General features: G+C 69.9%; 49 protein-coding genes (1 of these 49 only partly in view). 18 read left to right on the forward strand and 31 right to left on the reverse strand.

The window, feature by feature from the left end:
• The 4 genes from KME78_RS53710 to KME78_RS53725 form a co-directional block, all read right to left on the reverse strand.
• On the reverse strand, positions 1 to 1390 hold a 1390-nt coding region (locus KME78_RS53710; protein WP_219537791.1), incomplete at its 3' end, for a heavy metal translocating P-type ATPase.
• A gap of 23 nt (positions 1391 to 1413) precedes the next feature.
• Positions 1414 to 2310 (reverse strand): DUF8832 domain-containing protein, encoded by an 897-nt coding sequence (locus tag KME78_RS53715; protein WP_219537792.1) that lies wholly within the window; start codon positions 2308 to 2310, stop codon positions 1414 to 1416.
• Positions 2307 to 2519 (reverse strand): heavy-metal-associated domain-containing protein, encoded by a 213-nt coding sequence (locus KME78_RS53720; protein ID WP_219537793.1) that lies wholly within the window; start codon positions 2517 to 2519, stop codon positions 2307 to 2309. The genes KME78_RS53715 and KME78_RS53720 overlap by 4 nt, the downstream gene beginning before the upstream one ends.
• 22 nt (positions 2520 to 2541) lie before the next feature.
• Positions 2542 to 2823 carry a metal-sensitive transcriptional regulator gene (locus KME78_RS53725; RefSeq protein WP_219537794.1) on the reverse strand — a complete coding sequence of 94 codons (282 nt, stop codon included), beginning with the start codon at positions 2821 to 2823 and terminating at the stop codon, positions 2542 to 2544.
• A gap of 362 nt (positions 2824 to 3185) precedes the next feature.
• Here KME78_RS53725 and KME78_RS53730 point away from each other — a divergent pair, with 362 nt between their 5' ends.
• The gene (locus KME78_RS53730; protein WP_219537795.1) at positions 3186 to 4469 is read left to right on the forward strand and encodes a hypothetical protein; all 1284 of its coding nucleotides are present in this window, start codon (positions 3186 to 3188) and stop codon (positions 4467 to 4469) included.
• A gap of 157 nt (positions 4470 to 4626) precedes the next feature.
• On the opposite strand, the gene KME78_RS53735 is transcribed toward KME78_RS53730, so the two are convergent.
• Together KME78_RS53735 and KME78_RS53740 are read right to left on the reverse strand one after the other, a co-directional pair.
• Positions 4627 to 5142: a hypothetical protein gene (locus tag KME78_RS53735; protein ID WP_219537796.1), complete on the reverse strand. Its 516-nt coding sequence runs from the start codon at positions 5140 to 5142 to the stop codon at positions 4627 to 4629.
• Positions 5132 to 5560, reverse strand: a complete 429-nt coding sequence (locus KME78_RS53740) for a MarR family winged helix-turn-helix transcriptional regulator (RefSeq protein WP_219537797.1) — start codon at positions 5558 to 5560, stop codon at positions 5132 to 5134. Before KME78_RS53740 ends, KME78_RS53735 begins: the two co-directional genes overlap by 11 nt.
• A gap of 170 nt (positions 5561 to 5730) precedes the next feature.
• Here KME78_RS53740 and KME78_RS53745 point away from each other — a divergent pair, with 170 nt between their 5' ends.
• Positions 5731 to 6090 (forward strand): DUF6153 family protein, encoded by a 360-nt coding sequence (locus KME78_RS53745; protein ID WP_219537798.1) that lies wholly within the window; start codon positions 5731 to 5733, stop codon positions 6088 to 6090.
• 60 nt (positions 6091 to 6150) lie between these two features.
• Complete coding sequence (locus tag KME78_RS53750; RefSeq protein WP_219537799.1) at positions 6151 to 7671, forward strand: multicopper oxidase family protein; 1521 nt, start codon at positions 6151 to 6153, stop codon at positions 7669 to 7671.
• A 295-nt stretch (positions 7672 to 7966) separates the two neighbouring features.
• On the opposite strand, the gene KME78_RS53755 is transcribed toward KME78_RS53750, so the two are convergent.
• The 7 genes from KME78_RS53755 to KME78_RS53785 form a co-directional block, all read right to left on the reverse strand.
• Entirely contained in the window at positions 7967 to 9073 is a 1107-nt protein-coding gene (locus tag KME78_RS53755; RefSeq protein WP_308127482.1) for a serine hydrolase domain-containing protein, read from the reverse strand.
• Positions 9074 to 9210: 137 nt separating this feature from the next.
• Positions 9211 to 9987: a hypothetical protein gene (locus tag KME78_RS53760; protein ID WP_219537800.1), complete on the reverse strand. Its 777-nt coding sequence runs from the start codon at positions 9985 to 9987 to the stop codon at positions 9211 to 9213.
• Complete coding sequence (locus KME78_RS53765) at positions 9984 to 10775, reverse strand: ABC transporter permease (protein ID WP_219537801.1); 792 nt, start codon at positions 10773 to 10775, stop codon at positions 9984 to 9986. Before KME78_RS53765 ends, KME78_RS53760 begins: the two co-directional genes overlap by 4 nt.
• A 5-nt stretch (positions 10776 to 10780) precedes the next feature.
• The gene (locus KME78_RS53770) at positions 10781 to 11494 is read right to left on the reverse strand and encodes an ABC transporter ATP-binding protein (protein ID WP_219537802.1); all 714 of its coding nucleotides are present in this window, start codon (positions 11492 to 11494) and stop codon (positions 10781 to 10783) included.
• Between the two features lie 85 nt (positions 11495 to 11579).
• Positions 11580 to 12224: a response regulator gene (locus tag KME78_RS53775; RefSeq protein ID WP_308127483.1), complete on the reverse strand. Its 645-nt coding sequence runs from the start codon at positions 12222 to 12224 to the stop codon at positions 11580 to 11582.
• 11 nt (positions 12225 to 12235) lie between these two features.
• The gene (locus KME78_RS53780) at positions 12236 to 13357 is read right to left on the reverse strand and encodes a sensor histidine kinase (protein WP_219537804.1); all 1122 of its coding nucleotides are present in this window, start codon (positions 13355 to 13357) and stop codon (positions 12236 to 12238) included.
• Between the two features lie 159 nt (positions 13358 to 13516).
• On the reverse strand, positions 13517 to 14146 hold the full coding sequence (locus tag KME78_RS53785; protein WP_219537805.1) for an ATP-binding protein: 630 nt from the start codon (positions 14144 to 14146) through the stop codon (positions 13517 to 13519).
• Positions 14147 to 14233: 87 nt separating this feature from the next.
• Here KME78_RS53785 and KME78_RS53790 point away from each other — a divergent pair, with 87 nt between their 5' ends.
• The 3 genes from KME78_RS53790 (at position 14234) to KME78_RS67690 (ending at position 16865) form a co-directional block, all read left to right on the forward strand.
• Entirely contained in the window at positions 14234 to 15079 is an 846-nt protein-coding gene (locus tag KME78_RS53790; RefSeq protein WP_219537806.1) for a helix-turn-helix domain-containing protein, read from the forward strand.
• On the forward strand, positions 15070 to 15288 hold the full coding sequence (locus tag KME78_RS53795; RefSeq protein WP_308127484.1) for a DUF397 domain-containing protein: 219 nt from the start codon (positions 15070 to 15072) through the stop codon (positions 15286 to 15288). The genes KME78_RS53790 and KME78_RS53795 overlap by 10 nt, the downstream gene beginning before the upstream one ends.
• A gap of 191 nt (positions 15289 to 15479) precedes the next feature.
• The gene (locus tag KME78_RS67690; protein ID WP_219537807.1) at positions 15480 to 16865 is read left to right on the forward strand and encodes a cytochrome P450; all 1386 of its coding nucleotides are present in this window, start codon (positions 15480 to 15482) and stop codon (positions 16863 to 16865) included.
• A 26-nt stretch (positions 16866 to 16891) separates the two neighbouring features.
• Here the strand turns inward: KME78_RS67690 and KME78_RS53805 are convergent, their stop codons facing one another.
• Both KME78_RS53805 and KME78_RS53810 read right to left on the reverse strand, forming a co-directional pair.
• Positions 16892 to 17701 carry a class I SAM-dependent methyltransferase gene (locus KME78_RS53805; RefSeq protein ID WP_219537808.1) on the reverse strand — a complete coding sequence of 270 codons (810 nt, stop codon included), beginning with the start codon at positions 17699 to 17701 and terminating at the stop codon, positions 16892 to 16894.
• Positions 17702 to 17788: 87 nt separating this feature from the next.
• Positions 17789 to 20557 (reverse strand): glycoside hydrolase family 2 TIM barrel-domain containing protein, encoded by a 2769-nt coding sequence (locus tag KME78_RS53810; protein WP_219537809.1) that lies wholly within the window; start codon positions 20555 to 20557, stop codon positions 17789 to 17791.
• 68 nt (positions 20558 to 20625) lie between these two features.
• Between KME78_RS53810 and KME78_RS53815 the strand changes: the two genes are divergently transcribed.
• A complete protein-coding gene (locus tag KME78_RS53815; RefSeq protein WP_219537810.1) occupies positions 20626 to 20763 on the forward strand; it encodes a hypothetical protein in 138 nt (45 codons plus the stop codon).
• Here KME78_RS53815 and KME78_RS53820 read toward each other — a convergent pair.
• From KME78_RS53820 to KME78_RS53830, 3 genes are read right to left on the reverse strand one after another with little or no spacing between them, the layout of a single operon-like run.
• A complete protein-coding gene (locus KME78_RS53820; RefSeq protein ID WP_219537811.1) occupies positions 20729 to 21943 on the reverse strand; it encodes a M20 metallopeptidase family protein in 1215 nt (404 codons plus the stop codon). The two genes, KME78_RS53815 and KME78_RS53820, sit on opposite strands and share 35 nt — an antisense overlap.
• Positions 21944 to 21999: 56 nt before the next feature.
• Complete coding sequence (locus tag KME78_RS53825; RefSeq protein ID WP_219537812.1) at positions 22000 to 23124, reverse strand: amidohydrolase family protein; 1125 nt, start codon at positions 23122 to 23124, stop codon at positions 22000 to 22002.
• Positions 23125 to 23172: 48 nt separating this feature from the next.
• Positions 23173 to 26559, reverse strand: a complete 3387-nt coding sequence (locus tag KME78_RS53830) for a phosphodiester glycosidase family protein (protein ID WP_308127485.1) — start codon at positions 26557 to 26559, stop codon at positions 23173 to 23175.
• A gap of 227 nt (positions 26560 to 26786) precedes the next feature.
• On the opposite strand from KME78_RS53830, the gene KME78_RS53835 reads away from it, so the two are divergent.
• A complete protein-coding gene (locus KME78_RS53835; protein ID WP_308127486.1) occupies positions 26787 to 27467 on the forward strand; it encodes a hypothetical protein in 681 nt (226 codons plus the stop codon).
• A gap of 37 nt (positions 27468 to 27504) precedes the next feature.
• Here the strand turns inward: KME78_RS53835 and KME78_RS53840 are convergent, their stop codons facing one another.
• Positions 27505 to 28125 (reverse strand): Uma2 family endonuclease, encoded by a 621-nt coding sequence (locus tag KME78_RS53840; RefSeq protein WP_219537814.1) that lies wholly within the window; start codon positions 28123 to 28125, stop codon positions 27505 to 27507.
• 275 nt (positions 28126 to 28400) lie between these two features.
• Between KME78_RS53840 and KME78_RS53845 the strand changes: the two genes are divergently transcribed.
• Positions 28401 to 29123: a VIT1/CCC1 transporter family protein gene (locus KME78_RS53845; protein ID WP_219537815.1), complete on the forward strand. Its 723-nt coding sequence runs from the start codon at positions 28401 to 28403 to the stop codon at positions 29121 to 29123.
• A gap of 67 nt (positions 29124 to 29190) precedes the next feature.
• Here KME78_RS53845 and KME78_RS53850 read toward each other — a convergent pair whose 3' ends face one another.
• The 8 genes from KME78_RS53850 to KME78_RS53885 form a co-directional block, all read right to left on the reverse strand.
• Positions 29191 to 29826, reverse strand: a complete 636-nt coding sequence (locus KME78_RS53850) for a LysE family translocator (protein WP_219537816.1) — start codon at positions 29824 to 29826, stop codon at positions 29191 to 29193.
• Between the two features lie 24 nt (positions 29827 to 29850).
• Positions 29851 to 30222 (reverse strand): spore germination protein GerW family protein, encoded by a 372-nt coding sequence (locus KME78_RS53855; protein WP_219537817.1) that lies wholly within the window; start codon positions 30220 to 30222, stop codon positions 29851 to 29853.
• A gap of 15 nt (positions 30223 to 30237) precedes the next feature.
• Positions 30238 to 32334: an alpha-galactosidase gene (locus KME78_RS53860; RefSeq protein ID WP_219537818.1), complete on the reverse strand. Its 2097-nt coding sequence runs from the start codon at positions 32332 to 32334 to the stop codon at positions 30238 to 30240.
• 52 nt (positions 32335 to 32386) lie between these two features.
• Entirely contained in the window at positions 32387 to 33760 is a 1374-nt protein-coding gene (gene zwf, locus KME78_RS53865; RefSeq protein ID WP_308127487.1) for a glucose-6-phosphate dehydrogenase, read from the reverse strand.
• 1 nt (position 33761) lies between these two features.
• Positions 33762 to 35393 carry a glucose-6-phosphate isomerase gene (gene pgi / locus KME78_RS53870; RefSeq protein WP_219537819.1) on the reverse strand — a complete coding sequence of 544 codons (1632 nt, stop codon included), beginning with the start codon at positions 35391 to 35393 and terminating at the stop codon, positions 33762 to 33764.
• Between the two features lie 71 nt (positions 35394 to 35464).
• Entirely contained in the window at positions 35465 to 37171 is a 1707-nt protein-coding gene (locus KME78_RS53875) for an IlvD/Edd family dehydratase (RefSeq protein ID WP_219537820.1), read from the reverse strand.
• A 170-nt stretch (positions 37172 to 37341) separates the two neighbouring features.
• Complete coding sequence (locus KME78_RS53880) at positions 37342 to 39294, reverse strand: hypothetical protein (RefSeq protein WP_246654483.1); 1953 nt, start codon at positions 39292 to 39294, stop codon at positions 37342 to 37344.
• Positions 39295 to 39357: 63 nt separating this feature from the next.
• Positions 39358 to 39765, reverse strand: coding sequence for an ATP-binding protein (locus KME78_RS53885; protein ID WP_219537821.1), 408 nt, complete (start codon positions 39763 to 39765; stop codon positions 39358 to 39360).
• A gap of 108 nt (positions 39766 to 39873) precedes the next feature.
• Between KME78_RS53885 and KME78_RS53890 the strand changes: the two genes are divergently transcribed.
• From KME78_RS53890 to KME78_RS53905, 4 genes are all read left to right on the forward strand, one after another.
• Positions 39874 to 42177: a phosphoketolase family protein gene (locus KME78_RS53890; RefSeq protein ID WP_219537822.1), complete on the forward strand. Its 2304-nt coding sequence runs from the start codon at positions 39874 to 39876 to the stop codon at positions 42175 to 42177.
• Complete coding sequence (locus KME78_RS53895) at positions 42153 to 43340, forward strand: acetate/propionate family kinase (RefSeq protein ID WP_219537823.1); 1188 nt, start codon at positions 42153 to 42155, stop codon at positions 43338 to 43340. The genes KME78_RS53890 and KME78_RS53895 overlap by 25 nt, the downstream gene beginning before the upstream one ends.
• Positions 43341 to 43858: 518 nt before the next feature.
• Complete coding sequence (locus tag KME78_RS53900) at positions 43859 to 44803, forward strand: fatty acid desaturase family protein (RefSeq protein WP_219537901.1); 945 nt, start codon at positions 43859 to 43861, stop codon at positions 44801 to 44803.
• A gap of 398 nt (positions 44804 to 45201) precedes the next feature.
• A complete protein-coding gene (locus tag KME78_RS53905; RefSeq protein WP_219537824.1) occupies positions 45202 to 46221 on the forward strand; it encodes a hypothetical protein in 1020 nt (339 codons plus the stop codon).
• A gap of 19 nt (positions 46222 to 46240) precedes the next feature.
• On the opposite strand, the gene KME78_RS53910 is transcribed toward KME78_RS53905, so the two are convergent.
• The 3 genes from KME78_RS53910 to KME78_RS53920 all read right to left on the reverse strand — a co-directional run bounded on the left by KME78_RS53910 (position 46241) and on the right by KME78_RS53920 (position 49219).
• Positions 46241 to 47656 carry a dihydrolipoyl dehydrogenase family protein gene (locus tag KME78_RS53910; RefSeq protein ID WP_219537825.1) on the reverse strand — a complete coding sequence of 472 codons (1416 nt, stop codon included), beginning with the start codon at positions 47654 to 47656 and terminating at the stop codon, positions 46241 to 46243.
• Positions 47657 to 47752: 96 nt separating this feature from the next.
• Positions 47753 to 48160 (reverse strand): hypothetical protein, encoded by a 408-nt coding sequence (locus KME78_RS53915; protein WP_219537826.1) that lies wholly within the window; start codon positions 48158 to 48160, stop codon positions 47753 to 47755.
• Positions 48161 to 48175: 15 nt separating this feature from the next.
• Positions 48176 to 49219, reverse strand: coding sequence for a LacI family DNA-binding transcriptional regulator (locus KME78_RS53920; RefSeq protein ID WP_219537827.1), 1044 nt, complete (start codon positions 49217 to 49219; stop codon positions 48176 to 48178).
• 124 nt (positions 49220 to 49343) lie between these two features.
• Here KME78_RS53920 and KME78_RS53925 point away from each other — a divergent pair, with 124 nt between their 5' ends.
• Genes KME78_RS53925 through arfA form a run of 5 tightly spaced genes read left to right on the forward strand, consistent with a single transcriptional unit; the run spans position 49344 to position 55968 of the window.
• Positions 49344 to 50678: an ABC transporter substrate-binding protein gene (locus KME78_RS53925; RefSeq protein ID WP_219537828.1), complete on the forward strand. Its 1335-nt coding sequence runs from the start codon at positions 49344 to 49346 to the stop codon at positions 50676 to 50678.
• The gene (locus tag KME78_RS53930; RefSeq protein ID WP_219537829.1) at positions 50678 to 51565 is read left to right on the forward strand and encodes a carbohydrate ABC transporter permease; all 888 of its coding nucleotides are present in this window, start codon (positions 50678 to 50680) and stop codon (positions 51563 to 51565) included. Before KME78_RS53925 ends, KME78_RS53930 begins: the two co-directional genes overlap by 1 nt.
• The gene (locus KME78_RS53935; RefSeq protein ID WP_219537830.1) at positions 51562 to 52371 is read left to right on the forward strand and encodes a carbohydrate ABC transporter permease; all 810 of its coding nucleotides are present in this window, start codon (positions 51562 to 51564) and stop codon (positions 52369 to 52371) included. Before KME78_RS53930 ends, KME78_RS53935 begins: the two co-directional genes overlap by 4 nt.
• Before the next feature lie 3 nt (positions 52372 to 52374).
• Positions 52375 to 54498, forward strand: a complete 2124-nt coding sequence (locus KME78_RS53940) for a glycoside hydrolase family 43 protein (protein WP_219537831.1) — start codon at positions 52375 to 52377, stop codon at positions 54496 to 54498.
• 3 nt (positions 54499 to 54501) lie between these two features.
• The gene (arfA, locus tag KME78_RS53945) at positions 54502 to 55968 is read left to right on the forward strand and encodes an arabinosylfuranosidase ArfA (RefSeq protein ID WP_219537832.1); all 1467 of its coding nucleotides are present in this window, start codon (positions 54502 to 54504) and stop codon (positions 55966 to 55968) included.
• A gap of 78 nt (positions 55969 to 56046) precedes the next feature.
• On the opposite strand, the gene KME78_RS53950 is transcribed toward arfA, so the two are convergent.
• Positions 56047 to 57216: the 3' portion of an MFS transporter gene (locus KME78_RS53950; protein ID WP_219537833.1), read on the reverse strand. 30 nt of this gene lie beyond the right edge of the window; only the last 1170 of its 1200 coding nucleotides appear in the window; its start codon lies off the right edge, out of view; it ends in the stop codon at positions 56047 to 56049.

A 57216-nucleotide genomic window follows, 5' to 3' on the forward strand; every position in this document is an offset into this window, starting at 1 on the left:
CGCCGTCGGCCAGGTGCACGCTGGTGAGGGTCATCTTGCCCTCGGTGACCGTGCCGGTCTTGTCCAGCACGATCGTGTCGATCCGGCGGGTGGATTCGAGCACCTCTGGCCCCTTGATCAGGATGCCCAGCTGGGCGCCCCTGCCGGTGCCGACCAGCAGCGCCGTCGGCGTGGCCAGGCCCAGCGCGCAGGGGCAGGCGATGATCAGCACCGCCACCGCCGCCGTGAACGCCGCCCCGGCCCCGCCGCCGGTGCCGAGCCAGAACCCGAGGGTGCCGATGGCCAGGGCGATCACGATCGGTACGAAGATGCCGGAGATCCGATCGGCCAGCCGCTGGACCTGCGCCTTGCCCGTCTGCGCGTCCTCCACCAGCTTGGCCATCTGGGCCAGTTGGGTGTCGGCGCCGACTCTGGTCGCGCGGATGATCAGGCGGCCGCCGGCGTTGACGGTGGCACCGGTGACGGCGTCGCCGATCCCGACCTCGACCGGCACGGATTCGCCGGTCAGCATGGAGGCGTCGACCGCTGAGGTGCCCTCTTCGATCACCCCGTCGGTGGCGATCTTCTCGCCAGGTCGCACCACGAACCGATCCCCGACCTGGAGCTGGTCGCTGGGGATGCGGGTCTCCACGCCGTCGCGCAGCACCGCGACGTCCTTGGCGCCCAGTTCCAGCAGGGCCCGCAACGCGGCGCCGGCGCGGCGCTTGGAACGCGCCTCGAAGTAGCGCCCGGCCAGGATGAACGCGGTCACCCCTGCCGCGGCTTCGAGGTAGATGTTGCCGGAGCCGTCGGTGCGCTCGATGGTGAAGGCGAACGGGTGCGTCATCCCGGGCGTGCCCGCCGTACCGAAGAACAGCGCCCAAAGCGACCAGCCGAGCGCGGCCAGCGTGCCGATCGAGATCAGCGTGTCCATCGTGGCGGCACCGTGCCGCAGGTTGGTCCAGGCGGCCTTGTGGAACGGCCAGCCCGCGTAGACCACCACCGGCGCGGCCAGCGTCAGCGACAACCACTGCCAGCTGGTGAACTGCAACGGCGGGATCATCGCCATCGCGATCACCGGCACGGACAGCACCACCGAGGTGATGAGCCGGCTGCGCAGCGGACGCAGTTCGTCCTCCGCCTCTTCCTCGGCCGTCACCGTCTCGCTCTTGGGCGGCGCGGGCAGGGCGGCGCTGTAGCCGGCCTTCTCGACTTCGCTGATCAGCGTCTGCGGGTCGATGTCCTCGGAAAAGGTGACCTTCGCCTTCTCCGTCGCGTAGTTGACCGTGGCTGTGACGCCGTCCAGCTTGTTCAGCTTGCGCTCGATCCGATTGGCGCACGACGCGCAGGTCATGCCGCCGATCGAGAGTTCGACCGCGTTGGGCGGACGGTCATCAGTGATGGAAGACATCACCGTTCTCCTTTCTCTCTCGATCAGTGGCCGTGCGTGTCTTCGGTGGCCGGGGTGCCCGCCGTCGCGGGTGCCGCCTTGGCGGTGAAGTCGGCGGTACGGACCTTGTCCTGGTGCTGGAAGTCCAGGAACAGCCGGTAGTCACCACCGGAGGGCACCTCGGCGTAGAAGGTGATCTCCGGACCTGCCTTCTCGCTGGCCTCGGGGTGTACGTGCAGGTAGGCCAGGTCCTTGGCGCGCAGTGCGACCAGATGGCCGTACGCGCCCAGGTAGGGCTGCAGGTCGGTGACCGGCTTGCCGTCCTTGCTGACCGACAGCGTCACCTTGCTGGCCTTGCCCGGAACCAGGTCCCCGTCAAGGGTGACCGTATAGCCGTCGACCGTCGCCGTACGGCCGACCGGAGGCAACGCCTTCGGCTGGTAGGCGCCCGCGACCGACAGATCCGTCCCAAGAGTCAGCCCACTGCCGCCGGAGGGGACGAAATCGGCAAAGGCGCGATAGGCGCCCGCCTCGGGCAGCGTCAGCTTGACCGACCAGACACCGCCCCCTGCCTCGACCGGGTGCAGGTGCTGGAAACTCGTCAGATCCCGGGACGCGACGATGAAGTGCAGTTTCTTGTCGTGCTCCACCTGGTAATCGGTCACCGGCTTGCCGTCGGGACCTGTCACGGTGAATTGGAAGTCGGTGGGCTCGCCCGGCTTGATCGCCGTGCTGAGCGGGTTGAGGGTGTAGCCGTTTTCGGACACTTGGAGCCCCCCAGGGGTATCACTCTTCGCCTGCTCGGCAGGCATCGCCATTGCGGCGTGATCCTCGGCCGGTGGGGCGCCGATCGGGCCCACCACCTTGCCCGCGCCCAGGGCGCCGCCGAAGACGACGGCGAGCCCGAGGACGTAGGAGCCGAGCTTGGTGGCGGTGTTCATGACCCGCTCACCACCTCGTAGCCGGCCTCCTCGACAGCGGCTGCGATCTTCGCCGCGTCGACCAGGCCGTCACTGTCAACGGTCAGCAGGCCGCTGGCCAGGTCCACCTCGACGTTCGTCACGCCGGGCACCTCGCCAACCTCTTCCTTGACCGAGCTGACGCAGTGTCCGCAGGTCATGCCCTTAACGGTGTAGGTCGCGGTGCTCATATCAATGTCTCCTTCAACGCGGTCAAGAACGGACGAGTCTGGCGATGGCATCGGAAGCTTCCTTGACCTTGGCGTCTGCCTCGGGGCCGCCCTTCAAGGTGGCCTCGGCGACACAGTGGGCCAGGTGCTCTTCGAGCAGCGACAGGGAGAAGGACTTCAGCGCGCTGGTCGCCGCCGACACCTGGGTCAGGATGTCGATGCAGTACTTGTCCTCTTCGACCATTCGCTGCAGGCCGCGGATCTGCCCTTCGACACGCCGCAGCCGCGTCGCGTGGTCCTGCTTGCTGTTGCTGTATCCGGCCATGTCCAGCCTCCCGTCGGGTTCGTCGCCGGGAATAACACTATACCCCCCTACCGTATTCCGCAGAACCTCGGGAGGTTGAACTGCCACACGTGATCCGCGAACCAGGCGTGCTCGAAGGGACCGAAGCTCGCCGCGTTCCTCGCCGCCGTACCCGTCGTCAACGACGCGATCACCGCGGCTGCTCGGGGCGATCGGAGTGCTGCCGGCCAGTGCTTTGTCGAGGTTGTCTCCACGATGATCCGCACCGATGGTTGATGACGCGAGTGATTGGCAGCGAACCTCACTAAGGGCAAGATGCCACTAGAGGAGTTCTGTCATAAAGGGCAGGCAGATCCTACGATCATGGCGGGACGGGACAGGGGATGGTTCCGTTTGTCCTGCTCGCGCTGGCCGATGCACCAAGGCACGGCTATGTGCTGGCCGGCCACCTGGCCCATCGGGTGCTGCGCCAACTGGCCGTGGACGGCCTGGTGACAGCGGAATGGATGCTGGGCGAGGAGCACCTGCATGAACGCGCGGCGGATCTGCGGAGGCAGGCCGAGCGTATCGAGCTGTTCATCGACCGCTATCGCGAACTGTTTGCCGCACAGGAGACCGTCAATGCCGCCGCGGCACCCCGCGCGACGACACCCAAGACATGCGGCCAATGCCCGAGACCGGACAAGGAGACGAAGATGAACCCGCAAAATGAGGCGCCCACGCAGGATCACGCACCCCAGTTGTCCCGCCGGGAAGCGGTGACGGCAGGCGGTCTGCTCGCTTTGGGGATGGCCGGCGCGGCAGGGGGACCAGCGAGTGCGTCGGCGAGCAGCACGACAAGCGGTACAGCCGCGGCCAGATCCACCGTCCGCCTGGCCAGCGTCACGACCGTCCAGGACGGGGGTCTGCTGCCGCGCCTGCTCGCCCCCTTCGAGGCGCGAACCGGCCGGCGCGTACAGGTCCACATCGGAGAAGACGTGTACGCCAAGGCCCGCGCCGGAGAAGCCGACCTGGTCTTCTCCCACCTGGGGCACAAGGACACCCAAGCCTTCATCACCGAAGGGCTTGGCCAATGGCCACGTACGGTGTTGTTCAACGCCTCCGCGCTGATCATGCACGCGAGCGACCCGGCCGGCGTGGCGGAGGTCGCCGATCCGGTGGCGGCGTTTCGCCGCATCGCCGATGCGCGTGCGCCCTTCATCGGCAGCGCCATGCCCGGGCTGGCCTACATCGCCGACATCTTGTGGAACGCCGCCGGCCGCCCGGACAAGACCGGCTGGTACGACGGCACCGGGCTCGGCCCGGAAGCGGCCATGCGGGCCGCCGCCCAGCAGCGCGGCTACAGCCTGTGGGGACTCACCCCGTTCCTCGTCTGGCAGAAGAGCAACCCGCTCCCCTTACGCCCTGCGTTGTACGGCGATGAGATGTTCCACCGCGTCATGGTGTCAATCGTGGTCAATCCGGCCAGGTTCCCCCGCGCGAACGTGGCGGGCGCGCTGGCCCTGCAGGAGTACCTGCTCCTGCCCGCCACCCAAGCACTGATCCAAAATCACCGCTACCCCGGCCTCGACCAGCCCGTCTTCTGGCCGGCGGGCCGCGACAACGCCGCCGAACTGCTGCCCGCCCCAGCCGGAACCCGCGCCGTTCCTGGCACTGGCGGAGGGTGATGACACCTGAGGGGCACATTCGCGGGCCAGCAACGGTGTCCCGGCGAAGGGCGGGTTACTTCGGTTGCCAGCGGCCGATCTTCTTGGAGACGAGGATGGCGCCGATTCGTTCGTAGAAGCGTTGCGCGGCCACGTTGGCCTCGGCGACCTCCCAAGGTCAGCCGTGTTCTGCGTGCCGGCCGTGGTCGGTGACCTGGGCGTCGAACCACGCGTGCAACGCTGTGACCAGGGACGCGTCGGAGGTGGCGTAGGTTATCCGGGCGCCTGCGGGCAGTTCGGCATAGCGGATGTCGATGCGGCTGTGGCCTTGTTCGAGGTCGCGCAGGCCCGGCATCTCACCGCCGTGGATGGAGGCGGGGTCGCCGTAGTCGCCCTCGCTGAAGCCTGCGGTCTCGGCGGTCAGGTGCTGGCGGATCAGTTTGACCTGCTCGGCGTCGGCGGGGTCGTCGGAGGTGACCGTCTGCACGCCGCCGGTGGCGGACTTGGCGAAGCGGTGCGTGGTGCGCTCCAGGTCGAACGGCATCACCTGCCGGCTCCTGGCCGCGATCTCGGCCTGCCGGGCGGCTGTCGCCTGCTGTTCGTTGCGGCTGATGACCACGTACGCCGTCCCGGCGACGACGATGAGCGCGAGCGCTGCGATGAGCGCCTGGGTGCGTCGATTCTTAAGTTTCATCTATGGCTTCCGTGAGGATGGTCAGGGCACGTAGCACGTCGGCGCGTTCGCCCTCGGGGACACGCTCCAAAACGGCGGAGAACCGCTTCGCTCTGGCCTCGGCCAGCCGGGCCGCGGCCGTCACCCCTTGCGGGGTGAGCTGGACCAGCACTCCGCGCCCATCGCCGGGCGCGGGAGTGCGCTCGGCCCAGCCGCGGTTGATGAGCTGGGTGACCAGCCGGCTGGTGGTGCTCTTCTCCAGACGGAGCCGGTGTGCCAGATCGCTCTGCCGCAACGCGCCGTCCCTGGCCAGTTCGCCCAGCGCGTGCGCCTCCGACACCGGGACGGGCTGCCCGCAGGGAGTCCGGTCCGGCTGGTGGAGGCCGAAGGCCCGGACGAAGCGGGCCACAGCATCCTGGAGTTCGCGATCATCCGCCATAGTTCGACCATACAACTAGATGGTTGTACTGCACAACCAGATGACCGGCCAGCGGGAGGTCTCCATGATTCGGCGAGGTCTGCCAGACCTGGCGCGACGGCGCCCCCGCCACGGCAAAGTCCTGGACCGGAAATACTACGGACCATAGGCGACGGCACTATTCTGGAGGCATGAGCCGAGCACACCGCATGGTCTTGCGACTAGTGTTGCTCGTAGCTTTGGCGCTCGGCGTCGTGGCGATGCACTCCCTGGGCCATCTCAGCGGGCCCGGCATGTCCCCCGACACCCACCATTCCTCCATGCAGGCCACTAGCCTTTCCCACACCGGACAGCCTCCTGTCGGCGACCACCCCTCCATGGCGGGCTGGGTGTGCTTGGCGATCCTCGGCATGGGTGTGCTCCTGCTCTGCCTGGCGTTGCGCCGTCGCCGCACCTCCAGCGCTTCATCTCATACCGGCCGCTGGTTGCGGCTCTGGTCACAGGTTCTGCGCGGCCCGCCGCCGACTCGCACGGTCGTGTTGCGGATCTAGAGCGTCCCCGGACCAGCTCTCGATCCCTTCCCTGTACGACCTTCCAAGCGAGGCATCACCATGACCATTGATCGACGCACCCTGCTCAAAACCGGCCTCGGCCTGCTGGGCGGGGCCGCCCTCACAGCCTGCGGCGGCACGAGCCGTACCTCCTCCCCGTCCTTCGTCACCCCGGCCGGGCCACAGGTGCGCGCCGCCGAGCAGGCCCGCCGCCCGGGCGCTGCCAGGGATTTCCGCCTGGTCGCCGCCGAGACCCAGGCCGACCTCGGCGGCCTGACCGTACGGACCTGGGCGTACGACGGCCGCATCCCCGGCACTCCGATCCGGGTGAACGCCGGCGAGACAGTACGCGCCCGCCTGGTCAACCGGCTTCCCGCCGACACCAGCATCCACTGGCACGGCCTGGCGCTGCGCAACGACGCCGACGGCGTGCCCGGCGTCACCCAGCAGCCGGTCAAGACCGGTGCCGCGTACGTCTACGAGTTCACCGCGCCCGACCCGGGCACGTACTGGTTCCACCCGCACTCCGGCACCCAGCTCGACCGTGGCCTGTACGCGCCGATGATCGTCGAGGACCCGCGCGAGCCGCTCGGCTACGACGAGGAGTGGGTCGTCGTCCTCGACGACTGGCTCGACGGCGTCACGGGAACCCCGGAGGACGTCCTGGCCGAGCTCTCCCGCGGCATGGGCGGTATGAACCACGGCGGCATGATGGGCGACAGCGCGTCCCCCAGCCAACCGCCCGGTAAGGGCGGCCACATGCTGATGGGCGCGAGGAGCCCGCTGCTCGGCGGCGACGCGGGCGACGTCCGCTACCCGCACTTCCTGCTCAACGGCCGCATCCCCACCCAACCGGCGACCTTCACCACCAAACCTGGCACCCGGCTGCGCATCCGCCTGATCAACGCCGGCGGAGACACCGCCTTCCGCGTCGCCCTGGCCGGACACCGCCTGACCGTCACCCATACCGACGGCTTCCCCATTCAGCACACCGACACGGATGCGCTGCTCATCGGCATGGGAGAGCGCTATGACGTGCTCGTCACCCTCAAGGACGGCGTCTTCGCCCTGGCCGCGCTGGCCGAAGGCAAGAACGCCACCGCCCGCGCCCTCATCCGTACCAGCGAACAGTCCCGGGCCCCACGCGCGGACCGGCGCCCTCGCGAGCTCGACGGCACGGTGCTCCGCTATGCCGACCTCCGGGCAGACGATTCGGCGAGGCTGCCGTCCAAGCGGCCGGACCGCATCGTCAAGCTGGAGCTCACCGGCGGCATGATGGCCTACGACTGGGCGATCAACGGCCGGAAGTACGACCCAAAGATCATCACACCGATTCGTTCCGGGGAACGGGTGCGCCTGTCGTTCGTCAATCGCACCACGATGTGGCACCCCATGCACCTGCACGGCCACACCTTCGCCCTGCCGAGCGGCGCCCGCAAGGACACCGCGATCGTCCTGCCGAACAGCACCCTCGACGTCGACTTCCAGGCCGGCAACCCGGGCATCTGGATGATCCATTGCCATAACGTCTACCACGCCGAGTCCGGCATGATGACGCTGCTCGGCTACCAGCAAGCCTGACCGAGCTACCGTGCCGTCCCCTGGGCAGGCTTCAAGCGACAGACCGGCTGAGTCTCTCGTGGGCCCGCCTCAGGGGGCGCCCCCCGGAACGTGGGCCACGTTCGTCAGGCTCGAACGCGGGCAATTGTCGCCTGCCGGTTCACCTCGCCCGTACCGACCCCCATGGCAGTACCGACCGAGCCTGTACTACAGAGGTGCTCCAGCTGCTGCCTGGACAGCGTGGACCAGCGCGTCGCCAACTACCGGCGGGCTCTGGTCTACCGCCTGCATGCCCCATAGGAAAGCGAGGGCCGGGTCAGTCCTCGCCTACGACGGTCAGGTCGTCGTCCAGCGCTGCGGCGATCGCGGCGGCGCGGGAATGATCGTCCAGTCGTCGCGTCAGGTAGGCACATCCGTGCCGGTGCTTGAGGGACCACCAGGCGGCCGAACCGCCGATCCCACCCTTGGCGATCTTGCCGCGGTCTCGGACGAACCCCAGCGTCCAGGTGATCCTGGTGCCGAAGACCTCATCGAAGTCGGTGACCTGGGAAGCCAGGAGATCGGCGTGCAACTGCGGCCCGAGCAGCGCGCGTACGGGACCGTCTTCGCTGGTCAGCTCGGAGAAGAACCTGGCCATGGCGGTCGCGGTGGTGTGCAGGTTGACCGCGCCGAACACCGCCTGCCGCCACGATCGCGAGTTCGCCCGCTCGACGTCCAGGGTCCCGTCGGGGATCCGCAGCCATGGCGCCGCGTGCAACTGGCTGGGCCATTCCGGGTCGGCATACTCCAGGTCGGCGACGCGCTCCAGCGCATCATCCGGCACCCCGAACCAGGCGTCCAGCCCCAGCGCGGGCCGGACCCTCTCGTTGAACACCTCCCCCAGCGTGGTCCCGGCACCGGCGCGCAGGATGCCGTCCACGAGATGTCCGTAGGTCAGCGCATGCTCCCCAAGCGACGTCCCGGGGACGTACTCCGGCGCCGCCCGCGCCAGGCTTTCCCGCAGCCCGGCGTCGTCCAGCAGGTCCAGGCCCGCGGCTTCGGCCGGGAACCGCGGCTGCCCCGCCCGGTGCGTGAGCACCTGACGCAACGTGGTGCGCTCCTTACCGCCGACCCCGTACGCGGGCCAATACCGGGATATCGGCTCGTCCAGGGCCAGCGCGCCGTCGCGCACCACCACCAGGGCGGCGAGCGTCACGAACGACTTCGACAGAGAGTACGGCTGCACCAAGGTGTCGGCCCGCCAAGGGTGGTGCCGAGCGGCGTCGACCCATCCCCCGCTCAGCCGGACGACCTCGCGGCCGTCCCGCCAGACCGACACTCCGGCTCCTGTCTCCCGGCCGTCGCGCAACAAGTCCTGGAAGACCTCGCGCACCCTGTCGTACCCGTCCGAAACGAATCCTTCGACCGGCACCGCATCGCTCACTTCGCACACCCCCGCATGGACGACCTTTTTCTCGAATATACCCATGCAGGGTATATGGGACAACGGCTGGAGACCATGAGGTGGGACCTGCGGCGGCTGCTGGGGTTGCCAGCGTGGACACGTCGGGTCTCCGGCAACTAGCTGTCTCTGTACACGAAGGCTTTCCAGGCGACGGAAGCCAACAGAGCCGCCCAGGTGGCCAACACGAGTAGCCCAGCGGCTGGGTGGAGCGCGGTGGCGGGGTCGACGGGCATCCGGAGAAGGCTCAGGGCCGCCTCGTGCGGGAGGAACTTCACCATGTGCGGCAGGGTGCTCTGAAACGACGGTGAGACGAGAACGGGCGTGAGGAAGAGCACAGCGAGAGGAGTGACGACCGTCTTCGCGATGACGGCGAAACCGTGGCCGATGAGGCCGAGCAGGAGATAAGTGGTCAGGAGAGCTAGGAAGCCGACCACGACATCGCCGGCTCGCAGCTCTCCGGCGCGAACCGCCGCAGCGTGCCGCAGGATGTAGCCAGGGAGGACGGCCGGTATCGACGCGATCAGGCTGAGCGCCGCGCTGACGATGAGTTTGGCGGCGAACAGTCGGTTGTGGTCGGGGACGGCGGCGAGGGTGACGCGCAGCTGGCCGCCGCGATACTCGCTGCCGGCCGCGAAGACCGTGATCGCGATGAACACGTAGACCGGTGCGAGCATGAGGGTGCCGAGCCGGGCGATCGGGATGGGACCGTCATGACCGGCGATACGGACGACGTCCGTGGCCGCGATGACGCCGAGCAGGGTGTTGGCGCCGAACGCGATGATGAGAGCAATCCAGGTGGCGGGGAGAGTAGTGATCTTGATCCGCTCGGCGGCGAGCGTGTCGCTGAACCGGACGGTCGCCACCGGTAAGGGAGTGGACGTCGCGGTTCTCATCGCGCGTCCCTCTTGCTGAGCGTGATCGCCGCGCCGACGGCGGTTACAGCGGCCCATCCGATGAGGACGAGCAGGCCATGCTCCCGGCTGGCCGTGAGGTCGTTGATACCGGGATCGAGCATGAGGTTCCTGGCCGCACTGAGCGGCAACAGCGCGTCCAGATCCGGGGCGGCCCCGGCCAGGGCCTGGCTCATCGTGATGGCGATCAGTGCCACGGTGACGATGATGCCGGTCAGGGTGTTGCGCGCGACGGTGGTGATGGCGAACGCGGTAAGGCAGAACAAGACCGCGAAGGTGATGAACCGGCCGTGGCCGAGGAAGGCTTCACTGGTCAGGAGCAGGCCCGGATTCCAGGCTTTGACGGCGACGTACATGAACGCGGTGCTGATGCCCGCGATGAGGATCGCGACGACAAGCACGTACAGTGCCGTGGCAAGGAGCTTCGCGGCCAACATGCGAACGGTGCGCGGCATGGCGAGCACGGTCAGGCCGAGCTGCTGTGAGCGGAACTCCTGCCCCGCGATCACTGCGGCGAGCACGGGCAGGAACAGGCCCATCTGCAGCGACCCTCCGGCCAGAAGGCCGAGGATCGCCTCCGTCGCCGGTTGGGGTTCCCCGATGAAGACCTCGATGGTGCCCGCGGGAGTGATGTCCGCCACCGCGTCGGCCAAGAGCTTGGCGGGTTGGAGCTGGACCAGCACATGAAGGGCGAGGATGATGCCGGTGACGATCCACACGCTGGGCAGGGTGAGGATCTTGGTCAGTTCCGATCGGGTCGCTGGCACCATCGCGTTCACCACCGCGATCCCGTCCGGTCGCCGGTGAGGGCGAAGAACGCCGTCTCCAGCGAGGCATGGCCGGCCGTGATCTCGGCCAGCGCGCCCTGGGTCACGATACGACCGTGGTTGATGATCACCACGTCATGGGCGGTATCAGCCATTTCCGTCATGAGATGACTCGACAACAGTACGGTGCGGCCACCGGCCGCATAGTCCCGGAGGAAGGTACGAACCCAGCGGATACCGTCCGGGTCCAGCCCGTTCACGGGTTCATCGAGGATGAGGATCTCCGGCTCACCGAGTAGCGCCCCGGCGAGCCCGAGTCGCTGCTTCATGCCGAGTGAGTACTTCTTCACCCGCTGCTTCGCCGCATCCGTCAGGCCGACGAGATCAAGGACTTCCCGCACCCGCTTGCGGGGGATCCTGTTTGATTGGGCGATCCACGACAAGTGGTCGATTGCGCGACGCTCGGGCACCGGGCCCGCGCCGTCCAGCAATGCGCCGACCGTTCGCAGCGGGTCTGTCAGGTCTCGGTAGCGCCCTCCTTTGATCAGCGCTTGTCCGCTGGTGGCAGCGTCCAGGTCGAGCAGAATGCGCAGCGTGCTGGATTTGCCGGCGCCGTTCGGGCCGAGGAACCCCGTGACCCGGCCGGGCTGGGCCGTGAACGTGACCTCATCGACTGCCTTCTTGCTCCGATAGTGCTTGCTGAGCCCGGTAACTTCGATCACTGGACACCTTGAATCGTCGTGCTGGATGGTTTCGTCCAGCTTGCGGAGACGAGGTGTCGGGCCGCGTCCCCCGAACGTGGACTCCTCAGCGAGACTCGTGCAACAGTCCGGCCTCGTAGGCGAGCACGGCCAGGTGAGTGCGGTCGTTCACGTCGAGCTTGGCGAACATGCGCTTGAGATAGGTGCGCACCGTCTCCAGGCTCAGGAACAGCTCGTCGGCGATCTCCTGGTTCGAACACCCACGCGCGACCAAGCGGATCACCTGCACCTCTCTCGCAGAGAGCAACTCGTCCGCGAACGCGTGCCGATGCTTCGACCGCCTCGGCGTGAACTGGCGCATCAGCCTCGCGGTGACCTCCGGTGCGAGCATGGCATGGCCCGCGTGCACGGTACGGACCGCATGGAGCACCTCTGGCGGCGACGCATTCTTCAGCAGGAACCCCGACGCGCCCAGGGTCAAGGCCTCGTGAACATACTCGTCGAGATCGAATGTGGTCAGCATGATTACCCGGGTGCCTTCCGCCTTGGCAAGGACCCGACGGGCCACGTCCAGCCCGCCACCGCCCGGCATCTGCACATCGAGTAGAGCCACGTCGGGTTCGAGCGCGAGGATCAGCCGCGATGCCTCCACGCCATCGGCCGCCTCCCCAGCGACGCGGAAACCCTCGGTGCGCTCGAACAGCTTCCGGTACACGGCACGGAACCGGCTGTCATCGTCCGCCAGAAACACACTGACAGACCTCATCTCGCGCCTCCCAGCGGCAGCCGTGCTTCGACCTCGAAGCCTCGATCCGGCAGGTTCCGCCAGGCCACGGTGCCACCGGCCAGATGCGCTCGCTCCCGCATCCCCCACAACCCGAACCCGGACACGCCGTCCTCCTTACCAGGGCCGTCGTCACGGACACGAACGACGAGCACATCACCGTCCGCATGGATCTCCACGGTGCAGGCAGCGCCCGGCGCGTGCCGTACCACGTTGCTCAGCGCCTCCTGAACGATCCGGAACGCAACTGCTGCGGCAACCTCATCGATCTGCTCAGGCGCCGCGATCCGCGTGTCGATGCCCACTCCTGCGGCACGCGCGGCGGCGACGAGCTCCGGCAGTCGCGAGATGCCGGGGACGGGCGCTGCCGTGTCCGCTCGGCCGGGCTCCATGCCAGGGCCCGCCCGGAGCGAGCGGACAAGTGATTGGATGTCCTCCAACGCCGACCTCGCGTGATTCTCGATGTCGGCAAGCGTGTCACGGAGCTCCTGCTCGCTCGCGTCCGCAAGGCCCCGTGTCACCCCGGCCTCGGCGCTGATCACCCCAAGGGCGTGCCCCACCACATCATGCACGTCACGAGCAACATCAAGCTGCACACGAACAGCCTGCTCGACAGCCCGGGCGCGTTCGCTCTCCCGAACGGACTCGACCTGCCTCCCCACGGTGACACCCAACAACCACGACCCGCTCAAGGCCGCAGCCGCGATCACCACACGCTGCCCCCACCCACCCAGGCTGTCTTCCGGGACACCCGTCACGGCCGCCAAGACGGCGACGGCACCGACAACAACGAGGACGAACACGCGAACCCGCGATGCGCGAGTCAGCGCCAGCGAATACAGACACCAGGCCGTAGCGAGCATCGGATCCTGACATAGGCCCAGCAAGCTCGCCGCGACCGTCACGGCACCTGCTGTCGTCGCTGCCGCCACCGGCAGTCGCCGGTGCAGCAGCATCGCCGCCGCCACGACGGCAGCCAGCACCAGCCCCGCAACCGAGCGCCAGGTGCCGGCCACCTCGATGATCGAAGGAAGCCAGAACACCCCGATGACCGCGAACGCCGCCGCCGCGTCCACGAACAGCCGCCGCAGACCTGGCATGACGCTGTCGCTGCTGGAACGGCACCCCATCAACACGCCCCATTCACGACGGCCAGCACGTCAGTCCGCGTACTGAGCCGGCACCCGGTCACTCCTGCGCGCCAGCAAGCGTCTCATAAGCCGTGGACCTGCCGATCTTCAATGTGCGGGCCGCCTCGGTCACGTCTCATGACATCCCATGTACGGAAGCCTTCCGGGTAGGCACGGGAGCCTGATCGACGTCCTCGCAAGCGTTACTTCGTCCACGCCTCGACTCCGGGAGGGGATGGGGAGTTCGAACCAGACAGCGCGCCCCAGCCATCGCCGCCTGACGCCCCATGTCGTGGCCAGGGCCGCCACGATGTGCAGGCCCCGGCCGCTGGTCTCGCTGGGGTCGTTGCGGAGGCGTGGCCTCGACCGCCATCCCTGGTCCATCACCTCGACGCGGACCCGTCGGTGGTCGAGCCACATGCGGACCCGGAACGATCCGTGTCGCCATCGGCCGGAGATCGTGTGCTTTATGGCATTGGCCGACAGCTCGGTGGCCAGGAGGCGCAGATCATCGAGGAGGTCTTCGTCTTCGGCGGTCTCGGGGCGTTCGACAACGAGCCATCTCGACGTATAAATCCGTACATCACTAATAATGTCCGGACGACCGGGAAATCTCATCTCGCCGACCATTCGCATGCCAAGCGATGCCATTTTCACCACCTTTGTCCCATACATTCGCTTCCCTGTATATGCCAGCAAAGACCCCGCCAGCCTCTGCCATATGAACAGCGGTCTACTATCTGCCGCCAACCACTTCACAACACTGCTCGCAGCGAGCTACCTTGTGTGCGGGAAAAGTCCCAGAGCGGTCCCAGACTTTCACTGGCACTAAACCAGAAAGCTGGAATGGACCTGGCGCAGGGAGCAGTGATGCCACCACTTAAAGAGCTGGACCCAACTGCCAGCCCAACAGCGCGTTTCGGCGCGGAACTACGCAAATTCCGACTCGCTGCAAATTTGACTCAGAGCCAGCTCGCCGATCGCATCGGCTACAGCAAAAGCCGCATCGGAAACGTGGAGCGCGGCGACGAGAATCCCACACGTGAATTGATCGAGCTCTGCGAAAAGGCGCTCGGTCTGGAAGGTGAGTTGCTCGCCCACTGGCCGGCCATCAGCGGTAAAGGCATGCCTGACTGGTATCGGCAGTGGCCGCCGATCGAACGCAAGGCAGATCAGATCATCAGCGTCGCTCCACTGATCGTGCCCGGGCTGGCACAGACCGAGGAGTACGCTCGCGCGATCTTCTCCGGGGAGCCGGACGCGACGCCTCAACAAGTGGAGGAGGCGGTGCAGGCCCGCTTGGAACGGCAGGCCATCTTCGTCCGGTCCGAGCCGCCCAAGTACCTCGCCGTCGTGGACGAAGGCATCCTGTATCGTCCGATTGGAGATGGTTCTGTGACCCGTCGCCAACTGGAACATCTGATCGTCATGGCCGAGAACAACTGGTTCAGCGTCCAGCTCGTCCCCTACGAGGCCTCGTGTACGGCAGTGCTGGTGGGCCCGGTTGTCTTGGCGCAGGAGAACGGAGTGCCGATCGCCGCGTACGTCGAATCAGCCCTTCACGGTCGCGTCATCGACAGACCCGAAGAGATCAAGCGGCTCGTGGGCAGGCTCGAATGTGTGCGTAAGGCGGCGCTCCCCGAGTACCTCTCAATGCAGCGCATCAAGGGGAGAGTTGCAGCGTGGAGCTGAGCGAAGAAATCACGAGGGAGATCACGGACCCGACGGGGTGGATCACCGCGTCAAGTGGCCAGGGCGGCGAGTGCCTGGAGGCCAAGCACCTGTCCGACGGCCGCGTCGCCCTGCGCGACACGGAGCAGCCCGACACCCAGCCCTGGGTTCTCCGCCGGGCTGTCTGGGACAAGTTCATCACCGGCGCGAAGAACGGCCTGTTCGACTGATCACGCGGCCCCTGGCGATCCGCCCGGGGCCGTCGCATGTCTTGCCACGTTCGCGATTCACCGCCTGAGTACTTGCCGTCACCGCCGGTATACGTGATGCTTACTGACCTCTTGAGCTAATCGGCGGAAAGCTCCCAGAACACGTCAGATGTGGCGAAGGGAGCGGCAAACCAGAGAGGTAGTACGTCCCCGTGACCCGTGGCACGTGGCCCCAGCAGCCCTCCGAAATACCCTCATCGACGTCCGTAGAACCGCTGCTGACCAGGGACTACGACGCCGAACCCGCGCTCGTGCACGAACGCCTGCGCGCCAGGTACGGATCGGTGGCCCCGGTCGATCTCCTCGGGGTGCCGGTCTGGTTCGTCCTCGGCTATGAGGACGTGCTGCGCGTCCTGCAGAACTCGGGCGGCATCTGGAGCAAGGACGTGGACCGGTGGCACGCCTATGTGGAGGGCCGGATACCGACGGACTGGCCCCTGCTCCCCGTCTTCCAGCTCAACAGCTCGACCTTCCAGGAGGGCATCGCGCAGCAGGAGTTGCGGGCCGCGTGGACCAGCGCGCTCATGCCGTTCCAGGACCCGTCCCAAGCGCAGGCGAAGAAGTTGGAACACGCCATCGTGCGCTACGCCGACGACCTCCTCGACGTGCTGACGGAAGGCGGCTCCACGGGATGGGCGGACCTGGCCGCGCAGTACGCGCGGCCGCTCCCGCTGATGGTCGCCAACCGCCTGCTCGGCTTCCCCGCGGCGCGCGGCGAGGACGTGGTGATGGACATCTGGCGGATGGTCGACGCCGGGCCCGACGCGCCCGCGGCGTTCGAGCGTCTGTACGCCGCCATGAGGGAGCTCGCGGCCACCAAGCGGGAGCATCCCGGAGACGACCTGCCCTCCTACATGATCCAGGCCAAGCCGGACTTCACCTTGGACGAGCTGGCCCGCGAGCTCCTCATGCTGCCCGGCTTTCTGGACTTCACCACCAGCCTCGTCTGCAACGTGGTCGTCGAGGTCATCTCCAACCCGGATGTGCGGGAGAGCCTGTCGGTGGGATCCATCGACGAGACGGTGAATCGGGTCGCCCTGCTCAATCCGCCGATGGCCAACCTGAGCTTCCGGTTCCCGATGACGGACGTGAAGCTGGGCAACTACACGATCCCCGCCGGCGATCCGGTGATGCTCTCCGTCGCGGGCGCCCACGCCGACCCGCGGTTCGCCGGGGCGATCGATCGGCAGGCCATCCGCAGCACCCGCGCGCACCTGGCTTGGGGAGCGGGACCGCACAGCTGCCTGGGCCAGCGGCTGGCGACCCAGATCACCATCATCGCCGTGCGCCGGCTCTTCGGCCGACTCTCCAGGATCAAGCTCGCGCTTCCTGCTGATCAGCTGCCCTGGCGCCCGTCCCCGTTCGCGCGAGCGCTGCGGTCCTTGCCCATCCAGTACGAACTCACCGGCGAGCAGGTCCACACGCGTACCGCCGGTTCTGCCGACGCGCAGCCGTCCCAAGCGGTTGAGGCCGCCGGACAACCGGCCCGCCGTTCCCCACTGTGGAATTTCCTGCGTGGGCTGCGTCGCCCACGATAAGGAACCGTCGCCGTACCGGCCCCCCGTCAGGCGCGGGTCCCGGTCGCGAATCGCACCGTGCGGGGTAGCACGAACGTCTCGTACGCCAGGGCGTCTTCCAGGGCTGCCCTGGCCTCCGGGTGCAGGTATTCGGGGATGGTCTCCAGGGAGGCGCGGCGGGCGGCCGACCATAGCCAGTCCCATACCTGTCCGGCCTCCACAGTCACCTCGAACACCACGTCCTCACAGCGAACCCCGTCCAGGCCGCCGTCCGTGAGCAGCTCGGTCAGTTCCCCGGCCGTGCTGAGGGTGCGGTGGAAGGGGGCGCTGCCCGCGCCTGTGGTGTACGGGGCCAAGGCCCGCGCCACCACGCCGAGCAGTTCGAGCTCGGCCGGGCTCGCCTGGGCCAGCAGGCTGGCGGCCAGCCGTCCGCCGGGCCGGAGCAGGCCGGTCATGGAACGTACGGCGGTCAGCGGGTCGGGCAGGAAGTACAGCATCATCCCGGCCAGCACGACGTCGAACCGCTCCCCGGGCAGGAGTTCCTCGGCCCGTTCCGCGTCGCCCTGGAGGACCGTGGCGTGCGTCAGGCCGTGTCGTTCGATCTCGGCCGTGGCGGCGGCGACCATTCCCGGCGCGAGGTCCAGCCCGACCACCCGGCCCGTCGGCCCGACCGCCCCGGCCGCCGGGATCAGCGAGGCGCCGGTGCCGCAGCCGGCGTCCAGCACCCGGTCACCCGGCTCCGGGGCTGCCTGGCGTACCAACTCGGCGGCCACGGGGCCGAAGAACGGCACACCGACCTGTTCGTAGGTGCCGGACGCGCGGTCGAACACACCGGCCATGTACTGCTTGGCGTCCAAGACGTCTCCTTGCGATAGAGGGAAAGGGGTGAGGGCAGGCCGACAGACCCCGGACCATCTGGTCCGGGGTCGTCAGGCTCTACCCCGTCAGACGCTGGATGATCCCGTCGGGTCGAAGCGGAGCCGGAAAGTGGCGGGACCCGCGTGGAGCTCGTACTGCGGCAGTGCGGCCGGCCCGCACGCCGCGGTGCCCACGCCGTGCTGGGCGAGGTCCAGGTTGACGTGCACCCGGTCCCCCGGCTTCAGGTCGGGCCGGTGGCGGGCCGCCTCCAGTTCCGCGGTGGTCCAGCGGCGGGCGGTGAGGCCGAAGACCGGGGCGCCCGTCACTCTGATGCCCTCGGACGGGCTGGTCAGCTCGGCCCAGCGGACGTCCGCCCGGTGCCCGTTCTCCTGCGGGTACACGTACGGCGTCTGCAGCTCCTCCACGGTGGCGGACCAGCGGCCGACCCTGGCGGCCATGCCGGTGTCGGGGTACGCCTCGCCGGGCCCCCGGCCGAACCACGTGACGTCGCCGAACGCCGCGGGCAGCGCCATGACGACGCCGAGCCTCGGCAGGGGTACGGTCCAGTCGCCGTCCGGCTCGACGTCCACCGTCAGCTCCAGTCCACCGCCAGTCGCGACCCACCGGTAGACGACGTGCAGGCCGAGGTCGGTGGCCGCCGGTGCGACCCTGGCGCGTACGGTCAGCCCGTCGCCGGTCTCTATGGCGTCCACCCGGTGGGTGAGCCGGTGCAGGCCGAGGTCTCGCCACCGGCCCGCCAGCCCGCCGTAGGTGTCGTTGTCGATCGGCGCCCGCCAGAGCTCCAGCTGCGGCCCCTCGACCTCGATCCCGAACAGACGGGTGAGCCGCCCGGTGCCGGGGTCGAAGTCAAAGTCCGCCGCTGCCCCGGACGTCAGGCCGTCAACAGCTCCAGACGACAGGCGGGTCTGGCCCCAGGCCACCTCGTGGCCCGCGTCGGCCCACGGCTGGTCGGTGGCGAGCACCGCCCGTACCGTCAGCCATCGCTCCCCGTCCCCGGCGGGCAGGTCGGGCAGCTTGACCTCACCTCCCGCCGCGGGCACCTCGAGCGGGAACTCGGCGACCGGCACGCCCTCCTCCTCGACCACCGCGACGAACCCCAGGTGCGACAGGTCGCGGTAGCCGTGGTGGTTCGCCACCCGCACGACCTGGTCGGCGAACTCGAACCGGACCGGCTCGAACACCTTCTTCAGGTCCAGCAGCCCCGGCGAGGGCGTCCGGTCGGGGAACACCAGCCCGTCGATCACGAAGTTCCCGTCGTGCACCGGCTCGCCGTAGTCGCCGCCGTACGCGTACTCGAACGTCGGGTGCGTCAGCCCGTGATCGATCCACTCCCAGATGAACCCGCCGGCCAGGCGCGGGTACCGCTCGAACAGCTCCTGGTAGTCGGCCAGGCCGCCGGGCCCGTTGCCCATCGCGTGGGCGTACTCGCACTGCAGGAACGGCATGGCGCGCCGTCGCGCGTCCAGTTCGGGGTCGGGCAGCGGCTGCTCCACCCCCTGCCCGATGGCCTCCACCTCGGCGTGTGAGGCGTACATCCGCGAGTACACGTCGGTGTTGGCGCACGACCAGTCGCCCTCGTAGTGGATCGGCCGCGACGGGTCGCGCTGCCGGGTCCAGTCGGCCATGACGGCCAGGTTGCGGCCGACTCCGGCCTCGTTGCCGAGGGACCACATGATGATGCTCGGGTGGTTCTTGTCCCGTTCGACCATGCGGCGCATCCGGTCCAGCAACGCCTCGGCCCAGCGCGGGTCGTCGGTGGGATTGGCGCGCCAGCCGACCTGGCCGAAGCCGTGCGTCTCCAGGTCGCACTCGTCGATCACCCAGAGACCCAGCTCGTCGCAGAGGTCGAGGAAGTCGGGGTGCGGCGGGTAGTGGCTGGTCCTGACCGCGTTGACGTTGTGGCGCTTCATCAGCAGGATGTCGGCGCGCATGGTCTCGTACGGTACGGCGCGGCCGTGCTCGGGGTGGAACTCGTGCCGGTTCACCCCCTTGAGCAGCAGGGGACGGCCGTTGGCCAGCAGCACCCCGTCCTCGATGGAGATCGTGCGGAACCCGACGCGCACCCTCACGGTCTCGCCGGGCAGCGTGACCACGGCCTCGTACAGGCGGGGCGTCTCGGCCGTCCACGGCTCGGCGTCGACGGTGATCTCGGTGCCGGGCGCCAGGTCGGCGATGCCGAGCTCGGCGATGGCGAGCCGGCCGGGGCCGTCGAAGCTCAGCGTGCCACGGCCGTCGGCATAGGAGGCGTGGACGAAGACGTCGGCGGCCGAGCGGGTCAGCGACACGTCCCGGAAGATGCCGGGCAGCCACCACATGTCCTGGTCTTCCAGGTAGGAGGCGGCCGACCACTGGTGAACGCGGACGGCGAGCACGTTGCGGCCCGGCACCAGCCACGGTCCGGCGTCGAACTCGACCGGCAGGCGGCTGCCGGTCGAGAAGCCCAGCTCGTGGCCGTTCAGCCAGACCCTGGCGAAGGACTCGACGCCCTCGAACCGCAGCCGTCCGCCGGTCCAGCCCTCGGGCAGGTCGAAGGCGCGGCGGTGGTCGCCGGTCGGGTTCTCGTTCGGCACGTGCGGCGGGTCGACGGGGAAGGGGTAGAGGACGTTGGTGTAGGCGGGCGAGCCGTGCCCGTGCAGCTGCCAGTGCGACGGCACCGGCAGGGAGTCCCAGCCCGAGTCGTCGTAGCCGGGGTCGGCGAAGTCGTCGGGCAGGTTCGCGCCCGGCGAGAGGCGGAAGCGCCAGTCGCCGTTCAGGTCGAGGGAAGGGGCGTCAGAACGGAGTGCGGCCCTGGGTTCGAGGTGACCCGAACCAGGGGCGAAGTTTTCGAGATCCATCGTCGCTGAGCCTAAAGGTTCTGGGCGGTTTCGTCAGCGATGAGTTTCGTGTCCGTACCGGCAGCGGCATGGCGGAGGCCACCTCGTCGGAGTGGCTCAGGCGCGGGCGGCTGACCCGGCATCAGGTGCACGTGTTCCTGGAGGAGGCGCTGGTCGGGCTGCTCGTCGACATCATTCCGCGAGTGCTGGACGACTCCCCGCCGTGAGGTACCCGGCCAGCAGCGCCTCGGCCGTGGCCGCCACGGCGTCCTCGCGGGGCAGGAAGTCCGCGCTGTGCAGTCCGGCGCCGGTGTCGACGCCGACGAACATCATCAGCGCCGGCATCACCGACGCGTAGGCCGCGAAGTCGTCCGCGCCGCACGAGCGCAGCTCTTCGGTGACCGTCCATCCCCGGTGCCGCAGCAGGTCACCGCTCTGTATGGCCAGCGCCTCGTCATTGGCGAGCACCGGCTCGCCCAACAGCACGCGTACCTCACCGTGGCAGCCGTGCGCCCTGGCCACGTCCTCGGCCACCTGGGTGAACCGGTCGTGCAGGCCGCGGCGCCACGGCTCGGACATGGTCCGCAGCGTCCCCCTGGCCACGGCCTCGCGGGGGATGGCGTTCGGCGCCGTGCCGGCGTTGACCATGCCGAACGTCACCACGGTGGGCACCATGGGGTCGGCCGACCGGCTGACCAGCTGCTGGGCGGCCACGATGATCTGGGACATGGCGACGACCGGGTCGCGGGCCAGGTGGGGGTAGGCGGCGTGACCCTCCGCACCTCTGACGATCAGCTCGAACTCGTCGGCCGAGGCGTTGACCGCGCCCGGCGTGCAGGACACCACGCCGGAGGCGAGCACGGGCTGGACGTGCGCGCCGATCATGGCACGCACCTGGTGCCGGTCGAGCACGCCGGACTCGACCACGTCGAAGGCGCCGGAGGGGTAGGTCTCCTCGCGCGGCTGCAGCACCACGACCAGCGGCGCGACCGCGTCCCAGCTCCAGGAGTCCGTCCGCTCGGGCGAATCCACTCCCTCGTCCACGGCGGCGCGGACCTTCGACACCGCGCGGGCCAGGGCGATGACGGCGGCCAGGTGCACGTCGTGGCCGCAGGCGTGCATGGCTCCGTTCGTGGCGGCCCATCGGACGTTGGTGCGCTCGGCGATCGGCAGCGCGTCGAGCTCCCCGCGTACGCCGACCGCGGGGCCGGGGCCGCCGATCCTGATCACGGCGCCGGTGCCGGCCACGTACTCCACGAGGCCGCCCGGCAGCGCGTCGAGCACCCGTTCGAGCGTCGGCCCCTCCTTGCCCGACAGGCTCGGCTGCGCGTGCAGCTGCCGCCTGAGCTTCACGGCCGCGGGCAGCTCGGCCCGCAGCGCCTCGCGCACCAGTTCCCCCGGACTCACTCACGTACTCCCCTCGTCACTCCTGTTTCCCCCCGCTGCCCATTCCGGCGCCGTCCTCACGTGCCCGGGCCCAGGTCGTACACGCGGCGGGCGTTCTCGGCCCCCACCATGGTCGCCACCCGCACCGCCTGCGCGGCCGACCACTCGCCGTCGGCCACGAGGCCGCCGAGCACCCGCCCCATCGCCCGCCGCCACAGCTCGGCCCCGAGATGGTGCAGCTCGGCGGGCCCCCAGGCGTCGGAGGAGAAGAGAATCTTGGCGAACGGCGCCAGCTCCAGGCTCTCGGCCACCAGCTCGGCGCTGCGCGCGCCGGTATAGGTGACGCCCAGGCCCACGTCGAAGTAGACGTTCGGATAGGCCTGGGCGAGGAACCCGGCATTGCGCTGGTACGGGTAGCAGTGCAGCAACAGCAGCGGCACCCCCGTCGGCTCCGCCAGCTCGATCAGCCCGCGCAGCAGCAGCGGGTCGGACCGGCGCAGGTCCACGTCGGGATCGCCGAAGCCGGTGTGGAACTGCAGGGGCAGCCCGAGCTCGAGACCGGCCCAGATGATGTGGCGCAGCAGCACCGGGTCCCGGAGCCGGCCGCCCTCGGCCAGCCACCGGCCCGCCGCCTCGGTCACCTCGTCCGGGCCGGGCGGCGCGGGGTCGAAGTCGAGGCCGTGGCGGTAGGCGGCGATGCTCTTGAGGCCGCGGGCGGTGCGGGTGCGTTCGTGCAGCGCCTCGGCGAACCGTCCGGCGAACCCGGCCGCGTCACCGTCGGCGACGACCTGCTCGGCCACCGACTCCAGGCGGACGATCTCGTCGGCGGGCCGGCCGCTGACCTCGGCCATGCCCGCCGGGCTGAGGATCTCCTCGCCCCGGTAGCCGGTCTCGACGAGGAAGTGGCCCACGCCGCCGGCCGCCAGCAGCCGCCTGTTGACCTCGGCCGCGCCCAGCCTGACCCGCCTGGCCAGGTATTCCTCGGGCGTGGCGTACGGGTCGAGGCCGAGCACGGGCGCGCAGTGGCGCAGGATCGCGTGGCCGACCTGGGAGTCGAACTGGGTCATCCAGTGTGGCACCGGCCGGTCCGACTCGGTGATCAGCTCCTCGAACGCGGTGCGCGTCAGGTCGCGGGCGGTGGCTCCATGTACGTGGTGGTCGACCAGGGCGAGCCGTTCGATGGTCTCCACGAGGTCGGTCATAGCCTCATTGTGGGGGTCACCCTTCTGAGGTGACCCCCACCCCTGAGGTCAGGCCGCCGCGTTGGCCGTGAGCGCGACCGTCGCCTGGCGGGTGACGCCGCTGACCGTCAGCGCGACCGTCACCTGCCCCTTCCGCAGCGCCGTGAGCGTCCCCGTCGCGGGGTCGAGCACGGCGACGTCCCAGGGCTTGGCGCTCTGCCGCGACCCGATGTGCAGGTTCGGCGAGCCGGACCACGCCACGGACACCGGGTAGGCGGCGGGCACCACCCGGGTGCCCTGCGTGAGCGTGGCCGTCACGGCCGCCGCCTTGCCGACCTGTACGCTCGCGGGGGCCGTGAGCGCGAGATCGTCCACGTGCGGCCGTACCTGGGCGCCGAGCCAGTCGGGCGCGTCGGCGAACCAGTTGCGCTTGACGTGCTCGGCCTCCTTGGCCGTCACCGGGTCGACGCCCCACAGCGACCAGCCGGTGAAGCCGCCGTCGTCGGCCGCGGTGGCCGGGTTCTTGCCGGAGTTGCCGTTGATGAAGTACGGCACCGTGTCAACGTGCGAGGCGTTGAAGGTGCCGACGTGGGCCCCGATGTAGGCGGCGCCCTTGCCGGTGGTCCGCTGGAAGTCGGCCAGCCAGCCCTCGACCAGCGCGGCCTCCTTGCGGTCACCGAGCTGACTGCCCTTGCCGGGCGTGGGGTCGCGCGGCGGCACGTGGAACAGCACCGCCACCGAGCCGACGGACGCGTCACGGGCCGCCGCGTCGAGCTGGGCACGGAGCAGGGCGACCTGGTCGAAGCCGCCGCCCCGGAGGTTCAGCCGCGAGGTGTCGAGCGTGACGAACCGCGTGCCCTTGTGGTCGAAGGTCTGGTACGTGTCGCCGAAGACGGCCTTGAAGTTGTCGATCTTGCCGCCCATCACCTCGTGGTTGCCCGGGATGTAGTGGTACGGCAGGGTCCCGCCGAGCTCCTCGTCGAGGATCTTCTTGGCCAGCGCGAAGTCCTCGGGTGACGCCTCGTCCACCAGGTCACCGTTGATCAGCAGGAAGTCCGGCTTGGCGGCCTTGATCTCCCGCAGCGTACGGCGGGCGTTCTTGACGATGTCGCTGTCCGGGTCGCGGGCCACGAACTGGGCGTCCGACATGACGGCGAACCGCCACGGCATCTTGGCCACGTCGGACTTCACGACCGGGTCGGCGACCTTCTGCGCGGGCGGAGCCGTGACCGACGGCGGCACCTTGGCCACCAGGCCGTCGATGAGGATGTCGTTGGTGTACTTCTGGTCGGTCTTGGTCTCGGCCACGTAGAAGCGCCGCAGCTTGAGCGGGTAGGTGATGCCGGGCGGCACGGCGAACTCGACGTACTTCCAGCCGGTCCAGGTCATGTACGGGCCGCGCAGGATCTGCGACTGCCCCTGGCCGTCGTAGAACTCCAGGCTGGGCCACTCGCCCTTGCCGGTGGAGTTGATCCACAGGCCGAACGCCTGCGGCTGCCCCGCCACCACGATCTGCTGCGGCGGGCTGGCGTAGGCGGCGCGGGTCGCGGTGGACTGGGTGAAGTCGTACGACAGCTTGAGCCCGCCCCCGCTCTGGCCGGGCGCGGCCGACAGCGAGCCGGTGGCCCGGGCGGCGGCGAAGGTCCACTGGGCGGCGTTCTCGAAGTCGGCGACCGGCTTGTCCTCGAAGCCGACGGTGACGGGCACGGCGGTGCTGATCTTGCCGACCTTGGCGGTGATCAGCCCCGCCGTGGTCGCCTTCTTGGACTTGACGGTGAAGTAGCCCTGGTCGGCGGGTGTCACCTCGAAGGCGTCATGGTCGTAGTCGAGCGTGAGGTCGGCCGGTTCGATGGGCGCGGTGTTGCCGTTGTGGTCGTAGCCGACGACGCCGAAGGTGGCCGTGCCGTCCGTGCCGGCCAGGCCGACCCGGTCCACGGTGGTGCCGAGCCGCTGCAGCGGCTGCAGCACGGTGAGCTCCAGCGTGCCCTTGGCGCCGCCGCGGGAGGCGGTGACCGTCGTCTGGCCGGGGACCAGGGCGTGGAATCTGCCGTCGCGGACGATGCCGTGGACCGCCGGCTCGGCGCGCCAGGACGGGGTCCCGGCCGCGGGGCCGTACGTCTCGTCGTAGCCGGCGGCGGTCAGCCGCCGGGTGAGGCCGGGGAAGACGCGGTCGGGGCGGCCGCCGGCGATGGGGGCGGCGCCGGGCGCCTTGGCGGGGTCGCCGGCCGTCTCCAGCCAGAAGCCCTTGAGCTTGCCGCTGCCCTCGGGGGCGAACAGCGCCAGCCCGTTCGGCACGTGGCGCTCGCCGCCGTCGGAGGGGCTGTTCTCGACCTGGACGTCGGCGGAGCCGGGCTCGCGGGCGAGCATGGTGGAGGAGCCGCCGCCGTCGAGGTTGAGCGCGTTCGCGGCGCCGAGCTCGACCATCATGGCGGCCAGCTCGTTGAGCGTGACGCCGCGGCTGTCGACCTGACGGCCGTCCACGGTGAGCAGGTACATCTTCCTGCCGTCGGCGGAGAAGCCGACCGCGGTGCGCGGGTGCGCGGCCGGGTCGGTGGAGTTCTGCACGGCGCCGTCCTTGACCAGGACGTAGTTGCCGCCGACCGCGGCCTTGACCGCCTTGCCGTCCGACGACTTCGGCTGGTACTTCACGTCGACCTTGTCGCCGGCCTTCAACCCGGCCAGGGCCGCCGCGCCGGCGTCACGGCCGAGCAGGATCGTGGTGCCCGCCGGGATCGGGCCGGTGCCCGGTGCCTGGCGTACCGCCGAGACCACCCCGTCGACCAGCTCGACCTCGGTCACGGCGGTGGCGCCCTCGACGGCGCGGGCCCGGTTGTAGGAGCCCCACAGCGGCGTGAACAGGCCGACGCCGCCCGCCTGGACGATCTGGTTGAACTGGGTGAGCGTGACCGGCGTGCCGCCCGCGGGGGTGGCGGTGCCCTCGAAGTACATGTTCAGCACCCGCCCGAGGCCGTCGCCGCTGATCGCGACGGCCTTGTCATGATTGGCGGCGGGCGACTGGACGAGCGAGCCGTTCTGGATGCCGATGCCCAGGGCGGCGCCGGAGCTGTTGATGTCGAAGAAGTCGCCGTTGACGGCGGCGACGGCGTGGGCCCGCTTGGCCGGGCCCGACAGCGGCTCGGTCTTGGACACCTCGCCGGAGTAGACGTAGTCGGCCTTCGCCGCGCCTAAGTCGGCGGTGACGGCGTCGGCCCGCAGCCAGCCGAGCTCGTCGTAGCGGTCGAACGAGGTCAGCGAGATGCCGGGGGCCACCGGCCGGGTCTTCTTGGCCGTCTCCAGCTGCTTGCCGGTGACGGCCTGGGTCAGCAGCGTGGAGGGGGGCGGGTAGGACGACGCCTTGAGCGCGTCCTCGACGGGGGTTTGGGGATCTGCCTGCGCGGGCGCGGCGATCCCTAAGACGAGCGCGGCCGCGGCGGCCGCGTAGCGGAGGGTGTGCACGACCGAACTCAATCGTTCGTGGTTATAACTTTCAAGACTTGACGATGAACTAAAGAAAAATTTCAGCCGCGAGGGTGGCATGTCTGTCACCCCAGGTGTGCGTCTGCGACCACAGGGCAGTCACCTAGAGAGCAAACCGCCCATCACTGGCGTTGTGCCCCTCATCGGCGCAGACTGGAAAGACGGCGATCCCGTAGAGCAGTATCCCGTGGAGCAGTGGAGCACCCGTGGACAATCAGCTTGATCACATGCCGGTTCTGTCACGCGGCAGGCATCGCAACCCGAAGCGCGGCGCCTGTTTCATGGAGCTGGCGTCCTACCTAGCCGGAGAGCGCTGGAGTGACCACCCGGCCTGCACGCACCCGCTGCTGGCCGCACTCGCCCGCTTGGTCAACGACAACACCAGCGACGCGAACCGGGGCCGGCTCGTCGGCCTCGTCCCTTCGATCATCGACCTGGCCACCGACGACCTCCGGGTGGACGCCCGGATCGCGCTGCGGTGCGCGACGACCGCGCTGCCGGTCTCGGCTGCCGAGCGTCAGCTGGCGCTCGCGGTGTCGGTCCTGGCGGCCGAGGAGATGCTGGCCCGGCTCGACGGCAGCCCGCCGGACCGGTTCACCTCGATCGCGTTGAGCGAGGAGAGCCAGCTCGCGATGGCGCAGGTCCCGCACGCGGCGGAGCAGGCCAGGCGCTTCAGCCGCGCGGCCCGGATCACGGAGAAGGGCTTCCGCCGGTACGCCGCCCCGAACGCGGTGCAGCTCTCGGTGGTGGGCATCGTCCAGGCCTGCATCACCGACCCGGACACCCTGCTGCGCAACCTGCTGACGGGCGCCATCGCCGACTGCACGGCCCTGATCCGCGGCACGACCACCGAGACCCCGCGACCCACCCTGCCCACCCACGTCTGACCGCCCCTCTGGGGAGGCGTCATGCCTCCCCACCGGCTCAGACGTCGAGCAGATCCGCCGGATCGAACGACACGGCGAACGGATCCGAGATCGTCAACCTCTCCCCCGCCCCGGCGTGAGCGATCACCTCGTAGCCACCTGCCTTAAGCTCCAGCACCTCGACACGCGGACCTTCGAGCTCGACCCGCAGGAAAACGGGAATGCCCGCCGCCGCGTACTTGCGCGGCTTGACCTCGTAGTCACGCTGGTGATTGCCCGGTCCTGGACTCACGACCTCGGCCACGGCAGCGACCTCCGAGGCGGGAAAAATCACCATCCGGGCCATGACCAGCTCTCGGGGCAGCACGACGATGTCGGGAATCAGCCCGTCTCCCCCGACGGCCACGTTGGCCGCCTCGACCACCACGAGATCCGCTCCGGCCGCCTTCGCCGCCGAGGCGAGCACGGTCCGCAGACCGCCCGCGCACAATGCGTGCAGCCCCATGGCCGCAGGACTCACGACGAAGCTCCCGTCGATCAACTCGATGCGCTCCCCGGAGTCGGGCAGCTTGAGCCAGTCGTCGACGGTGTAACCGGCAGCGTGGGCCAGCGGGAAGAGTCTCGTGCGCCGGGGCGGGCGATGTGCGATCAGCCAGCCTTCATCGGGCAGAGCGCTCATCTCATCGCCGCCTTCCATATGACCGAGTCTCGCACGCCGAACCGGTCTCCTCCATACGCGGTCGCGTGGTCACACCGAGTGACGGAATGACATTACCCTCTCCTGGTTTTCGGCAACAGGTGTTCGAGAGAGTCGACGTCACTTCGCGCCCGGATCCGTACGCACGTTCGCACCCTGGCGCTCCGCCGCAGGTCAGGGAAGCCTCCCCTTCGTTGCGGATCATCGTGACTTCTGCCTAAATTTCGTACTAGGCGTTATTGAAGCGGAGGATGTTCATGACCATCGAGCTCGACCGGCCGTACTCTCCCGAAAGACACCACAGCCACCGAGACGTGACCGGAGGCTGGCTGCGGCCGGCGGTGTTCGGGGCGATGGATGGGCTCGTGTCCAATTTCGCATTGATCGCCGGAGTCGTCGGAGCGGCGGGCGCCGGGCGGGGTGCGGTGCTCGCCGGGTGCGCCGGGCTGATCGCGGGGGCGTGTTCGATGGCCGCGGGCGAGTACACGTCCGTGAAGTCGCAGACGGAGCTGATGCGGGCCGAGATCGCCGTGGAGCGTCGTGAGCTGGCCCGCGACCCCGAGGGGGAGCTGGCGGAGCTGACCGCGATCTACCGGGCCCGCGGGCTGGACGCCGACCTGGCGGGGCGGGTGGCGGCCGGGCTGTCGGCCAACCCCGAGCAGGCGTTGCGGGTGCATGTGCGTGAAGAGCTCGGCGTGGACCCCGATGACCTGCCGTCGCCGTACGTCGCGGCCGGGTCGTCGTTCGGCGCGTTCGCGGCCGGGGCGCTGGTGCCGCTGGTGCCGTTCCTGTTCGGGGCGTCGGGGCTGACGGTGGCGCTGGTGCTGAGCCTGGTGGCGCTGTTCGGGTTCGGTGCGGCGGTGGCGCGGATGACGGCCCGACCGTGGTGGCTGGGCGGCCTGCGTCAGCTCGCGCTGGGCGCCGGGGCCGCCGCCGTGACGTTCGGCCTGGGCCACCTGCTCGGCGTCACGGTCTCGTAAACGGCCACCCCGGCGTCGCCTCTCTCAAAGGCCGCCCCTCATTAAAGGCGGCCCCTCTCATAGGCGGCTACGGCCGGGTGGCGATGGCCAGGTTGACGCCGAGGGCGATGAGGGCCGCGCCCGTCAGCCCGTCGATCGCCTTCCGCACCGCCGGCCTGGCGAAGACCTTGCGCAGCGCTCCCACGATGTTGGCCACCAGGAGGAACCACAGCACGGTCCCCGCCAGGGCGATCACCGACAGCGTCAGCGTGTCGGTCATGGACGCCCCCTCGCTGACGAACTGCGGCACGAGCGCCACGAAGAACAGCGCCGCCTTGGGGTTGAGCGCGTTCGTCAGCAGCCCTTCGACGAACGCCGCCCACGAGCTCCGCTTCCCCGGATCCGCCAGTTCCAGCCGCGGCTCGCCGCCCTTGCGCAGGGCCGCGCGCCACGCTTTGACACCGAGGTACAGCAGGTAGGCGGCCCCGACGATCTTGACGATGGTGAACGCCAGCGCCGAGGCCGCCAGCAGCGCCGCGACGCCGGTCGCCGCGGCCACCACCCAGGCGAACACGCCGACCGAGATGCCCAGGGCCGCCGCCATGCCGTACAGGCGACCGGAGATCGCCGAGCGCCGCACCACGACGGCGAAGTCGGGCCCCGGGGACATGGCCCCGAGCATCACCACACCGCCGAAGGCCACCACTTGCGTCACAGAGGTCATGACGCTCACCTTATGCAAGGAAGATCAGCGCTTGCGGCTCTTGAGGCCTTTCTTGAGGACCGCCCGGATGGTCAGCAGCAGTACGACGGCCACGATCTGGCCGCCGATGACGATGCGGTTGACGTCGATCGCCGGCTGCCAGCGGACGTCGCCGTCCTTGACCACGTACACACCGGCGGGGATGGCGCCGTAACCGAATCCGCCGCCGCTGCCTTCGCCCTCGGGCCCGGCGTCCGGCCCTGAGGAGGCCTCCCGCCTGCCCATTCCCCCGCCACCGCCCTGGATGATCCGGGCGACGGGGATGACCATGACGTCGCCCTGCTCAATCGGTTCGCCGAAGACCCGCCTGACGGTCACGGCGTCCTTCGAGCGCTCCACCAACTCCATGAAGTTCATCCCCACATGCTGACCCTAGACCCGGCGCAGCACCACCATCTCGCTGCGATAGTCGGGGCCGGAGTGGAACCACGTGGACAGGGTGAGCCCGTGGTGCATCAGCGTGGCCCCGTGCCAGGAGCCGTCGGAGCCCGCGTAGACGGCCGACGGGTCGAGCCCGGCCAGTCGGAGCCGCCGGGGCGGCTGCTTGTCCAGCGCGAACGGGTTGTAGGCGAGCACGACCACCTGGTCGCCGAGCGTGTACTGGACAGCGGAGGCACTCTCGCCCGGCGTCCCGGCCAGCCGGTGCAGCGTCCCGTGCTGGATCACCGGCCGGACCGCCTTGTAGTCGGCGATGAGCTGCCTGGCCTCGTCAAGCTCGGCGGCGCTCCATCGGGTGAGGTCGCCGCCGACGCCGAGCGTGCCCGCCATGGCCACGTGGAAGCGGTAGCGCAGCGGCACCTCCCGGTGGGTGATCGGGTTGGGGCTGTCGGTCACCCAGCACGACATCGCGCTGGCCGGGTAGAGGTAGGAGAAGCCCCGCTGGATCACCTGCCGGTCGCGGGCGTCGGTGTTGTCGGAGGTCCACACCTGGTCCGTACGGTGCAGCATGCCGAAGTCGGCCCGGCCGCCACCGCCCGAGCAGGATTCGATCCGGAGCCGCGGATGGCGCCCGCGCAGCTCGTCCATGATCGCGTAGACGCCCCGGGTGTGCTCGATCCAGACCAGGTCGCCGCCCTCGGCCCAGCCCGCCTGGCTGAAGCTGCGGTTCATGTCCCACTTGAGGTAGTCCAGGCCGTACTCGCGGACGAGCTGGTCGAGCCAGCCGAGCGCCCACTGGCGCACGTCGTCGCGGGCGTAGTTGAGCACGAGCTGGTTGCGCATGGTGTCGAGGCGGCGCTCCGGGTAGTGGAGCACCCAGTCGGGGTTCTTCCTGTACAGGTCGCTGTCGGGGTTGACCATCTCGGGTTCGACCCAGAGCCCGGCGCGCAGGCCGAGGTCGTGTACGCCCTGGAAGAGGGGGCGCAGGCCGTCCGGGAAGCGCTCGGGGTTGGGCCACCAGTCGCCGAGCCCTCGCATGTCGTCGGTGCGGGCGCCGAACCAGCCGTCGTCCACCACGAACAGCTCCACGCCGAGGTCGGCGGCGCGGCGGGCCAGGTCGAGCTGGCCCTGCTCGGTGACGTCGAACCCGGTGGCCTCCCACGAGTTGTACAGGACGGGCCGTTCCTCGCCGGGTGTGGGCAGGACGTGCTTGCGGGCGTAGTCGTGCCAGGCCCGGCTGGCGGCGCCGTACCCGCCGGACGTGTGCAGGCCGAGCGCGGACGGGGTGCGCAGCGACGCGCCGGGGCCGAGCGGCCAGGTGAGGCCCTCGTGGCCGAATCCGGCGCTCACCGCGACGTCGCCTTCGGGGCGGCGCTGCGTGGTGAGCCGCCACGAGCCGCTCCAGGCGAGCGCGACGGTCCAGACGTCGCCGGTGTCCTCGGTGGCGTCGCCGAGCATGATCCACGGGTTGGCCTTGTGCGAGGTGGTGCCGGTCCGGCTGCCGAACGTGGTCTCCCCCGCCGGCAGGACGCCGCTCTGGAGGTGCGTCTCGCGGCCCCATCCTCCGGCGGCTCCGGTGTAGTGGAAGCCCGCCTGCTCGGGGATCACCCAGCTGCCCGAGTCGAGGCGGCGCAGCCGTACGGGCGCCGCCGACTCGTTGGTGACGCTCACCCAGCGCTCCACGACGTCGCAGTCGTCGTGGACCCGTACGTGCAGGCCCACCCGGAGGCCGTAGGCGTGGTCGCGCAGGACCACCTCTATCTCGTTCTCACCGAGGACGGCGTCGTCGAAGCCGAGCTCGACGGAGCGGACCTCACCCTCGTAGACGGCCTGGAGCGAGGGCACGCCCCAGCGCCGGCCGCCGTCGACGGGCAGCAGCTCCGAGGCGTCGTCGGGGTCGAGGAAGCCGGTGACGATCCAGCCGGGGGCGTGCTCGGTGACCTGGCCGAGAGCCGCGGCGGGTAGCCGCGGCCCCCAGTACCACTGCACGACGCGCGTGTCCTCGTCGGACTCGACGCCGAAGACATAGGAGGTATTGCGGGTGAGTGCCGCCCACGTGTGCGCGTGGGCGGGAACGGGGATGAGGGGCATGCCTGCGATCGTCGGACCTTTCGGCTCCGCCGTCAATGCCGCCCGCGCGGGATCAGTCGAAGGAGTTCGAGATCTCGTGCCACCCGCCGGGCGCGATCTTCTCGGCCTCCTTGGGCCCCCAGCTGCCCTTCGGGTACGGCAGCGGCCGGTCCGGCAGGTCGAGGATCGGCTGGACGATCCGCCACGACTCCTCCACCAGGTCGAACCGGGCGAACCGCCGGGGATCGCCGCTCCCGGCGTCGGCCAGGATCCGCTGGTAGGCAGCCTCCATCGGCCCGAACACCTTGGTGAAGTCGACGCTCACCGGCACCACCCGGGTCCGTTGCAGGCCGGGCTCCTTGGCCAGCACGTCGAACGTCACCCCGGCGTCGGGCTGCAGCCGGAACCTGACCAGGTTGGGGCTCAGGTTCGGGTCGTGCTCGAACAGCGTGACCGGCGGCTTGCGCAGCTCGGCGACGATCTCCAGGTCGGTCACCGGCAGCGCCTTGCCGGAGCGGATGCAGAACGGCACCCCGGCCCACCGCCAGTTGTCGACGTAGGCGCGCAGCGCGACGAACGTCTCGGTGGTCGAGTCCTTCTTGACGCCCTCGGTGTCGAGGTAGCCGTCGTACTGGCCGCGTACCACGTCGTCGGGCTTGACTGCCTGCACGGCGCGCAGCACCCGCCACTTCTCGTCCAGCATGGCGCGGGCGTCCTTGGACGGCGGCGGGTCCATGGCCAGGATGGCGAGAAGTTGCAGCAGGTGGTTCTGGACGACGTCGCGGATCGCGCCGTTGGCGTCGTAGAAGGCGCCCCGGTCGGCCACGTCGAAGTCCTCGGCCATGGTGATCTGGATGCTGCGGATGTAGTTGCGGTTCCAGATGGGCTCGAGCAGCATGTTGGCGAACCTGAACACCATGAGGTCCTCGACCGGCTCCTTGCCCAGGAAGTGGTCGACCCGGCGCAGGTGGTCCTCGTCGAAGTACTTCAGCAACTCGGCGTTGAGCGCCCGGGCCGAGTCCAGGTCGCTGCCGAACGGCTTCTCCACGACGAGCCTGGCGTCCCGGTTGAGGCCCTCCGCGGCCAGCCCCTCGGCCACGGGCTCGAACAGCGCGGGCGGCACGGCCAGGTAGTGGACCAGGAATCCCTTGCCCGCCACCTCGTCGCTGAGCCGGGCGAACGTCGCGGCGTCGCGATAGTCGCCCGACACCAGCCGCAGGTTGCCCGCCAGCTTGTCGAACGCCGCGTCCCGCACGCCGCCGCACGCCGCGCGGGCGTGCTCGCGCAGCCCGTCGAGGTCCAGGTCGGTCTTGGCCACGCCGATGATCGGCAGATCGAACTCGCCTCTGGCGGTGAGCTGATAGAGGGCGGGCAGGAGCATCTTGCGCGCGAGGTCACCGGTGACGCCGAACAGGACGAGCGCGCCCGCGCTCTGGGTCACCTCCACCTCAGACGCGCCTTCCGCGCAGCTCGCGGTAGCGCCGGACGAGCCGTTCGGTGGAGGAGTCCGGGAAGTCGCCCGGCGGTTCTTCCGAGGTGAGCGCGGGCGCCAGGTCGAGCGCCATCTTCTTGCCCAGCTCGACGCCCCACTGGTCGAAGGAGTCGATGCCCCAGATGGTGCCCTCGACGAACGTCATGTGCTCGTACAGCGCCACGAGCTGGCCGAGCGTGGACGGGGTGAGCTTGGTGGCCAGGATCGTGGAGCTGGGCCGGTTGCCGGGCATCACCTTGTGCGGCACGATCTCGGCGGCCGTGCCCTCGCCGGCGATCTCCGCGGCCGTCTTGCCGAACGCCAGCGCCGACGTCTGCGCGAACAGGTTCGCGGTGAGCAGGTCGTGCATGCCCTCCCGGTCCTCGTACGGCTCGGCGAACCCGATGAAGTCGGCGGGCACCAGCCGGGTGCCCTGGTGCAGCAGCTGGTAGAAGGCGTGCTGGCCGTTGGTGCCCGGCTCGCCCCAGAAGATCTCGCCCGTGTCGGTCGTGACGGGCGTGCCGTCGGCGCGTACGGACTTGCCGTTGGACTCCATGGTGAGCTGCTGCAGGTACGCGGGGAAGCGGTGCAGCCGCTGGCTGTAGGGCAGGACGGCCCGGGTCGCGGCGTCGAAGAAGTCGTTGTACCAGACGCCGAGCAGCCCGAGCAGCACCGGCATGTTGGCCTTGAACGGCGCGGTGCGGAAGTGCTGGTCCATGGTGTGGAACCCGGCCAGCATCTCGCGGAACCGCTCGGGCCCGATCGCGATCATCAGCGACAGGCCGATGGCGCCGTCGTAGGAGTAGCGCCCGCCGACCCAGTCCCAGAAGCCGAACATGTTCGCGGTGTCGATGCCGAAGTCGGCGACCTTCTCGGCGTTGGTCGAGACGGCCACGAAGTGCTGGGACACGGCGTCCTCGCCGAGCGCGCCGACCAGCCATTGGCGGGCGACCTTGGCGTTGGTGAGCGTCTCCAGCGTGGTGAACGTCTTGGAGCTGACCACGACCAGCGTGCTCGCCGGGTCCAGCCCGGCCAGGTTGCCGGTGATGTCGGCCGGGTCGATGTTGGAGACGAACCTGGCCGTGATGCCGGCGTCGGCGTAGTCGCGCAGCGCCTCGTAGGCCATGGCCGGGCCGAGGTCGGAGCCGCCGATGCCGATGTTGACCACGGTGGTGATCGGCTTGCCGGTGGCGCCGGTCCAGTCCCGGGAGCGGACCCGGTCGGCGAAGGCGCTCATCTTGTCGAGCACGGCGTGCACGTCGGCGATGACGTCCTGGCCGTCGACCTCCAGCTTGGCGTCCCGGTTCATGCGCAGCGCGGCGTGCAGGACGGCCCGGTCCTCGCTGACGTTGATGTGCTCGCCCCGGAACATCGCGCCGATCCGGTCGCGCAGCCCGGCCCGCTCCGCGAGCTGGACGAGGAGGTCGATCGTCTCGTCCGTGGCGCGGTGCTTGGCGTAGTCGAGGTAGAGATCACCGGCGGTCAGCGTCATCCGCTCGGCGCGGCCGGGATCCTCCGCGAACAGCTCGCGCAAATGCTTGCCCGCCAGCTCCCCGTGGTGCTTGTCCAGTGCCGCCCACTCCGGGCTCTGGGTGATGTCGCCGCCCACTCTTCCTCCTGATGCCGTCAAGCCGATCACATTAGTCCCGTATCCGGGAAGATATCGCGCGGTACTCCAGGTCAGTGGGATTCCCTGCCCACGGCGTCCCCACTCGAACCTGTCAGGAAGTCCAGGTCGACGCCCTTGTCCGCCTGCATGACGTGGTCGACGTACAGGCGCTCCCAGCCGCGGAGCGGGGCGGCGTACCCGGTCACGACCGGCTTCCTGGCCGCCAGCTCGGCGGCGGGGAGGTCGACGTCGAGGCGTCTGGCCGCGACGTCGAGGACGATCGGGTCGCCGGTCCGCACCCGGGCGAGCGGCCCGCCGGCCGCCGCCTCGGGCGCGGTGTGCAGCACGACCGTGCCGTACGCGGTGCCGCTCATCCGGGCGTCGCTGACGCGGACCATATCGCGCACGCCCTTGGCCAGCAGTTTCGCGGGCAGCGGCAGGTTGCCGACCTCGGGCATGCCCGGGTAGCCCTTGGGTCCGCAGCCGCGCAGCACCAGCACCGACGTCTCGTCGACGTCCAGGTCCGGCGAGTCGAGCCGGGCGTTGAGGTCCTCGACGCTGTCGAACACGACTGCCCGGCCGCGGTGGCTGAGCAGTTCGGGCGAGGCGGCGGCGGGCTTGATCACCGCGCCGTCCGGCGCGAGGTTGCCGCGCAGCACCGCGATCCCGGCGTCGGGCAGCAGCGGGTCGGCGCGCCGGCGGATGACGCTCTCGTCCCAGATCTCCGCGCCGGCGAGGTGCGCCACGAGCGGCCGGCCGGTGACGGTCAGCGCCGCCGGGTCGAGCAGGTCCTCGACCTCCTTCAGCACGGCCGCCAGCCCGCCCGCCCTGAACAGGTCGTCCATCAGGTGCCGCCCAGCGGGCTGGAGGTCGGCCAGCAGCGGCACCCCGCGGCCGGTCCGGTCGAAGTCGTCCAGCTCCAGCTCGACGCCGAGGCGTCCGGCGATGGCCAGCAGGTGCACGACGGCGTTCGTGGAGCCGCCGATCGCGGCCAGCGTCACGATCGCGTTGCGGAACGAGCCCCTGGTCATCACCTGGCTCGGCCGGCGTCCCTGCTTGACCAGCTCGACGGCCAGGCGGCCGGTCTCGTGGGAGCGTTCGAGCAGCCGGCTGTCGGGGGCGGGGGTGCCCGCCGTGCCGGGGAGCGTCATGCCGAGGGCCTCGGCCATGCAGGCCATGGTGGAGGCGGTGCCCATCGTGTTGCAGTGGCCGCGGCTGCGGATCATCGACGACTCGGAGCGCAGGAACGCCTCGCCGGAGAGCGTCCCCGCGCGTACCTCCTCGCTGAGCCGCCACACGTCGGTGCCGCAGCCGAGCGGAACGCCACGGAAGTGGCCGGTCAGCATCGGGCCGCCGGGCACCACCACGGCGGGCAGGTCGACCGAGGAGGCGGCCATCAGCAGCGCCGGGATGGTCTTGTCGCAGCCGCCGAGCAGCACCACGCCGTCGATCGGGTTGGCGCGCAGCATCTCCTCGGTGGCCATGGCGGCCAGGTTGCGCCAGAGCATCGCGGTGGGCCGGACGTTGGTCTCGCCGAGGGAGACGACGGGCAGGTTGAGCGGGACGCCGCCGGCCGCCCACACGCCCTGTTCGACGCTGTCGGCCACCTCGTCGAGATGGGAGTTGCACGGGGTGAGGTCGGAGGCGGTGTTCGCGATCGCGATGTGCGGATGGTCCCCGTCGAACGCGGCGTCCGGCAGGCCGCGGCGCATCCAGGCGCGATGGATGTAGGAGTTGCGGTCATTGCCCGAGTACCAGCGTGAGCTGCGGAGCGGCATGCCCTCATCCTGACATTCCGCTAAATGAGGATGAAACCGGCGGCCCGCGCAGGGGCACGGGCCGCCGGGGGCGTGATCTCACCGGCCGCCGGAGCGTGAGATCACGATCCAGGGTGGATCTATCTGTTAAGGCGTTCCATCAAGTTCCATCCAGTGCCATCCCGTTCCATTCACGCTGGGTGATAACTGCATCGCACCCCCGTCTGTACGGCCGAGCGCAGCCGCTCCCCGATGACCGCGTCGGCCTCGCCGATGCGTACCAGGGCCCGCCTGATGGCCTTGCCCACGGCGATCCTGGCCCGCTCCTCGCTCCCCGCGAACTGGCGCGTCCGCCCGGCCAGCCCGGTGGCGGCGGCCAGCTCGTCGATCAGCCAGTCGCGCTCGGCCCGCAGCGTGGCGGCCCGCTGGAGATCGTTCATCTCCTCCAGTTCGTCGATCTCGGCCTGCAGTCCGGACAGCCGCCGCTTGTAGGTCTGCCTGGCCTGCTCGTCCAGCACCGGCTGGGCGGACTCGGCGGCCTCGCTCGCCACCGCGCCGGCGGCCAGGTCCACGGCCGGGATCTCCCGGCCGGGGTTGGCCAGCAGGGTCGCCAGGTGGGCCATGCCGACGATGTGGTCGACGAGCACGGACCGGCCGTCCAGCTCGATCCGCCACTTGCGGCCACGGCGCACGCAGACGACCTCCGCCGGTGGCATCGGGCAGTCGGCGGGCAGCGTCATGCCCATCGACGCGGCCTCCTGCCGGGCCAGTGCCAGGATCCTGCGCGACTCCTCGGTCCCGCGCAGGGCCTGACCGAGCCGCAGGCGGGACAGCGCGACGGCGGGCCAGTGCCCGAGCGCCAGGTTCTCGTGCACGGCGGCCCGCAGGTGGATGATCGCCTTGTCGATCTCGCCACAGGTCAGCATGGCCACGCCGAGCGGATGGTGAACCGAGCCGAGGCAGGTGACACCCAGGCTGACGATGACGGGCAGCCGCTCGAAGGGGCGGAGCACGGCGTAGATCTCGGCCGCCGTGGCCGCGTCGCCGAGCAGGTACGCCGCCTCGATCCCGCCGTACATCGAGATGAGCCAGGTACTGGAGCGAGGCAGCACCGTCAGATCCTGACCGCGCAGCCGGGCCAGCGCTCCCGCCGCCAGCCGCCGCTCCCCCGCCGTGGCCGCGGACACCGCGAGCACCGCCAGCAACGACCTGTCCACCGCGCTGAGGTCCGGCGAGTTGACCATGTCCGTCACCATCGGGACGAGCTCGGCGACGCGTCCCTGATACCAGCGGATGGCCGCGATCTGACCCGCGTACCAGCCCGCGCTGTCGATGTCGCCGGCGGCCGCTCCCCGATCGGCGCAGGCGCCGGCCATCGCCTCGGCCTCCGACAGCCGGCCGCCCCTGATGCTGAGCATGACCTCCATCGCGTCCACGACGAACCCGACCGCCAGGTGGTCCTCCTTGGACAGCAGCCCGCGCAGCTCCACCAGTGCCCGCTCGGCGTGCGGGTCGGCGGCCAGCACCAGGTCCACGGTCCGCCAGAGCAGCCCCATCAGCAGATCGCCTCGGCGCCCCGTCCGCTGCGCCTCCTCGATCAGCTCCTGGGCCAGCGCCAGGCGTAAGGCGCCGTGCTCGGGCCCCAGAACGCAGTGGTGGGCCAGGCTCAGCGCCTCGGCCAGCGCGACGGCGTCGCCGGCTCGCCTGGCCTCCTCGACCATGGCCAGGATCCGGTCGTACCCGCCGCTGCGGTAGTCGTCCTCGCCGGCCAGCCGTACCCGCAGCCGTAACGCCAGCGAGGACTGTGGTCCGACCAACGCCAGAGCCTGGCGCTGGCGGGTGCGCACCACGGCCGCCTCGGCCGCGGTCCGATGCTCGTGCACCCACAGGCCGCCCAGCCCGAGCGCGGCCCGCGCCATGCCGTCCGTGTCACCCTGCTGTTCGGCCTCCTGATAGGCGATGTCGAACCACCGGCGGGCCGCCCGCAGGCTGCCCTCCACATATAGTGCGTGCTCTCCCGACAGCAACGACATCTCAATGCCGTCGCGTACGGCCAATCCCCGCGACCCGCCCATAGGCGTCCTCCGCACCCCGTTGTGGCCGCACACGTTCAACGCGTACGTCCAGCGACTGCGGCCCCCCATCGCTATGACGGATGCTAACCGAATGAGGTTCAACTGGATGGCATCACATTCAACTAAATCGGCTCAAGGGATTTTTATCGCGATCCGTACGGCGGTGCCATCCGGTCCGGTGGTGATGGCCACGCGGTCGGCCAGGCGGCGCATCATCCAAATCCCCCAGTGGCCGCGTGTCGCGGGCACGGGCGGGTCGGTCTTCGGGTCGGTCTTCGGGTCGGTCTTCGCGAGGTAGTGGGACGGCAGGCCGGGGCCGGAGTCGCGGACCTCGCAGAGCAGGCTCACGCCCTCGCGCCACAGGCGGAGCCGCCCATGGCCGCCGCCGTGGAGGAGCACGTTGGCCACCGCCTCGTTCACCACGATCACGAGGTCGGCGGCGCGTTCACCGCGCAGGCCGTGCTCGTCCGCGAGCCTGTACGCGGCGTGGCGCGCCCGCGCCAGATCGCCCTCGGTGAAGTCCATCGCGAACGCGTCCATCGTGCGGAGCCCCCTTGACCTCTCGGCCCGCCGGCATGACTTCACTTCTGCCACAGGAAGCGGCTTCTAATCTGGTTGAGCGGCCTTTCTGGAGGAATCAGCAAAGGCATGGAGCGAATAGATGCCTACTGGCGCGCCGCGAACTATCTGGCGGTGGGCCAGATATATCTGCTGGACAATCCACTACTTACAACGCCATTGACCCCAGAACACATCAAACCCCGTCTGCTGGGCCATTGGGGCACCACACCAGGACTGAACTTCTGCTTCGCCCACCTCAACCGCATCATCCGCGAACGCGACCAGGACCTGATCTACATCGCCGGCCCCGGCCACGGCGGCCCCGGCGCGGTGGCGCACGCCTGGCTGGAAGGCACCTACTCCGAGCGCTACCCGGACATCTCCCAGGACGCGGCCGGGATGCGGCGGCTGTTCCGGCAGTTCTCCTTCCCCGGCGGCATCCCCAGCCATGTCGCCCCGGAGACACCCGGCTCCATCCACGAAGGCGGCGAGCTGGGCTACTCCCTCGCCCACGCCTACGGCGCCGCCTTCGACAACCCCGGCCTGGTCGTGGCCTGCGTCATTGGCGACGGCGAAGCCGAGACGGGGCCCCTGGCCGCCAGCTGGCACTCCAACAAGCTCCTTGATCCCACCCGCGACGGCGCGGTGCTGCCGATCCTGCACCTGAACGGCTACAAAATCGCCAACCCCACCGTCCTGGCCCGCATCCCCACGCAGACGCTGGTCTCGCTCATGGAGGGCTACGGCTACCGCCCCCACCTGGTCGGCCCCGACCACCAGGAGATGGCCGACACGCTCGACACCGTCTTCGACCAGATCACCGACTTCCAGCAGGGCCGGTCCGACCGGCTCCCCATGATCATCCTGCGCACCCCGAAAGGCTGGACCGGGCCCGGAGTCGTGGACGGGCTGCCGGTGGAGGGCACCTGGCGGGCCCACCAGGTGCCGCTGGCCAAGGTACGGGAGAACCCCGAGCACCTGGCGATGCTGGAGGAGTGGATGCGCTCCTACCGCCCCGAGGAGCTGTTCGACGACGACGGCCGCCCAGTGGCGTCGATCCTGGAGACGGTGCCCCCGGGCAACCGCAGGATGAGCGCCAACCCGCACACCAACGGCGGCGAACTCCTCGAACCCCTCCGGCTGCCCGACTTCCGCGACCACGCCGTCGAGGTCAAAGCGCCCGCCACCCAGTCCACCGAACCCACCAAGGCGCTCGGCAGGCTGCTGCGCGACGTGATCACCGCCAACCCGCGTACCTTCCGCCTGATGGGACCGGACGAGACCGCTTCCAACCGCCTGTCGGCCGTGTTCGAGGTCACCGACCGGGCCTGGAACGCCCAGCTCGAACCGACCGACGAGAACCTGGCCCCCGGCGGCCGGGTCATGGAGGTGCTGAGCGAGCACCTGTGCCAAGGCTGGCTCGAGGGATACCTGCTGACCGGCCGGCACGGACTGTTCAACTGCTACGAGGCGTTCATCCACATCATCGATGCCATGTTCAACCAGCACGCCAAATGGCTGGAGTCCTCCCAGAAGATCCCCTGGCGGCGGCCCATCGCCTCGCTCACCTACCTGCTGTCCTCGCACGTCTGGCGGCAGGACCACAACGGCTTCTCCCACCAGGACCCCGGCTTCCTGGACGTCGTGGTCAACAAGAAGGCGTCCGTGGTGCGCGTCTACCTGCCGCCCGATGCCAACACGCTGCTGTCGGTCGGCGACCACTGCCTGCGCTCACGCGACTACATCAACGTCATCGTGGCCGGCAAGCAGCCGGTACTCGACCTGTTCACCATGGACGAGGCCATCGCCCACTGCACCCGCGGCCTGGGCATCCTGCCCTGGGCCTCCAGCGACCAGGGCAACGACCCCGACGTCGTCCTCGCCTGCGCCGGCGACGTCCCCACCCTGGAGACCCTGGCCGCCGCCGCCCTGCTCCACGAACACCTGCCCGACCTCCGCGTCCGCGTCATCAACGTCGTCGACCTCATGCGCCTGCAACCACCCTCAGAACACCCGCACGGCCTCCCCGACGCCGAATACGACACCCTGTTCACCACCGACAAGCCGGTCATCTTCAACTTCCACGGCTACCCCTCGCTCATCCACCGGCTCACCTACCGCCGCCACGGCCACGCCAACCTGCACGTCCGCGGCTACAAGGAGGAAGGCACCACCACCACGCCCTTCGACATGGCCATGCTCAACGACATCGACCGCTTCCACCTGGTCATGGACGTCATCGACCGCACCCCTGGGCTCGGCGCCACCCAGGCCCACCTGCGCCAGCGGATGACCGACGCCCGCCTGCGCGCCCGCGCCCACACCCGTGAGCACGGCGAGGACGCGCCCGACATCCGGGAGTGGACGTGGCCGGACAGATTCTCGTCCTGAACACCGGCTCCTCCTCCATCAAGTACGAGCTGGTGGACGTGGAGTCGCGGGCCCGCCCGGCCAGGGGGCTGGTGGAGCGGATCGGCGAGGAGGAGGGGCGGCTGACGCATCACGCCGGTGACGGCCCGCCGTACGAGCGGAAGGAACGCTTCGGCGATCACGCGGAGGGGCTGGCCGCCGTGCTGGCGGCTTTCACCGACGCGGGGCCCGCGCTCGATCCGGTGGCGGTGGGGCATCGGGTGGTGCACGGCGGGACCCGCTTCCGGGAGGCGGTCCTGGTGGACGACGACGTGATCGGCGCCATCGACGCCCTGTCGCCGCTCGCGCCGCTGCACAATCCGGTGAACCTCACCGGCATCCGGGTGGCCCGCGAGGCCTTTCCCGGCGTGCCGCAGGTGGCCGTGTTCGACACCGCCTTCCACCGGACGCTGCCGCCCGAGGCGTACACCTACGCCGTCCCGCTCGACTGGCGTGACCGGCTCGGCGTGCGGCGGTACGGCTTCCACGGCACCTCCTGCGCGTACGTGTCGGCGCGGGCGGCGGCGCTGCTGGAGCGAGATCCGGCGCGGACGAACCTGATCGTGCTGCACCTCGGCAACGGCGCGAGCGCCACCGCGATCGAGGGCGGCCGCAGCGTCGACACCTCCATGGGGCTGACGCCGCTGGAGGGGCTGGTCATGGGCACCCGTTCCGGCGACGTGGACCCCGCGCTGCCCGGCTACCTGGCCCGCGCGGGGGGCATGGACGTCGCGCGGACGGAGGAGGAGCTGTCGCGCCGCAGCGGCCTGCTCGCGCTCGCCGGCACCGGCGACATGCGAGAGGCCCGGCACCGCGCCGGCGAAGGCGACGAGCGGGCGCGGCTCGCGCTGGACATCTACGGCCGCCGGATCAGGAAGTACGTCGGGGCCTACTACGCGCTGCTCGGCCGGGTGGACGCGATCGTGTTCACGGGCGGCGTAGGCGAACACGACCCGGCCACCCGCGCCGCCGCGCTGACCGGGCTGAACCGCCTCGGCATCACCCTGGACCCCACGCGCAACGAGGCCGCCGAGACGGACGAGTGCTGGGTGTCCGCACCGGAGTCGGAGGTGGCCGTGCTGGTCGTACCCACCGACGAGGAATGGGAGATCGCCCGCGAGGCGCTCGCACTGATCCGTCTGTGACCTGTGCTCTTGACGGTGAGCTCGAATGACTTCGGCGGTGCCTGCGCGGACCAGCCGAGCACGTCGCGTAGGATCGGCAGCGCCCGCTGCCGCGGCGGCAGATGCCGGCTCTTCCCCTTTGAGGGCCGGCTCGATCGTCTCGCACTCGATGACCTGTTCGCCGCATCCAGCAGCTGATCGGGTACGGCACCACCGTCGAGGTGGGCGGCCACCCACGCGGGACCATCTCGGACCCGCTCGCCGAAGTCCTGGAGCCCCAAACCCGTCATGTCCGGCGGAGCGCATCTCCTGACCTCGGCGAGTCGTGGAGGTAGGGCCAGCCCTACCTCCAAGACGGGTGACAGCAGGACTTCGCGATCTCGGTTATCCCGAAATGCTAATAGCGAACGATCAGCAATCGAGTCTGGAGCATCGGAGAATCTGTGACTGACGTGAGCACTACTCGCGCCGCCACGGCCTCGGAAGAGAGGGGGAGCGACTTCGCCCGCCTGTCACGCCGGGTGGCCCAGGCGGGCCTCATGGAACGACGCCCCGTCTACTATGCCGCGCGCATCAGTGTGGTGATGGGCCTCTTCGCGGCAGGCTGGGTGGCGTTCGCCTTGGTAGGCGACTCCTGGTGGCAGCTTCTGATCGCGGTGTTCCTCGCGGCGACGTTCGGCCAAGTGGCCCTGCTGGCGCACGACCTGGCCCATGGGCAGGTGTTCCCGTCCCGGCGCACCAGCGCGAACGCGGGCCTGCTGGTCGGCAACCTCGGCATCGGGCTCAGCTACGGCTGGTGGCAGGACAAGCACACCCGCCACCACGCCAACCCCAACCACGAGGACCACGACCCCGACGTCGCGCCCGACTTCCTGCTCTGGTCGGCGAAGCAGGCCGAGGCCGCCCGGGGACTGCCCAGGTTCATCGGCCGGTGGCAGGCGTTCCTGTTCTTCCCGTTGCTGACCCTGGAGGGTCTCAACCTGCACATCTCCAGCGTCCGTGGCCTGCGCCGCGAGGGGCTCAAGAACCGGACGGCCGAAGGGTTGCTGCTGCTCGCGCACTTCGTCCTCTACCTGGGTGGCGTGTTCGCGGTCCTGCCGGTCGGCAAGGCGCTGCTGTTCCTGGTCGTGCACCAGGCGTGCTTCGGCGTGTACCTGGGGTGCACGTTCGCGCCCAACCACAAGGGCATGCCGGTGCTCACCGCCGAGGACGAGCTGGACTTCCTCCGCCGTCAGGTGCTCACCTCCCGCAACGTACGCGGGGGCCGGGTGGTCAACACGGCGCTGGGCGGGCTCAACTTCCAGATCGAGCACCACCTGTTCCCCGGCATGCCGACCCCCAACCTGCGCAAGGCGCAACCACTGGTGCGGGAGCACTGTGAGTCGCTGGGGGTGGCCTACGTCGAGTGCGGCCTGCTGGCCTCCTGGGGGCAGGCGATGCGACACCTCCACGAGGTCGGCGCGCCCCTACGCGCTCGCCGCTAGCCCTGCGGCGCCCCACCCTTGGGCGCCGCGCCACTTGACTCCCTCGCCCCTCCTCCGCTTTCCCGACTCGTCGGCTCACCGGCTCATCGGCTCACGGACGGGGCGAGGATGTTTTGCACGGCGCGCTCCCACATGCGCGCCGTGCACGCGTACGCGCTGCGCCCCGCCCGGCGCCGCGCACGCCGCACCGCCTTGCGGCGTCCGGGCGCTGCACTTTGGCATGCGCCCCGCGCAACGCCTGCACGCCGCACTTCCACAAGCGCACCACGTGGCGCCACGCACGCCGCGCTCCCATATGCGCACCGCATGGCGCCGTACACGCGGGCCAGGTCTGACCGCGTGCATGGTGTCTCCTCTAACCCCCTGGACCCTCACCTGCCCGCCGATAGGGTGGTGTGGTGATGCGGGTCGGGGTGGCCAGGGAGGTCGCGCGGCGGTGGGTGGCCGAGGTCGGGGCGGGGTTGCCGGGGTTCGGTGGGGCGTTTCTGACCGGGTCGGTGTTGTGGGCGCCGGCGGACGCGGTCTTGGCGGCCAGCTCCGATGTGGACGTGATGGTGGTGCTGGACGTCGCGGAGCCGCCGGTCAAGCCGGGCAAGACGCGATATCACGGCGTGTTGTTGGAAATTTCGTTTATGTCGGCCGAGCGAGTGGCGTCGGCGGAAGGTGTCCTGGGCGACTACCACCTGGCGGGCAGCTTCCATCTGCCCGGGGTGCTGGCCGATCCGAGCGGGCGGCTGGCCGCTCTGCATGAGGTGGTGGCCCGCGAGTTCGCCGACCGGCGGCGGGTGCTCCAGCGGTGTGGCGCCGCGATGGACGGTGTGCGGCGCGCGATCTCCGCCATGGACGAGGCGGCGCCGCCGGCCGACCAGGTGATGTCGTGGCTGTTCGGCACGGGGATCACGACCCACGTGCTGCTCGTCGCCGGGCTGCGGAACCCCACGGTGCGGCGGCGGTACGAGGCCGTACGGGAGCTGCTGGCCGTACACGGGATGCTTGATCAGCACGAGGCGCTGCTGGAGCTGCTCGGCTGCGCGGGGATGGGGGCGGCGCGCGTGGAGCGGCATCTGGGGGTGCTGGAGAAGGTGTTCGACGCGGCCAAGGACGTCCGGGCGGCGTCCTACCCGTTCTCGTCGGACATCAGCGAGGCGGCCCGGCCGCTGTCGATCGACGGCAGCCGGGAGCTCATCGCGCGCGGGCTGCCTCGGGAGGCGGTCTTCTGGCTGGTGGCGACGTACGCGCGGTGCCTGAAGAAGCTGTCGCTGGCGGGGGTGTCGGGCGAGCCGTACGAGGAGGGGTTCGGCGAGTTGCTCGCGGATCTCGACGCCGAGACGTTCGCCGACCGGCGGCGGCGCGGGCAGCGCGTGCTGGACGCGCTGCCCGGTCTTTGGCAGACCGCCGAGACCATCGCACCCGCCTGAACCCCACCAGCCCCGAACGTCAGAGGCCGTACTCCTCCAGGAGGCGCAGCCAGATCTCGCTGACCGTGGGGAACGACGGGACCGCGTGCCAGAGCCGGTCGAGCGGCACCTCGGCGGTGACCGCGATCGTCGCCGCGTGCAGCAGCTCGGCCGCGCCGGGACCGGCGAACGTGACGCCCAGCAGCACCCGGCGCTCCTCGTCCACGACCGCCTTGGCCCGGCCGCGATAGCCGTCGCCCAGGAGGTAGGCCCCCGAGACCTTGCCCAGGTCGTATTCGACCACCCGCACCGGGAACCCGGCCTCGCGGGCGGCGGCCTCGGTGCGGCCGACCGCGCAGATCTGCGGGTCCGTGAACACCACCTGCGGCGCTCCGTACTCGTCCGCTATGTCGCGCATCGCGGGGAGAGTGTCGTCGCCGCCCTTGGCGCGCGCCGCGATGACGTCGCCGCAGGCCCGCGCCTGGTACTTGCCCATGTGCGTGAGCAGCGCGCGGCCGTTGACGTCGCCGACCGCGTACAGCCAGCCGCCCTCGACGGCCGTCGCCCGCATGCTGTCGTCGACCTCGACGGTGCGGCCGCCCGGCAGGCCGACGGTGCCGAGCCCGAGGTCGGCGGTGGCGGGCACCCTGCCGGTGGCCACCAGCAGTTCGTCGGCCTCCAGCGGCGGGCCCTCGGCCAGGTGCACGGTGACCTTGCCGCCGGGCTCCGGCCGCTCGACGCGTGCGACGCCCGTGTGGGCCCGCACGTCGATCCCGGCCTCGGAGAACGACTCGGCCAGCAGCTCACCGGCGAACGGCTCCAGCTTGGACAGCAGCGACCCGCCGCGGATCAGGACCGTGGTCTGCCGCGCGCCGAGCCCGTGCATGGCCTGGGCCATCTCACAGGCGACGACTCCGCCACCGAGGACGACAAGCCGCTCCGGCACCGCCTTGGCGGCCGTGACCTCGTGGCTGGTCCAGGGCTTCGCCTCGGCCAGCCCCGGAATCGGCGGGACCAGGGCGGTGCTGCCGGTGGCCAGCACGACGGCGTGCCGCGCGGTGAGCACGCGTTCGGCTCCACCGTCTCGCGGGGTCACCCGCACCCGCTTGACACCGTCGAGCCGTCCCCTGCCCCGGACGAACTCGATGGGCACGCTGTCGATCCACTCGACCTGCCCCGAGTCGTCGAAATGCGACACCGCCTCGTCGCGCCTGGCGAGCACCTTGCTCACCTCGATCGGGCCGAGCGACAGGCCCGGCACCCGGCCCACCTCGGCCATCAGGTCCACCGGGCGCAGCAGAGCCTTGCTCGGGATGCACGCCCAGTAGGAGCATTCGCCGCCGGCCAGGCGGTCCTCGACGATGGCGGCGGTCAGGCCGCCGCGCACGGCTCTGGCCGCGGCGTTCTCGCCGGCAGGACCGGCGCCGATCACTATGACGTCGAACTCGTCGGTCATGCCTACCTCTCCCATAACGCTCGCCACGCTGCCGCGGCTCTTCCCAGCAGTCTCCCACCGGGTGTCTTCGAACATCGCCAAGGGAGGCCGCCCGGCTCAGTTCTGCTCGGGTACCGCTCCGGGGGGCCAGTTCGCTCCGGGCGGCCAGTTCTGCTCGGACGCCGTACCGGGTGGGTTGGCGATGACGAGCATCTCGCTGCCGCCGAAGTCGCCGACCACCCGGAACCCGGCCTGTACGAGGATCGTCCGCACGGCGAGCTGTACGGCGGTGCGGATGGTCTCGTACTTCACCGTGTCCGCTTTGGCGAGATCAGGAGAGGCTTCCCACGAGACGACCACGCCGCGACCGGGCTCGTGCCGGAGGCTGAGACCGCCGTCGCCCGGTGTCCCGCACGGCCCGTTCGATCCGGGCGGCTTCGGGGGCTCGACGGTGAATCCCGCGTTCGTCAACTCTTGCCGGACGAGATCTTCCAGGTTCGCTGGGTCGTACCGTGCGGGGTTCACCTCGTCCTGCTGCCCTCACACCGCCTTCTCATGCGGGCTTCCCGACGTGGACGGCTCCGTGCTCTCCCGAAATGCCAGTCGATGCGGCACGCACACCTCGTGTGCCTTGTCCGTCCCGCCGCCCAGTCGCTCGGCCAGCAGGTCCACTGCCGACTGCGCGATCAGCGCCTTGTCGGGCGCCACGGTCGACAGTGTGGGCGTGGCGAAGCGGCCGTCCTGGATGTCGTCGAACCCCATCACCATCACGTCACCCGGCACGTCGTACCCCCGCTTGAGCAGCGTCCGCAGGGCGCCCAGCGCGAGCGTGTCGTTGAAGCAGAAGACCGCGTCCGGCGCGCCGGAGTCGAGCAGGCGGCTCATGGCCTCGGCGCCGTCGGCGCGCCCCCAGCGGGCGACCGGCGCGACCAGTGACGGGTCGGCGGGGACGCCGGCCTCGGCGAGCGCCTGCTGGTAGCCCTTCAGCCGCAGGCGGCCCGTCACGGCGACCGCCGTGCGCTGCACGCCGATGGCGGCGATCCTGCGCCTGCCGCGCTCGGCCAGGTGCAGGGTGGCCGCCCGCGCGGCGGCCACGTTGTCGATGCCGACGTGATCGTACGGCGAGCGGCGCGTCCCGATGCGCTCCCCGAGCAGTACCATCGGCGTACGGTCGTCGCGCGCGGCCAGGTCCTTGCCCGTGAGCGCGAGCGGGCTGAACAGCAGCCCGTCGATGAGGTGGTCGCGGATCCCGGAGATCACCACGCGTTCCTTGGCCCGGTCGCCCTGGGTCTGGTCGATGAGCACGGTCCAGCCGCGCCGGTCGGCCGCCTCGATGACGTTCGTGGCCAGTTCGGCGAAGTAGGGGTTGTCCAGGTCGGGCACCGCCAGCGCGACCACGCCGGAGCGGCCCGCGCGCAGGCTGCGCGCCGACAGGTTCGGCCGGTAGGAGAGCTCGGCTATCGCCGCCTCCACCCGGGCCCGTGTCTCGCCGCTGACATGGGGATAGTCGTTGACCACGTTGGACACGGTCTTGATCGACACCCCGGCCAGTTCGGCGACGTCCTTCAGCCTCGGCCGCACCATGCCCCTTTCGCCATCGGCACCCTACCTGGTTTACAACGATGTAACGAACTGGCGCCAACCAATTTACAACGTTGGAACCAACGATGTAGAACGTCCGTAACCTCACGGTCAGGAGTGATCCGGCATGTCCCAAAACGACCTTTCCCGGCGGCGCGTACTGGGCCTGGGCCTTGGTGCGCTGGTCATCGGTGCCGCGGGCTGCGGCGGAGGCGGCGGCGGCGGCCCCAAGCAGGCGCAGGCGCCGGCCACCACGGCGGCGGCCACCGAATACACCGGTCCCTCGGTCTCGCTGAAGTTCTGGAACGGCTTCACCGGCGGCGACGGCCCGGTCATGAAGAAGCTGGTGGACCAGTTCAACGCCGAGCACCCGAACATCCAGGTGTCGATGAACGTCTACCAGTGGGCCGACTACTACGCGAAGGTCCCCGCGGCCGTCTCCGCGGGTCAAGGCCCTGACCTCGGCATCATGCACGTCGACAGCGTCGCCACCAACGCGGCACGGCAGGTGGTCCTGCCCCTCGACGACGTGGCCAACGCGCTCAGCCTCACCGAGGCGGACTTCTCCCCGCCGGTCTGGAAGGCCGGCGTCTACAAGGGCGCGCGTTACTCGATCCCGCTCGACGTGCACCCGCTCGGCATGTTCTACAACAAGGCGGTCATGAAAAAGGCCGGGCTCGACCCGGAGCAGCCGCCCAAGACCGGCGAGGAGTACATGGCGGCGCTGGAGGCGCTGAAGAAGGCGGGCATCCAAGGGCACTGGGCCACGCCGTTCCCGTTCACCGGAAGCATGCAGTTCGGGACGCTGCTCTACCAGAACGGCGGCCGGCTCTTCGCCGACGACGCCGGCGTCTCGCGCTTCGCCGAGGACCCCGGCGTGCAGGCCCTGACCTGGCTCGTCGACCTGATCAACAAGGGCTACAGCCCCAAGAACGTCGGCCAGGACGCCGACTTCATCGCCCTGCAGAACGGCAAGGCCGCCTTCAACTGGAACGGCATCTGGTCCATCAACACACTCAAGGAGATCAAGGGCCTGGAGTGGGGTGTCGCGCCGCTCCCGCAGATCGGGGCGAAGCCGGCGGCGTGGGCGGGGTCGCACCAGTTCGTGGTGTTCAAGCAGCGTACGCCCGACCAGAACAAGCTGACCGCGGCCAAGGTGTTCATCAACTGGATCAGCGGCCACTCGCTGGATTGGGCCAAGGGCGGCCAGGTGCCGGCCCGCAAGTCGATCCGCGACGGCGCGGAGTTCGCGGCGCTGAAGGAGCAGGCCGCGATCGGCACCCAGATCGACAACCTGTACTTCCTGCCGTCGGTGGCGGGCATCGGGGACGCCTCCGCGGTCGTCGACCAGGCGATCAACGCGGCGATCCTGCTCAAGAAGAGCCCCAAGGACGCGCTCACGGAGGCCGCCGCCAAGGCCGACAAGATCCTCGAGGCCAACCGGAAGAAGTACGGCGCCTGATGGCCGCACCTGTGACAGCGATTCCCCGATCGGGCAAGGCGACGCCGTACCTGTTCCTGGCCCCGTACCTGATCCTGTTCTCCGTGTTCGTGCTGGCCCCGGCCCTGTTCGGGATCTGGGTGAGCCTGCACGACTGGGACTACATGCTCGAGGGCAAGCCGTTCGTCGGTCTGGACAACTACACGGCGCTGTTCGACGACCAGTCGCCCGTCCACGGCGACTTCTGGATGTCGATGCGGGCGACCGGGATCTTCACCGTGTTCAGCGTGCCGTTCCTGGTCGTGCTGCCGCTCGGGGTGGCGTTGCTGCTCAACCGGCCCTTCCGGGGCAGGACGCTGTTCCGGGGGCTGTTCTTCGCGCCGTTCGTGCTGGGCGTGGCGGTGGTGTGCCTGATGTGGCGGCTGCTGCTCGACCCGCATCTCGGCCTGGTCGACTGGATTCTCGGCACGCCGATCCCCTGGACCACCGCGACGCCGTGGGCCTGGATCGCGCTGGTCGGGGTGACGGTCTGGTGGACGCTCGGGTTCAACGCGGTGATCTACCTGGCCGGGATGCAGGACATCCCACGCGAGCTGTACGAGGCGGCGAGGGTGGACGGCGCGGGGCGGTGGGGCCAGTTCGTCCACGTCACGGTGCCGGGGCTGCGGCCTGTCGCGCTGTTCGTGGTGACGACGACGATCCTGGCCTCGGCGAACATGTTCGGGCAGTCGTACCTGCTGACCCAGGGGGCGCCGGGCGGGGAAACACGGACCGCGATCATGTACATGCTCCAGCAGGGGCTCAGGGAGTACAAGATGGGCAGCGCCTCGGCCATGAGCTACCTGCTCACGCTGCTGCTGATCCTGATCAGCGTGGTCAACTTCCGGCTGTTCAGGACCCGGTCATGAAGCGCTACACGGGCCTGCTGGCCCTCGCCGTGCTGTTCGTGGGGCCGCTGGTGTGGGCCTTGGGCGTGTCGTTCAAGACGCAGACCGAGGCCACCCGGGTGCCGCCCACGCTGCTGCCCGCCGAGCCGACGACGTCCGCGTACGGGACCGTCTTCCAGGGCACCACGGACACGCCGGTGCTGCGCTGGTTCGCCAACAGTGTCATCGCCGCCACCGGGCACATGCTGCTGGTGCTCGTGGTGTCGTCGCTGGCCGCGTACGCGCTGGCCAGGCTGGAGTTCCGCGGCAAGAAGCTGATGTTCGGGATGATCGTCGGCACGCTGCTGGTGCCGGGGTTCGTCTTCCTCATCCCGCAGTTCCTGATCGTCGACCAGCTCGGCTGGCTGGACAGCCTGACGGCGCTCATCGTGCCGGGGGCGGCGGGCGCGTTCGGGGTGTTCTTCCTGCGGCAGTTCTTCCTCGGGCTGCCGCGTGAGCTGGACGAGGCCGCGGTGATGGAGGGCGCCAACCACTGGCACATCTTCTGGCGGATCACGCTGCCGCTGTCGCGGCCCGCGCTGGCCACGCTGGCCGTGCTGAGCTTCCTGGGCAACTGGAACGACTTCATCTGGCCGATCTACGTGATCTTCAGTCCCGAGTACTTCACGCTGCCGCCGGGCCTGTCGATCCTTCAGGGCGCGTACTCGATCCACTATCCGGTGATCATGGCGGGCGCGGTGCTGGCCAGCATCCCCGTCCTGATCCTCTTCAGTCTGACCCAGCGGTACGTCATCGAAGGCATCTCTCGTAGCGGCCTGAAAGGCTGACACATGCACCTGGCTGTCATCGCCACGCTGATCCTCTCCCTCTTCACCAATCCAGTGTCCGACTCCTTCTCCGACACGTTCGCCGACCCGTCGGTGATCCGCGGGCAGGACGGCTACTGGTACTCCTACGGCACGTCGGACCCGCTGCGCGAGGGCGAGAAGGTCCTGCACAACCTGCCGATCGCCCGCTCCAGCGACCTGGTCAACTGGACGTACGTGAGCGACGCGTTCGGGCCGGACAACCTGCCGTCGTACGCGGCGCCGGGCAGTCTGTTCTGGGCACCGGACATCCGTTACCTCGACGGCCGGTACGTCATGTACTTCACCGTCACCAACACCGCCACCACGCCCGCCAACTGGGACTACTCGATCGGCGCCGCCACCGCGCCCACGCCGACCGGGCCGTGGACGCACATCGACGCCCCGGTCGTCGCCCCACGTCCCTCGGGCAACTCGTACTGGAACACGATCGACCCCGCGCAGTTCACCGACGTGGACGGGCGCAAGTACCTGTACTTCGGCGGGTTCTTCGGCGGCCTGTGGGTGACCGAGCTGTCCGCCGACGGGCTGCGCGCCACCGGGCAGCCGCAGCAGGTCGCGATCGACAACAAGTTCGAGGGCGCGTACGTGGTGCGCCACGACGGCTACTACTACCTGCTCGGTTCCTCGGCGAACTGCTGCGCCGGGCCGACCACCGGCTACTCGGTGCTGGCCGGGCGCTCGACCAGCCCGCGCGGGCCGTTCGTCGACCGCGAGGGCGTGCCGCTGCTGGCCTCGCGCGCCGGTGGCACCCCTGTCCTGGACCAGAACGGCAACCGCTTCATCGGCACCGGCCACCACGCCCAGCTCACCGACCTCTCCGGTCAGGACTGGATGCTCTACCACGCCATCGATCGAAGCGACCCGTTCCTGGACGAGCCGTACGGGATCAACGAGCGGCCCATGCTGCTGGACCGGCTGGACTGGATCGACGGCTGGCCGACCGTGCGTGCCGGGGCCGGGCCTTCCGAACAGTCGCGGCAGACGCCGGTGACCCGCGGCGTCGTGAACGATCGGTTCGCGGGCGATCTGTCGGGCTGGCGGAACACGGCCGGCTGGACCGTGCAGGAGGGACATGTCCGTGGCCAGGGCACCCTCATCAGCCGCAAGTCGCTCGGTGGGGACGTCCGCGTCGAGACCGACCTCAAGACGGACAAGTCCGCCGGGATTCGCCTCGGCGGCACGACCGCGGTCGTTTCGCGCGACGGGTTGACGCTCACCTCGGGCGGCGCGTCCCGTACGGTGGCGCTGCCCGGAGGGGCCGCGACCTGGCACAACCTGGCCGTCACCGTCAAGGGACGGACGATCACCGCCGAGGTGACCGAGGCCCGGCTGCGTGACCCGCAGGCGAGCGTCACCGTCACGGGCAGCGCGAACGGCCCGATCGGGCTGGTCGCCGACGGGAGCGCCGACTTCGACAACGTCTCTGCAGCCCCGCTGTTCAAGGCCGTCACCAAGGCGGTGCCGACGCCGCGTACGGGCAGGCTGCTGGACGCCGACGAGTTCAACGGGCCGCTCGACTCCCGCTGGACCTGGGTGCGGCAGGACGCCGCGGCCAGGACCGAGGAGGGCGTGCTGCGCTGGCCCGTCGAGGGCGCCGACCTGGTCGGGGCCGCCAACAAGGCGTCGGTGCTGCTGCGCGAGGCCCCCAAGGGCGACTACGTCGTGGAGACCAAGGTCACGCTCGACCTGGGCGAGGACGCCGTACGCAACTACCAGCAGGCCGGGCTGGTCGCCTACGCCTCCGACGACGACTTCGCCCGCCTGTCCCAGGTCGCCATCTGGAACACCCGCCAGGTCGAGTACGGCCGCGAGCTGACCTTCGCCGACCGCCTGTCCTACGGCGGCAACATCGTCGGCCCGCCCGCCAGGACCACCTGGCTGCGGCTGGCGCACCACGTGGACCCGGCCAACGGGGAGCACGAGTTCCGCGCCGGATCCAGCCGTGACGGCAAGACCTGGACCTGGGGCGGCGTGTGGACCTTCCCCAAGGACACGGCCGTGCGCCTCGGCCTGGTCGCCCACGGAGGGGCCCAGCCGGCCGTCAACGCCGACTTCGACTACGTACGCGTCTACCGAGGAGCCTGACCTGTGCCGCAAGCACACCTGACCCTTGACCCCTCTTTCCGCATCGCCCCCGTCAACCGGCGCCTGTTCGGCTCGTTCGTCGAGCACATGGGCCGGTGCGTCTACACCGGCATCTACGAGCCGGGTCACCCGGCGGCGGACGAGAACGGCTTCCGCACCGACGTGCTGGAGCTGACCCGCGAGATGGGCGTGAGCGTGGTCCGCTACCCGGGAGGCAACTTCGTCTCCGGCTACCGCTGGGAGGACGGCGTCGGCCCCGACCGGCCCACCCGGCTGGACCTGGCCTGGCGGCAGATCGAGACGAACGCGTTCGGGCTCAACGAGTTCATGACCTGGACCCGGGCCGCCGGGGTGGAGCCGATGATGGCCGTCAACCTCGGCACCCGGGGCCTCCAGGAGGCCTGTGACCTGCTCGAATACACCAACCACCCGTCAGGTACGCAGTGGTCGGACCTGCGCGTCAAACACGGAGTGACCGACCCGTACCGGATCAAGCTCTGGTGTCTCGGCAACGAGATGGACGGACCCTGGCAGATCGGCCACAAGACCGCGCACGAGTACGGACGCCTCGCGAACGAGACCGCCAAGGCCATGCGGCTCGTCGACCCCGACCTCGAACTGGTGCTGTGCGGCAGCTCCAACAGCGGGATGCCGACGTTCGGCGCGTGGGAGGCCACTGTGCTCGAACACGCCTACGACGCGGTCGACTACCTGTCGCTGCACAACTACTACGAGGAGAACGGCGACCTGCCCGGCTTCCTCTGCAGCGCCGTGGACATGGACCGCTACATCTCGGCCATCGTGGCCACGGCCGACCACATCGGGGCGAAGCTCCGGCGCAAGAAGAAGATCAACCTGTCCTTCGACGAGTGGAACGTCTGGAACCAGAGCCGGTTCGCCGGGCGCGAGCGCTCGCCGTTCCAGGAGGCGCCGGAGCTGATCGAGGACACCTTCACCGCCGCCGACGCCGTGGTGGTGGGGGACTTCCTGATCACGCTGCTGCGGCACACCGACCGGGTGAGCATCGCCTGCCAGGCGCAGCTCGCCAACATCATCGCGCCGATCAGGACCGAGCCCGGCGGCCCGGCCTGGCGTCAGACGATCTTCCACCCGTTCGCGCTGACGGCCCGGCACGCGCGCGGCACCGTGCTGCGGGTGGAGCCGTCCGGGCCGCTCCTGGAGACCGAACGGTACGGCGAGGCGCCCGCGCTGTCGGCGGTGGCCACCGTCGACGAGTCCCAGGTGGCGCTGTTCGCCGTCAACCGCTCGCCCGACCAGGACCTCGACCTCACCGTCCGGCTCCCGGCGGCGGTCCGGCCGGTGTCGGCCTCGGTGATCGCCGCCGGGGACGACCCGCACCGGGTGGAGGCCCTTCCGCAGCCGCTGACCGTACAGGCTGACGGTGACCGGCTGACGGCGCGGCTGCCGGCCGCGTCGTGGACGATGATCCTTGCGGAGTGCGATTTGTAGACCGGAGGACTGCTCTGTCGAAGGCCGCGCTGGAGCGCGGCCTTCGGCAGGTGCGGGTCGAGGGTCAGGGGCGGGTGCTCATCGAGATGTCCGTTCCGTAGGGAGGCGGGAGATCAGCCACGTGACCGACAGGGCGGCGGCGCACAGACCGGCCAGCGCCCACAGGCCGCCGTCGAAGGAGCCGGTCGCATCCTTGAACGCGCCCAGCCCGAAGGAGAAGACCACTCCCCCGAGGTTGGCGCAGAAGTTGCTGAAGCCGGTGACCAGGCCCGCGTTGGTGGTGCCGACGTACTGCAGCGGCACGGCGAACAGCGGCCCGAAGTAGAGCTGAAGGAAGATCGAGTTCACCGCGATCACCGCGATCAGCGCGGGGAGAGTGTCGACGAAGGGGATCAGGAAGATCGTGACGGCCAGCATGGCCAGGGAGGTTCCGACGACGGCCAGGGGCCGGCCGAGGCGGTCGGACACCCAGCCGCCGAGGAAGTTGGACGGGGCCGTGACCGCCGCTCCAATGGCCACGACGACGCCGGCCGTGCCCAGGGAGTAGCCCTTTTCCTCGACGATGAGGCTGGGTAACCAGAACGCCATCCCGGTGACCACCGCGAGGCGGACGAACTGGATGAAGCCGCTCAGCCACACGGCACGGTGAGACAGGAGCTCGCGGGCGTCCGCCCAGGTCGGCGGCCTGGCCTCGGCCTTGGGCGGGGCCGAGTCGCCCAGCTTGGCGAAGGCCAGCACGACCAGCATGCCGCTGGCCGCGAAGATCACCATCAGCCAGCGCCAGCCCAAGGGACCGACCAGCACCGGGCCGAGCGCGTTGAGCAGGATGTTGGAGGAGAATCCGCCCGCCACGTAGAGGCCCATGGCCGTGGCCCGGCGATCCTCGCGGAACTGGCGGCTGATCAGCATGAGGCCAGGTGCGAACACCAGCGCCCGGAAGACTCCGGAGACCGCCTGGTTCGCCAGCAGCCAGCCGTAGGAGTCGAGCAGGGAGAAGGTGAGCGAGAGCACGTTGACGCCGAGCAGGCCCATCACGAACAGGCGTTTGGCGTCGAACCGGTCCGAGAGATACCCGGACGGGATCTGCATGAGCGCGTACGTGAAGGTGCCGGAGGCGGCCAGCAGCCCCGCCTGCGAGGGGCTGATGCCGAGGTCGTGCCGGATGAGCGGGAGGAACAGGGCGATAGCCCCGAAGGCGAGACCCTGCATGCTCTGGCACACCACGATCAACGTGGAGTTGAGCGCCCG

The organism is Nonomuraea guangzhouensis (genome assembly GCF_019396345.1).
In the GTDB taxonomy this organism is placed as follows: Bacteria; Actinomycetota; Actinomycetes; order Streptosporangiales; family Streptosporangiaceae; genus Nonomuraea; species Nonomuraea guangzhouensis.

What these genes read in the sequence shown, in the direction of transcription:
- KME78_RS53750 (WP_219537799.1), top strand. Translation starts at nt 6,151, where the DNA reads ATGACCATTGATCGACGCACCCTGCTCAAAACCGGCCTCGGCCTGCTG.
- KME78_RS53930 (WP_219537829.1), top strand. Translation starts at nt 50,678, where the DNA reads ATGGCCGCACCTGTGACAGCGATTCCCCGATCGGGCAAGGCGACGCCG.
- KME78_RS53875 (WP_219537820.1), bottom strand. Translation starts at nt 37,171, where the DNA reads ATGCCGCTCCGCAGCTCACGCTGGTACTCGGGCAATGACCGCAACTCC.
- KME78_RS53810 (WP_219537809.1), bottom strand. Translation starts at nt 20,557, where the DNA reads ATGGATCTCGAAAACTTCGCCCCTGGTTCGGGTCACCTCGAACCCAGG.
- KME78_RS53790 (WP_219537806.1), top strand. Translation starts at nt 14,234, where the DNA reads ATGGACCTGGCGCAGGGAGCAGTGATGCCACCACTTAAAGAGCTGGAC.
- KME78_RS53720 (WP_219537793.1), bottom strand. Translation starts at nt 2,519, where the DNA reads ATGAGCACCGCGACCTACACCGTTAAGGGCATGACCTGCGGACACTGC.
- KME78_RS53935 (WP_219537830.1), top strand. Translation starts at nt 51,562, where the DNA reads ATGAAGCGCTACACGGGCCTGCTGGCCCTCGCCGTGCTGTTCGTGGGG.
- KME78_RS53725 (WP_219537794.1), bottom strand. Translation starts at nt 2,823, where the DNA reads ATGGCCGGATACAGCAACAGCAAGCAGGACCACGCGACGCGGCTGCGG.
- KME78_RS53880 (WP_246654483.1), bottom strand. Translation starts at nt 39,294, where the DNA reads ATGGGGGGCCGCAGTCGCTGGACGTACGCGTTGAACGTGTGCGGCCAC.
- KME78_RS53925 (WP_219537828.1), top strand. Translation starts at nt 49,344, where the DNA reads ATGTCCCAAAACGACCTTTCCCGGCGGCGCGTACTGGGCCTGGGCCTT.
- KME78_RS53910 (WP_219537825.1), bottom strand. Translation starts at nt 47,656, where the DNA reads ATGACCGACGAGTTCGACGTCATAGTGATCGGCGCCGGTCCTGCCGGC.
- KME78_RS53735 (WP_219537796.1), bottom strand. Translation starts at nt 5,142, where the DNA reads ATGAAACTTAAGAATCGACGCACCCAGGCGCTCATCGCAGCGCTCGCG.
- KME78_RS53940 (WP_219537831.1), top strand. Translation starts at nt 52,375, where the DNA reads ATGCACCTGGCTGTCATCGCCACGCTGATCCTCTCCCTCTTCACCAAT.
- KME78_RS53715 (WP_219537792.1), bottom strand. Translation starts at nt 2,310, where the DNA reads ATGAACACCGCCACCAAGCTCGGCTCCTACGTCCTCGGGCTCGCCGTC.
- KME78_RS53760 (WP_219537800.1), bottom strand. Translation starts at nt 9,987, where the DNA reads ATGAGAACCGCGACGTCCACTCCCTTACCGGTGGCGACCGTCCGGTTC.
- KME78_RS53885 (WP_219537821.1), bottom strand. Translation starts at nt 39,765, where the DNA reads ATGGACGCGTTCGCGATGGACTTCACCGAGGGCGATCTGGCGCGGGCG.
- KME78_RS53825 (WP_219537812.1), bottom strand. Translation starts at nt 23,124, where the DNA reads ATGACCGACCTCGTGGAGACCATCGAACGGCTCGCCCTGGTCGACCAC.
- KME78_RS53780 (WP_219537804.1), bottom strand. Translation starts at nt 13,357, where the DNA reads ATGCCAGGTCTGCGGCGGCTGTTCGTGGACGCGGCGGCGGCGTTCGCG.
- KME78_RS53745 (WP_219537798.1), top strand. Translation starts at nt 5,731, where the DNA reads ATGAGCCGAGCACACCGCATGGTCTTGCGACTAGTGTTGCTCGTAGCT.
- KME78_RS53730 (WP_219537795.1), top strand. Translation starts at nt 3,186, where the DNA reads ATGGTTCCGTTTGTCCTGCTCGCGCTGGCCGATGCACCAAGGCACGGC.
- KME78_RS53860 (WP_219537818.1), bottom strand. Translation starts at nt 32,334, where the DNA reads ATGCCCCTCATCCCCGTTCCCGCCCACGCGCACACGTGGGCGGCACTC.
- KME78_RS53840 (WP_219537814.1), bottom strand. Translation starts at nt 28,125, where the DNA reads ATGAGCGCTCTGCCCGATGAAGGCTGGCTGATCGCACATCGCCCGCCC.
- KME78_RS53845 (WP_219537815.1), top strand. Translation starts at nt 28,401, where the DNA reads ATGACCATCGAGCTCGACCGGCCGTACTCTCCCGAAAGACACCACAGC.
- KME78_RS53850 (WP_219537816.1), bottom strand. Translation starts at nt 29,826, where the DNA reads ATGACCTCTGTGACGCAAGTGGTGGCCTTCGGCGGTGTGGTGATGCTC.
- KME78_RS53900 (WP_219537901.1), top strand. Translation starts at nt 43,859, where the DNA reads ATGGAACGACGCCCCGTCTACTATGCCGCGCGCATCAGTGTGGTGATG.
- KME78_RS53855 (WP_219537817.1), bottom strand. Translation starts at nt 30,222, where the DNA reads ATGAACTTCATGGAGTTGGTGGAGCGCTCGAAGGACGCCGTGACCGTC.
- KME78_RS53890 (WP_219537822.1), top strand. Translation starts at nt 39,874, where the DNA reads ATGGAGCGAATAGATGCCTACTGGCGCGCCGCGAACTATCTGGCGGTG.
- KME78_RS53765 (WP_219537801.1), bottom strand. Translation starts at nt 10,775, where the DNA reads ATGGTGCCAGCGACCCGATCGGAACTGACCAAGATCCTCACCCTGCCC.
- KME78_RS53740 (WP_219537797.1), bottom strand. Translation starts at nt 5,560, where the DNA reads ATGGCGGATGATCGCGAACTCCAGGATGCTGTGGCCCGCTTCGTCCGG.
- KME78_RS53815 (WP_219537810.1), top strand. Translation starts at nt 20,626, where the DNA reads ATGGCGGAGGCCACCTCGTCGGAGTGGCTCAGGCGCGGGCGGCTGACC.
- KME78_RS53920 (WP_219537827.1), bottom strand. Translation starts at nt 49,219, where the DNA reads ATGGTGCGGCCGAGGCTGAAGGACGTCGCCGAACTGGCCGGGGTGTCG.